This is a genomic window from Paucibacter sp. KCTC 42545 (genome assembly GCF_001477625.1).
Lineage (GTDB): Bacteria > Pseudomonadota > Gammaproteobacteria > Burkholderiales > Burkholderiaceae_C > Paucibacter_A.
The window spans coordinates 3,086,543-3,144,213 of record NZ_CP013692.1 but is presented as its reverse complement, the minus strand read 5'-3'; the positions used below and the strand labels follow the sequence as shown (position 1 = coordinate 3,144,213).

Below are 57,671 nucleotides of genomic sequence, written 5' to 3'. Positions count from 1 at the left end.
TTGGAATCGGTTTGGCTGGGGCAGCATCACTTATTGAAGCGATTCGGATCTGTAAGGCAGTTGGGTTTAAAGGATGCTTGGTTTCAAATGATTCATGGTGGAAATGTCGCGAATCAAGTGCGGGGGGTTCGAGTCAGGTCTAGTTCAATTGACAAGGCTGTATTGCCAGCTTCCTTGGTAGGTCGTATTCGAAAAGATGCATTCTTTGGGTTGCTAGTGGATAACTCGGTATTTTTAGTCGATAGATACGTGCGGAGTGCTTTCAGGTTTTTTAGGACGAAATTTAGAAATATGAAAATTTCCGGGAGGCTTTGATATTTATTTTATTTGAGTTCAATTTTGGCAATTGTTCGGCGATGATTTAGGGTGGATGCTAAATTTGTTGAGCCTATGTGGGAAAGTTAGCCCGAAAATTTTTGCTCATGGGTACACGATTGTTTTTTTGCGGTCCGGAGGTTAGTCTGCGGATTTGATTGATTGCCTGTTTTTTTGTTTGAAGCGGTTTGCTTATTAGGGAATAATTGTCGTGGTAAAAGTTTGCATAGTGCAATACCGTCTTTTACATTACCGCACCGAATTGTTTGAGCGCCTGCGGGCGGCGTGTTCGGCGGCTGGTGTGGAGCTGATGCTGGTTCATGGACAAGCTACTCCTATCGAAGCGATCCGTAAGGACACAGGGCATCTACCCTGGGCGAAAGTGGTTAAAAACCTCTGCTTTCGGGTTGCGGGCCGAGATATTCTTTGGCAGCCCTTGCCTAAAGCGGTGAATGCTTGCGAACTGGTAGTCTTTATGCAAGAAAGTCGCTTGCTGTCCAACTACCCTTGGTTGTTCGGCCTAGGCCCCCAAAAAACGCGGGTTGCGTTCTGGGGTCATGGCCGCAATTTCCAGAGCGATGCGCCCAACGGCTGGCGCGAGCGCTGGAAGCGCCGCAATCTGACGGCTGTTGACTGGTGGTTTGCTTACACTCAGATGTCTGCTGACATCGTGGCCGAGGCGGGCTACCCAAACGACCGCATCACGGTGCTAAACAACGCGATTGACAACAGCACGTTTTCAGCCGACCTTGGGTCAGTCACAGACGCAGAAGTGGCTGCTTTGCGCGCCTCTATTGACGCTGAGCCAGAGGCTCCCGTGGGTTTGTATTGTGGCTCGTTGTACCCCGACAAGCGTTTGGAGTTGTTGCTGCAAGCTTGTGAGCGCCTGGTCGAGCGCTTGCCCGCATTCAAACTTGTGATCGTTGGAGATGGCCCCAGCCGAGCAGTATTGGAAGCAGGTGGGCCGAAGCCTTGGCTGCATTGGCTTGGGGTCAAACGTGGGCGCGATAAGGCGGCTTGGTTTCGGGCCGCGCAGCTCTACCTCAGCCCTGGGGCGGTGGGATTGCATGTCTTAGATAGCTTTGTGGCCGGTACACCTATGGTGACCACGGCCGATGCCTTGCACGGACCGGAAATCGCCTATTTGCGAAATGGCCACAATGGCTTGATCACAGCCGGTGATGCTGGCAGTTATGCGGAGGCCGTACTCTCACTGCTTCAGGATCCGAATAGGTTCGCTCAAATCCAACGCAATGCGCTCATAAGCGCTCAGCAATTCACGCTGGATCAAATGGTCCAACGGTTCTGTGATGGCATTGTTGCTTGCCTCAAACAGCCGCGTTTGAAGCGAAGTTGAAGAGCTCGGCCTCGCTATTTTTGCTGGCACCACCCAAGCCGGCTCGAAATCTAATTGAGCTTTCTGATTTCAGTCTCGAATCTCGCCGTGGTGCCGTCCACGTCGTAGTACAAAGCGTTGCGCTCCGAGGGCAGAGGCGTGTTCGGCGCCTTGGACAAGTAGATCCGCTGGTTGGCCGGGCCTGTGACGCTCAGTTGGTAACGGTTAGCGCCACAGCTCAAGGTGGCTTGCCAGTTAGGCTGGCCATTGCTCATCTTGGTTTTGCTCCAATAGCCCATGGCATTGACCTTGGGCAGGGGGGCTACGCTCGCTGTGGCGGCAGTGCCGTTGCCGAGCACGATGTCGCAAGTGGTGTTGAACACAACCCCGAGACGCTTGTTCAGACCGCTTTTGACTTGGATGTCTGTTTGCTCAACAAAGCCGGCGCTGGTGACCCGGTAGCCTCGCGTGACACTGACATCGCTCTGGTACTTGGCCTGCTCAACCACAAGCCTGCTCTCGGCGGCTGAAAAGAGTTTCACCACGCCCTTGGCCCAAATGTCTTGCCCCACGCCGTTGATCAGGGGCACGTTGTTGGCCGCGCCACGTTGGAAGTAGTTTTTGTGCTGGGGCAAACCGTAGTCCACGGTGCCGGGGTCGTAGGCCAAGGGTGTCTTGCCTTCGTGCAGCTCAAAGGTCGTTAACTCTTCTTGCACGTGGTTGCCGTTGGACTGCCCGTAGTGCACATAGGCTTGCCAATTGCCTGCTCGCAAGACGGCTTGGTTCAATGTAGGAAAGTTGCGAGTCATTGCGGGCGGGATGACGGGTTCTGTGGCTGGCACGGTCGCCGGTACGTCCAGCAAGGATTCCCAGGTGCGCCATTTGTTGGCCTTGTCGAGGCCCCAGTAGGTGGGCGCAAAGCGGAACAGCCACCAGTGCGCCGGCTGGGCAATGAGTGCCTGCGCGGCGCGGCTGTCATTGGGGTTGGGCAGGGTGTTGTTGTCGAATCGGTAATCAAAGGCGGCGAGCAGCAGTCGCAGGGCCTGCTCGCGCTCCGTGGCGAAGCGGGCGCCGTAGCCTTCGACGCCTGCTTGGGTCAGTAGCTTCGACAGACCATCCAGTACGTAGTTGTTGTAGGCGAAGGTGCCTTCAATCCAGAAATTGTCAGCGGTTAAGGCGTAGGCCAAGACGGCTTTGAGGCCTTGGCTGCCGTTGTGCGCATAGTCCAGCAAGGCGGTGTCTTTGTAGCGCATGGCGATGGCGGCAATGGCTGCGTTGTGCCAGAGCGCGATATTGCTCATGGGGGCGCTGGTGGACTTGAGGTTGGTGGCCATGGGCATGAAGAGCTTGTCACGCCAAGTCTGGTATCGCGTGCCTGAGGCATAGGTCTCTAGCAAGCGCACGGTATCGATCATGGCGAAGCTGACCACGGCTTCATCGAGCCCTTGCATATACATGCTGCTGCGGCCTTCGCTGGTGCGGATGGGCCAAGTACCGTAGTTGCTCGCATAGAGGTCAAGTTGCTGAGCGGCCCACAATGCGTACTTGGTTTCGCCTGTCAGCTTGTAGATGCGAGCGGCGGTTTGCATCTGAACGATGTTGTAGTCCCGCCCTAAAGCGACCCAAGCGGCCTTGACGGTCTTTTCGGCTTCGGTGTTGCCGTTAGGCGGCTCTGGACTTTGAGGTGTCCATTGGAGTGCTTGGCCGGTTTTGGGATCGATATAGGCTTGACTCCACCCGCCGACGAGGTCTGCGCGCTCAAAGTTTCTGGCGATCCAGGCGTCAACGCGGGCTTTCTCAGCCTTCACCCAGTTCGCCACGTCAGGCATTTTGCTGTGGCGATCTCTAAGGCCAACCCAATCCTCGCGGGCATCTCGAAAGCCGAAAAAAATACCCAAGGCTGGCGCTTGGTAAGCGACTGCATTGGAGGCTGTAGTTGTGAGGCCGTTTCCGTTTGAAATAGTCGCCGTAGCTTGAGTTTCCAGTTGATTCCAGATGCTAACTGTGGGTGATGCCGCTGCCTGAGTATTGCTGGTGTTTCCCCCTGTCGCTTGCGGCGTAGTTACAGGTGCCGAAACAAGTGCCAGTTGGCTAAGTTGGGTGTTGGTGGGTGCGGTTGCTAGGGTCTGTGAGTTCTTTAGGTTCGTAACGGCTGTCGTTGGCGCAACTCCAACTGATGGCAATGGTGCGACCGCCACCTGTGCGGAATTTGTGGGGCCGGCCTGCAAAGACGGGCTCAAGCTAGTCAGCTTAGAAAGCACAGCTGTGGTCACCGCATCCGCCTTCTGGGTCGAGCCGGCCGCGGCAAGTTTGCTGTTTGGCCCGACTGCACCACTGGCAGGTTGAAGCGGCACTTGGGCAAGCAAGGGCTCGGCTTTGGATGCGTCCAAGAGGTCGGCATCTGGCGCAGAACCTGCGATGTCCGCTGCCGAGGCTGATGTGGCGGCTGCAGTTGCCATACTCGGCAACTCCGCTGACAACGCCTTTTCAGTGTCGGAACTGGCGTTGCCGCCACCGCAGGCGCTGAGTACGGAACAGAGAGTAGCGATCAAACCGGAGGACAGCATGGCGTACGGTGGCTTACAGGCGGTTGCGGGATAGTGCATTTTTGGCTGACCTGCTGCAGTGATGAAAAAACGAGGCGCCGGGAAAAGTTCTGGCGGTGTCTCGGCAGTTTCGGCACGGAGGCTCCACAGTTGAGCGGCCATTTGCTACATGCTCAGATCCGTTGGGCGCAGCCCAAACAGCCTGCGCACAAAGTCGCTGTTTTGAAGCTGCGTCAGGATTTGTTGCCCGTGCTCAGCAACTGCCTCGCCGCACCGGCGATGAAAGCGGTATTGGTAATCAGGTAGCGCCGCCACAGCCGGCGAGGTTCGGTTACCAAGCGATAGAACCATTCCAGCCCACGCTTTTGCATCCACAACGGCGCACGACGCAGGGTGCCGGCGTGATAGTCGAATGCAGCGCCAACGCCAATCATCACGGCATTGATGTGGCCATGCTGCTTGGCCATCCATAGCTCTTGCTTGGGGCAGCCCAGGCTGACCCAGACGGTGCCGGCGCCGGAGTTGTTGATGAGTTGAATGATGTCGGCATCTTCTTGCACGCTGAGCGGGCGGAAGGGGGGGGAGTAGGCGCCAGCGATCTTCAGCGTTGGCCAATCTCGTTCTAGACGCTTTTGCAGCAGGCTCAGTGTCTCGCTGCTGGCCCCATACAAAAAAATGGATTCGTCGCGCTGGCTGGCCACTGCGCAGTAGCGCAGCATCAGGTCGGGCCCATTGATGCGTTGCTGGCCGGTGTAGCCCAGCTTGCGCATCATCCAGGCAACGGGCGCCCCGTCTGGCGTGTTCATCTCGGCACCGGCTAGCGCGGCTGCGAAAGCGGGGTCCTGTGCTGCGGTAACCACCGAGTGCGCATTGCAGATGCCAACGTAGGCGCTTTGACGGCGCTTTGCGAGCTGCCAAATGCGCTCAAGTGCTTCATCCCAGCTGACAGCGTCGATGAATGCGCCGAGCACTCGAACTTGGGTTCTTGGTGAATTTGTGTGCACGGGCGATTGGAAGGCGATAGCTGCGGTGGCGAGCGGCATTCTAGGTTGCCAGTGTGTCGGCTTGGTTGTGGCTTTGGGCTCGCACCACGGCCGTGATCAGTGGGCGAGTGGCTTGCAAGAACTCTGTGTGGATGCTTGCGTCCAGTGAAGTTCGGCCCCTTCAGCGTGGCTTAAACCAGCTTCTCCGCCAAGATGGCGACGATGCGCTCGGCCGACTTGCCGTCCCACAGCGCCGGGCGCAGGCCGCGTTTGCCGCCGTTGCGGATGGCGTCAAGCGCCAAGGGGATGATGATGGCGGGGTCGGTGCCGGCCAGCACATTGCTGCCTTCGTCGACGGTGATGGGGCGTTCGGTGTTCTCACGCATGGTGATGCAGGGCACGCCCAGGGCGGTGCTTTCTTCTTGCAGGCCGCCGCTGTCGGTGAGGATGAGCACGGCGTCTTTCCACAGGTGCAGGAAGGACATATAGGCCTGCGGGCCCATCAGCTCAACATTGCTGCCTAAGTTGATGCCGAACTTTTCGATATTGGCGCGGGTGCGTGGGTGCACCGGGAAGACCAGCGGCAGTTCGGCCGACACGGTGCGCAGCACTGTGGCAATGCGCTCCAGCGCCTCGGCGCTGTCCACATTGCTGGGGCGGTGCAGGGTGACCACACCGTAGCGGGCATGGCGGCGTTTGTAGGCATCGCTTTCCAGGCCGCTGGTGTCGGCTGTGGCCTTGAGCTTGTCGGCCTGGAACAGCACGTTGTCGGCCATCACATGGCCCACGTCCCAGACCACGGCGGGGTCTTTGCCTTCACGGGCCAGATGCTGGCTGGCGCTGGGCTCGGTGACGAAGAACCAGTCGGTGATGGCGTCGGTGACGAGGCGGTTGATTTCCTCGGGCATGGTCATGTCGCCGCTGCGCAGGCCGGCTTCCACATGGGCCACCGGCACATTGGCCTTCTTGGCCACGATGGCGCAAGCCAGGGTGGAGTTGACATCCCCCACCACCAGGCAGGCAGCGGGCTTCTCACTGGCGCACAAGGCCTCGTAGGCCTGCATGATCTTGCCGGTTTGTTCGGCATGGCTGCCGCCGCCGCAACCCAGGCGCACATCGGGCGCGGGGATGCCCAGCTCCTCGAAGAACACATCGTTCATATCGCGGTCGTAGTGTTGGCCGGTGTGGATGATCTTGAAGGCCAGTCGCCCATCTGCCTGCAGGGCTCGCACGATGGGCGCGATCTTCATGAAATTCGGGCGGGCACCGGCGATCAGGTGAATGCAGGGTTGGGTCATCAGTTGAGTACTCTGCAATGGTGCGGAAGAGAACGGCCTGCTTGGGCTAGCAAACGGCGGGTGCTTTGCAAGCGATTGATTCTATGGGGGCCGGTGAAGATGTCATGGTGCTCAGCATGCAGGGCAGGGTCTCATTCGTGGGGCTGAGCCGGCCGTGAGTTTTGCTGCGCTGGTTGCCGCAGAGCCGTCATATGCCAGCGCTAAGCTTGCGCTAGAGCCAAACCACATATTCCGGGGGGTGAAGATTGCCCGGAGGGCTGCCGAGAGCAGGAGAGACTCGGCGAGAATGCGCCAGCCGCAAGTCTTGCGGTAGGGCGGCGATGCCAGATCAGGGTCAGATGCGGCGCCGATCAGCATCGAATCAGGGAGATTGCGTGAAAGTACTTGTCACCGGCGCGGCCGGCTTCATTGGTATGCATGTCAGCCAGCTCTTGCTGGCGCGCGGTGACCAGGTGGTGGGCCTGGACAATCTGAACGATTACTACGACCCCCAGCTCAAGCTGGACCGTCTGGCGCGCTTGACGCCGCTGCCGGGTTTCAGCTTTGTGAAGCTGGATGTGGCCGACCGGCCCGGCATGGAAGCCCTGTTTGCGCGCGAGAAGTTCGACCGCGTTGTGCATCTGGCCGCGCAGGCCGGGGTGCGTTACTCCATCGAGAATCCGCACGCTTATATCGACAGCAATATCGTCGGCTTCACCAACATCCTGGAAGGCTGCCGCCACAACGGCGTTGCCCACCTGGCCTATGCGTCGAGCTCCAGCGTTTACGGTGGCAACACCTTGATGCCTTTCTCTGAGCATCACAGCGTGGACCACCCGGTGAGCTTGTACGCCGCGACCAAAAAGGCCAATGAGCTGATGGCGCACACCTACAGCCATCTGTTCCGCCTGCCCACCACGGGCCTGCGCTTTTTCACGGTGTATGGCCCCTGGGGCCGGCCAGACATGGCCTTGTTCTTGTTTACCAAGGCCATCATCGAAGGCAAGCCCATCAATGTGTTCAACCACGGCAAGATGGTGCGCGACTTCACCTATGTGGACGACATCGCCGAAGGCGTGGTGCGTGTGCTGGACCGGGTGGCCACGCCTGAGCCGGGCTATGACGCCAACAAGAGCGACCCGGCGCATTCCAACGCGCCTTACCGCATCTTCAATATCGGCAACCATGCGCCGATTCAGCTGATGGACTTCATCCAGGCCATCGAGCAAGCGGTGGGCAAAGAGGCCGCCAAGAACTATCTGCCACTGCAAGACGGCGACGTGCCAGCCACACACGCAGATGTGGAAGAGTTGGCTGCCTGGACCAGCTTCCGCCCGGCCATGCCTGTGCCCGAGGGCGTGGCTAAGTTTGTGGCTTGGTACCGGGACTACTACAAGCTGTGATGCCATTGGGCGCGCACATTGCAGGACGCGCCCGCTTCAAAAATTCCCGCGCCTTTCGCGCCAGATTCGAGGATTAGCTGAATGAAAGTTACCGCCATCGGTACGGGTTATGTCGGTTTGGTCACGGGCGCTTGTCTGGCCGAGATGGGCAACCATGTGGTCTGCCTGGATGTGAATGAGGAAAAGATCCGGGTGCTCAATGCGGGCGAGATTCCCATCCATGAACCTGGCTTGCTGGAAGTGGTGCGCCGCAATGTCGCGGCGGGGCGCTTGCAGTTCACCACCGATGTGGACTTGGCGGTCAATCACGGCACCATCATGTTCATCGGCGTGGGTACGCCGCCGGATGAAGATGGCTCGGCGGATTTGCAATATGTGTTGGCAGCGGCGCGCTCCATCGGCCAGCGCATGACGGACTACAAGGTCATCGTCGACAAGAGCACGGTGCCGGTGGGTACGGCCGACAAGGTGCGTGAAGTCATTGCCGAAGAATTGACCAAGCGCGGCTTGAGCGATATGGCCTATGCCGTGGTGTCCAACCCCGAGTTCCTTAAAGAAGGTGCGGCGGTGGAGGACTTCATGAAGCCCGACCGCATCATCGTGGGTTCAGAAGACGAGCAAGCGACCCTGCTGATGCGCGCGCTGTATGCGCCCTTTACCCGCAACCACGACCGCCTGGTTGTGATGGATCTGCGCAGCGCCGAGTTCACCAAATACGCTGCCAACGCCATGCTGGCCACCCGCATCAGCTTCATGAATGAGATGGCTTTGCTGGCCGAGAAGGTGGGCGCCGACATCGAACTGGTGCGGCGCGGTATCGGCTCCGACCCGCGCATCGGCTATAGCTTTTTGTATGCCGGCGCAGGCTACGGCGGCTCGTGCTTCCCCAAAGATGTGAAGGCACTGATTCGTGCGGCTCAGGGCGAGGGCATCCCGTTGCGCGTGCTCAGTGCGGTGGAAGAGGCCAATGAGCGGCAGAAGATGCTGCTAGTGGACAAGGTCGTGGCCCGCTTCGGTGATGACCTAGCTGGCCGGCATTTCGCCGTCTGGGGCCTGGCCTTCAAGCCCAATACTGACGATATGCGCGAGGCACCGGCGCTGGTCATCGTGCAAGAGTTGCTGCGCCGCGGCGCTACCGTGGCCGCCTACGACCCGGTCGCCATGCCCGAGGCCAAGCGCTTGTTGGCAGATGCTGCAGGGCTGCAGTTCTGTGAGCGCGCCGAGCAAGCCCTGGAAGGGGCTGACGCCTTGCTGCTTGTCACCGAGTGGAAGGAGTTCAAGAGCCCTGACTTTGATGCCATCAAATTCAGCTTGAAGCAGCCGGTGGTGTTTGATGGCCGCAACCAATACGAGCCTGCCTTGATGAAGGCGCTGGGCATCGAGCATTGGGGCATTGGGCGCGGTCAGACTCAGCATTGATGCTGAACAGTGACATCGCGGGACAAAAGAAAAGGGCCGTGAGGCCCTTTTTCAATTCTGCTGCGCCAAGCGATTCAATCGAAGTGCTTCGCCTCAGCGAGCAGCGGCGCCTTGGCATCCTTCTCCGCCAGCACAGGCGCCACACTCGTCTCCGGCCACTGAATGCCAATCGTCGGGTCATCCCAGCGCACACAGCCTTCGGCCTGTGGGGCGTAGAAGTCGGTGGTCTTGTAGAGGAAGTCAGCCGTCTCGCTCAGCACCAAGAAGCCGTGCGCGAAGCCCGGCGGCACCCAGAGTTGTCGGTGGTTGTCGGCGCTCAGTTCTACGCCGACCCAGCGGCCGAAGTTGGCGCTGCTGCGGCGCATGTCCACGGCCACATCAAACACCGCGCCGCTGACCACCCGCACCAGCTTGCCCTGGGTGTGGGGAGGCAGTTGGAAGTGCAGGCCGCGCAGCACACCGCGGGCCGAGCGCGAGTGGTTGTCTTGCACGAAGCGGACTTCGTGGCCGACCGCTTTGTTGAACGCTTGCTCGTTCCAGCTTTCAGTGAAGAAGCCGCGGGCATCGCCGAACACGCGCGGTTCGATGATCAGGACTTCGGGCAAGGCCGTGGGGGTGACATTCATGGTGAGGTTTAAAACGCTTTGTCGCTCAGGAGTTTTTGCAAATACTGGCCGTAGCCGTTCTTGGCCAGTGGCTTGGCCAGGGCTGCCAGCTGATCAGCCGTGATCCAGCCCGAGCGGAAGGCGATTTCTTCGGGGCAGGCGACTTTGAGGCCTTGGCGCTTTTCTAGCGTGGCGATGAACTGGCCGGCTTCGAGCAAGCTGTCATGCGTGCCGGTATCCAGCCAAGCATAGCCACGGCCCATGATCTCAACTTGCAACTGGCCTTGGCGCAGGTACTGGGCGTTGACGTCGGTGATCTCCAGCTCGCCGCGCGCGCTGGGCTTGATGCTGGCGGCGATGTCGCAGACTTGCTCGTCGTAGAAGTAGAGGCCCGTGACCGCGTAATTGCTCTTGGGCGCGGCGGGCTTCTCTTCGATCGACAAGGCGGTCTTGTTGGCATCGAAGTCCACCACCCCATAACGCTCAGGATCAGTGACATGGTAGGCAAACACCGTGGCGCCGTTTTGGCAGGCATCGGCGCTGCCGAGCAGACCTTGGAAGTCGTGGCCGTAGAAGATGTTGTCGCCCAGCACCAAGGCGCTGGGGGCGCCATCGATGAAGTCTTTGCCGAGAATGAAGGCCTGGGCCAGACCATCGGGGCTGGGCTGCACGCAGTAGCTGATGTTGAGGCCCCAGCGCTTGCCATCACCCAGCAGGGCTTCAAAGCGCGGAATGTCTTGCGGGGTGCTGATCAGCAAGATGTCGCGGATGCCGGCCAGCATCAGCGTGGCCAGCGGGTAGTACACCATGGGCTTGTCGTAGACCGGCAGCAATTGCTTGCTCATGGCCAGGGTGGCCGGGTGCAGGCGGGTGCCCGAGCCTCCGGCGAGGATGATGCCTTTGCGGCTTTTAGTCGTCATGGGTCTCTCCTTGATTGGGTGATGCGCGCGAGGAGACTGGGGTGCGAGGCTCGCGTCAGCCAAGCCTCGGGCTCAGAGAATTTCCATCAACATGCGCTCCACCCCTTGCTGCCAATGCGGCAGGCGCAGGCCGAAGGCGGCTTGCAGCTTGGCGGTGGATAGGCGGGAGTTGAGGGGGCGCTGAGCCGGTGTGGGGTAGTCCCGGGTCGGGATGGCCAGCACCTGGTCGGGCGCCACGCGCAAGGCCTGACCCCGAGCGCGGGCGAACTCGATCACATACTGCGCATAGGCGTGCCAGCTGGTTTCGCCACTGGCCACCGCGTGATACGTGCCGCTGAGCTCGAGCTTGGCCTTGATGGCGGGCAACATCTGTGCCGTCAGATCCGCCAAGAGATCGGCCCCGGTGGGCGCACCGATCTGGTCGGCGATGACCTTGAGCTGCTCTCGCTCAGCCGCCAGACGCAACATGGTCTTGGCGAAGTTGCCACCGCGTGCGGCGTAAACCCAACTGGTGCGCAGAATCAGGTGTTGGCAGCCGCTGGCGCGGATGGCGTCTTCGCCTTGCAGCTTGCTGCGGCCGTAAATGCTTAAGGGGCCGGTGGCGGCAACTTCATCGCGAGGCTTGTCGCCGCTGCCGTCAAACACGTAGTCGCTGCTGTAGTGAACCAGCACAGCGCCAAGTTGCTTGGCTTCTTCGGCCAGCAAGCCCGGCGCATGGGCATTGATCTGCAGGGCCAGGTCTTGCTCGGTCTCGGCTTTGTCGACCGCGGTGTAGGCGGCGGCATTGACGATGACCTGCGGCGCCACCGCGCGGACAGTGGCCCGCAAGGCCTCGGGCTTAGCAAGGTCAGCCCCTTCGCTGCGATCCAGCGCGACCAGTTCACCCAAAGGCGCGAGCGCGCGTTGCAACTCCCAGCCGACTTGGCCGTTCTTGCCTAGCAAAAGGATTTTCATGAATCGGCCGCTCAGGCTTGGTATTGCTGGGCCACCCAGTCACGGTAGGCGCCGCTTTGCACGCGGGCCACCCACTCGGGGTTGTCCAAGTACCACTGCACGGTCTTGCGGATGCCGGTCGTGAAGGTCTCGGCCGGGCGCCAGCCCAGTTCGCGCTCGATCTTGCGGGCGTCGATGGCGTAGCGGCGGTCGTGACCGGGGCGATCTTTGACGTAGGTGATCAAGCGCTTGTAGCTGCCAGCAGCGTCGGGTCGCAACTCGTCCAGCAACTCGCACACGGTATGCACAATCTCCAGATTGGTCATCTCGTTCCAGCCGCCGATGTTGTAGGTCTCGCCGACGCGGCCGCCCTGCAGCACGGCGCGGATGGCGCTGGCATGGTCGGTCACGAACAGCCAGTCGCGCACATTCTTGCCGTCGCCGTAGATCGGCAAGGCCTTGCCCGCCAAGGCGTTGACGATCATCAGCGGGATCAGCTTCTCAGGGAAGTGCAAGGGGCCGTAGTTATTGCTGCAATTGGTGGTCAGCACCGGCAGGCCATAGGTGTGGTGCCAAGCGCGCACTAGGTGGTCGCTGGCGGCCTTGCTGGCCGAGTAAGGGCTGTTGGGCTCGTAGGTCTTGGTCTCGGCGAAGGGCGGGTCTTCGGCGCTCAAAGAGCCGTAGACCTCGTCGGTCGAGACATGGTGGAAGCGCCAGGCGGCCTTGTCGGCATCGTTCAAGCCGCTCCAGTAGGCGCGCGCGGCTTCCAGCAAGGTGTAAGTACCTTCGATATTGGTACGCATGAAGGCGCCGGGGCCGCTGATGGAGCGGTCCACATGGCTTTCAGCGGCGAAGTGGATCAAGGCGCGCGGGCGGTGCTGGCTCAGCAGTTGATCGACCAAAGCGCGATCGCAGATATCGCCTTTGACGAAGGTGTGCCGGGCATCGCCTTGCAGCGAGGCCAGGTTTTCCAGATTGCCCGCATAGGTCAGGGCGTCCAGCGTTACCACGGGCTCGTCCGAGCCCTTGAGCCAGTCGAGAACGAAGTTGCTGCCGATGAAGCCGGCGCCGCCGGTGACGAGGATGGTCATGAAAGTCTGCGCCCCCAAAATTACAAGCGCCAGACCCGCAGGCCGGCAGCTTCCAGCGCCTTTTGATCAAAGGCTGCTTTCACATCGATGAAGGCGCCGCCAGCAACGACCTTGCTGGCCAGATCCGCCGCGCTCAGAGCCTTGTAGCTCTTGTGGGCCACCGCCGCGATGACAGCATCGGCACGGGGCAGGTCAGACCAAGTGACCGGGCGCACGCCGTACTCATGCACCGCCTCGTCCGCATCCGCGTCGGGGTCGGTCACGATGACTTCCACGTCATAGGTTTGCAGTTCACGGATGATGTCGATCACCTTGGAGTTGCGCAAATCGGCGCAGTCTTCCTTGAAGGTCAGGCCCAGCACATTGACGCGGGCGCCCTTGATCGGCGAGCCGGCAGCAATCATCTGCTTGATGGTTTGCTCGGCAATGAACTTGCCCATGCCGTCATTGATGCGGCGGCCAGCCAGGATGACCTGCGGGTGGTAGCCCAGCATATCGGCCTTGTGGGTCAGATAGTAGGGGTCGACGCCGATGCAGTGGCCGCCCACCAGACCCGGCTTGAACTTGAGGAAGTTCCACTTGGTGCCGGCAGCTTCCAGCACTTCCGAGGTGTCGATGCCGATCTTGTCGAAGATGATGGACAGCTCGTTCATCAGGGCGATGTTCAGGTCGCGCTGGGTGTTCTCGATCACCTTGGCGGCCTCGGCCACCTTGATGCTGGCGGCGCGGTGGACGCCGGGAATGATGATTTGTTCGTAGACCTTGGCGACGGTGTTCAGGGTCTCGGGGGTGTCGCCGGAGACGATCTTGAGGATCTTGGTCAGCGTGTGCTCTTTGTCGCCTGGGTTGATGCGCTCGGGCGAGTAGCCCACAAAGAAGTCCTGCTTCCACTTTAGGCCCGACTCACGCTCCAGTACCGGGATGCAAACCTCTTCGGTGGCACCGGGGTAGACGGTGGATTCATACACCACGATGGCGCCCTTCTTGAGATTGCGGCCCACGCTGGTGCTGGCGCCGATCAAGGGGCGGAAATCGGGAATATGGGCTTCGTCCACCGGCGTGGGCACGGCCACGATGATGACATCGGCCTCGGCCAGGCATTTGGGGTCGCTGCTGTATTCGGCAAAGGGCGATTGCGCCATTTCTTCGTCCGAGAGTTCGCGCGAGGGGTCGGTGCCGGCCTGGCATTTGGCGACCTTGTCGGTGGCGATATCAAAGCCGATGCAGCGGCGCTTCTTGCCGAATTCGACAACCAGCGGCAGGCCCACATAACCCAAACCAACGACGGCAAGAATACTCATGGTGTTTCCAAACAGACAGTCAAATTAAAACAATGCTTGTGTATCTTGGCCGGCTTCAATGGGCCCACGGCTTCAAGTCAACAAGAAACGAAGGCTTGATCCATTCACCGATCCGGCCTGCCAGACACACTCGTTATTGGCGGCCATAGCTGTCATCGAAGCGCACGATATCGTCCTCGCCCAAATAGGCACCGGACTGAACTTCGATGATCATCAGCGGCACCTTGCCCGGGTTAGCCAAACGGTGCGTTTGACCCAAGGGGATATAGGTGCTCTGGTTTTCGCCCAGCAGCATGACCTTGTCGCCATTGGTGACCTCGGCCGTACCGGAGACCACGATCCAGTGCTCGGCACGGTGGTGGTGCATTTGCAGGCTCAGGGTGGCGCCGGGCTTGACCATGATGCGCTTGACCTGGAAGCGATCACCGGAGTCGATGCTGTCGTACCAGCCCCAAGGGCGGTGCACCTTGCGGTGCAAGGTGTGCTCGGCGCGCTTCTCGGCGTCTAGGCGGGCCACGATCTTCTTCACATCCTGGCTGTGGGCACGGCCGCTGACCAGCACCGCATCGGCCGTCTCCACCACCACCACATCGCTCAGGCCGACCACGCTGACCAAGCGGCTGGTGGCATGGACCAGAGTGTTGCGGCTGTCGCTGATGATGGCGTCACCTTGCGAAGCATTGCCCTGAGCATCTTTGTCGGCCACTTGCCAGACCGCCTCCCAGGCGCCCAAATCGCTCCAGCCGGCATTCAGGGCCAGCATTTGCATAGCGATGCTGCTGCCGGGGCAGCGCTCCATCACGGCGTAGTCGATGGATTCGGCCGGAATGGCGGCGAACTCAGCCTTGCCGGGGCGCACAAACTTGGCATCGACCTGGCGTTGTTCCCAGGCCAGGCGGGTGGCGGCCAGAATGTCCGGGCGGAAGCGCTCCAGGGCCTTGATCCAGGCACTGGCGCGCAGCACAAACATGCCGCTGTTCCAGAAGTAGTTGCCGGCTGCCACATAACGCTCAGCCGTGGCGGCATCGGGCTTCTCGACGAACTCGGCCACACGGAAGGCCAATCCGTCGGCGTCACCGCGGATATAGCCAAAACCCGTTTCGGCCCGATCGGGGGTGATGCCCAGTATCACGATGCTGCCGTCTGCCGCACGTCGAATTGCGTCCTGCAGGGTCTGCGTGAAGGCTTGTGCGTCGGTGACGGTCTGGTCGGCCGGCGTCACCACCAGCACCGGGTCGGCGCCGTCTTGCAAGGCGCTCAAGGCCGCCAGGGTCAAGGCCGGCGCGGTATTGCGGCCCAAAGGCTCGAGCAACACATTGCTTGGGTCCAAGCCGGTTTCGCGCAGCTGATCGAGGATCAGGAAACGGTGCTCTTCGTTGCCGACAATGTCTGGGCCACTCAGGACCAAGTCATCGGCGGCCAGGGCGGCCAAGCGACGTGCGGCTTGTTGGAACAGGCTGCTATTGCCGGAAAGAATCAGGAATTGCTTGGGGTAGGCGGCACGAGACAAGGGCCAGAGCCGGGTGCCACTGCCACCGGCCATGATGACTGGCCGAACCTCGATGATTTTTTCTTTCATGACTTTCTCTTCTTCGTTCTCTTGAATTTGTTAGGCCTGATTTGCGAAGCCTTGCGGGTTTAAGCGCTGCCAACGCCAGCTGTCCTCGCACATGCGCTGCAAATCATGCTTGGCTTGCCAGCCCAGCTTTTCAATCGCCAAGGCGGGGTCGGCATAGCAAGCCGCCACATCGCCAGGGCGACGCGCCACGATGTCATGAGGCACGGCCTTGCCGCTGGCGGCTTCATAGGCTTTGACGACTTCCAGCACGCTATAGCCCCGGCCGGTGCCTAGGTTGACGGTGATGGACTCGCTGCCGCCGAGTAAGAAGCGCAGCGCGGCGACATGGCCTTCGGCCAGGTCCAGCACATGGATGTAGTCGCGCACGCCGGTGCCGTCAGGAGTTGCGTAGTCGCCACCGAAGACCTGCAAACGGGCGCGGCGGCCCACGGCCACCTGGGCGACGAAGGGCATCAGGTTGTTGGGAATGCCGGCGGGGTCTTCACCGATCAGGCCGCTTGCATGCGCGCCCACCGGGTTGAAGTAGCGCAGGGCGGCGGTCTGCCACTCGGAGTCAGCGGCGCCGAGGTCGCGCAGAATGGTTTCGCCCATCAGCTTGGTGGCGCCGTAGGGGTTGACGGCGGAGAGCGCTGCGCCTTCGGTCAGAGGTAAGTGCTCCGGCACGCCATAGACCGTGGCGCTGGAGCTGAAGACGATGCGCTTGCAGGCATGCTGGCGCATCACTTCGCAGGTATTGATCAAGCCGCCCAGGTTGTTGCGGTAATAGTCCAGCGGCTTGGCGGTGGATTCGCCCACGGCCTTGAAAGCGGCGAAGTGGACCACGGCATCCGGTTTGTGCTGCGCGAACACCTGGCGCATGGCGGCGCTGTCGCACACATCGGCTTGCACAAACACGGGTGCCTGGCCGCTCAAGGTCGCGAGGCGCTTGAGCACTTCGGGCGAGCTGTTGGAGAAGTTGTCCACGCCCACCACATCGAAGCCGGCCGCTTGCAAAGCCAGCCAAGTGTGAGAGGCGATATAGCCGGCCGCGCCGGTCAACAAAATGGTCTTGTTCATGAGTATCAATTGATCAACAACTGGCCATAGCAGCCAAAGTTGGTGGCGTCATAGACGTAGCTCGCGGTGCTGCTGTCGCGGGAGTTCCAACCGGCCTGGCAGCCCAAAGTGATGCCGCGTGAATACAGCCAGCGGGCGCCCAGATTGAAGGCCTTGTCCTTGTCGTAATCGGGCACCGTGTTGGCCGCCAAGGCGGTCTTGCGATCGCTGTTGGCAAGGCTGGCGCCGGCCGTCAGGAAGACCTTGCCGGTCAACTCGTAGTCGGCGTTGATTTGCAGGGCTTTGGTGATGCGGTCTTGTTCGTAGTTGGTGCTGCTGGCGCCTGTTTGGAACAAAGTGCTCTCCAGGCCGGTGTCACGGCTGACGGAGGTGGAGATGTTCCAGCGCGCTGTCGGTTGCCAGCGCCAGGTCAGCTGACCGGTCACGCCAGAGAAGTTGTTGTTGGGGCCATCGGTCCTTGTTTGACGGCCAGAGCTCAAGCGCGCAAACAGGGCGCTGCGGCCGCTGAGGGTCCAGTCCGTGGTCAGGTCAATGTCGTTGCGCTCGAACTTGGCGGTGGCGAAGGTCGGTGGTTTGACCAGAGGCGATGATGTGATTGTGTAGCGCAGGTAATCGGTGTTGGTGCGGCGGCCCGCCACGCCTAAGCGCAGGTCGGCACTGGGGCGATAGAACAGGCCCAGCGAATAGCGGTTCTGATCGAATTCCAGCCTGGCGTATTCGATCAGGCTGAAACGGCGCCGGTTCATACCTGCCGTGCCTTCCAGCGTGAACTTGGTCACCAGGCCGAGGCGGACCACGGCGTCGAGTCGGTCATTGGTCTCGATATTCTTCTCAAATACCGGGGTGATGCCGCTGCCGATGTTATAGGTGGCCAAGTTGCGGCTGCTGCCCACGCTGAGCGTGCCCGACAGGCGTTCAATCGTTGACCAGTCCAGCCCACCTTTGAGGTTGTAGCCGTAATTGTTCAGCGTGCCGTTCTTGCGATAGCGATTGGTCTGCACCGAGGCGTCGGCATAAAGCCGCTGCCGGCCAAGATGCTGATCGATGCCACCCAGCAGCGACACGGTCGCCACGTCGTCGCTATTCGCGCCTTCGCTGACCCGGTACAAGTTGGAGACATGGTTCAGGCTCAATGAACCGCCGTAGTAGAGCGGTGTGGTTTCAGCCTGTGCCGCAAAGCCGATGCTGGCCAAGCTCAACGCGAGCACGCAGCGGGCGGGGCTCAGAGTGAATTGCCGTGGCGGATGCGACATGGTGGTCCTTTGATGCGGCGCGGTTCCTTTATCGAGGCCCGGCGCCTTTGTTTTTTGTGGTGTTTTTTCAGTACGCATTGCGGTCGAACAGCATCAGGCGTGCGGTACGCACGATGATTTGCAAGTCGAGTGCCAGCGACCAATTGCGCAAGTATTCCAGGTCGTATTCCACCCGGGCCTTCATCTTGTCAATGGTGTCGGTCTCGCCGCGCAAGCCGTTCACTTGCGCCCAGCCGGTGATGCCGGGCTTGACCTTGTGGCGCACCATATAGGCCTTGATCAGCTTGCGGTATTCCTCGTTGTGCGCCACTGCATGTGGGCGTGGGCCGACGATGCTCATGCGGCCTTGCAGCACATTGATGAATTGCGGCAACTCGTCCAGCGAGGTGCGGCGGATGAAGGCGCCGAAGGGCGTGATGCGCGGGTCGCCCTTGGTGGCTTGCTTGACCACCGTGCCGTTGTCCTGCGTGCGCATCGAGCGGAATTTGTAGACCAGGATCTCCTCGCCGTCGAGTCCGTTGCGGCGCTGCTTGAAGATGATGGGGCCGGGCGAGCTGAGCTTCACGCCGATGGCGACGGCCAGCAAGATCGGCGAGATCAGGACCAAGATGAGGCTGGCCAGCACGATGTCGCTGATGCGCTTGATCAGCTCATTGGTGCCGGTGAAGGGGGTTTCGCAAATGCCCACCACGGGCACGCCATTCATGTCTTGCAAGCGGCCTTGGATGATGCTGATGCCAAACACATCGGGCACGAAGAACAAGGAAGCCGTCGTGCCCTGGATCTGTTCGAGCAGTTGCACGATGCGGGGCTGCGAGCCCAAGGGCAGGGTGATGTAGACCTCGCGCACATTGTGCAGTCGCACGTAGTCACTTAGCTCGCTGAGCATGCCCAGCAGCATGGGGCTGGCATCGGCGTGCAAGCGGTCGTCCTGACGGTCGTCGAAATACCCCAAAAATTCGATGCCCTTGTCCGGGCCATCGCGCAAGGCCCTGGCCACCTTGATTCCCAAGGGGCCGCCGCCAACGATGACGGCGCCGCGCCTGGTTGTGCTGCTGATGCGGTGCTGAATCTGCTTGCCCAAAACAATCGCGGCAATTTGCAGCACGGGCGTGATGCCGGCCCACCACATCAGCACATGGTCTTCGAAATAGCCCATGCTGTTGGTGGCATAGCCGCACAAAGCCAGAATCACCAGCAAAGCCAGCCAAGCACCGAGCACGTCGATGATGGCGCTGACGATATTGTCGGAAAAGCGGTTGCGGCCCGGGAAAGTGAGCGCGAAGACCAGCAGACACAGGGTCAGGCTGGAGCGCAGAATGGGTTCGCCAAAGTAGGCGTTCACCGCCAAGTAGCACAGCACGATGATGCCGGGCTCAAGAAAGGCAGCGACTAAAGATTCAATGGATTGAGGTGCGCTAAAGAACGTTCTTTTATAACTTCTGTCCTCGAACATTGTTCCCGTGCTCCTTGGTGCCGGCCGTGAATTGCCGGCGATACAACTGATTGCGCGATTGCCAAGCTTGTTTGTAGTTTGTCGGGCTGCTAATGCCCGCCTCCCATGACTGGAAATTGCGCACGATTGTGACTCAAGTCCATCAGCCAAGCCCTGACCACCGCCCCCTAGTTCGGCGGGTTAGTCCTTGACTATGAGGCGGACTGCCTACAATCCCGCCATGATTCAAGAATGGTTCACGCAAATCACCCCTGCAGTGCAGGATCGCACAGTCCTGTTGCTCAATCATGTCATTTCGCGTGAATCCCACGCCATGGCCCGTTTGAGCCCATTCGCAGGCCGCGCTGTCGTGCTGCATTTGGCTGGCTGGCCCGCCTTGTTGCCGCCCATGCCTGACCTGGCGCTGGGTATCACGCCCGCTGGCTTGTTCGAACGCCTGGACGTGGCAGCCCTGCAAGGCGATCAACTGCGCATCGAGTTAGATGCGGCAAATCCGGCCCTGATGGCTTTGGGCGCATTGGCTGGCGACAAGCCGCGGGTGACGGTGCAGGGCGACGCCGCCTTGGCCGGCGAGATCAATTGGTTGATGGAAAACCTGCGCTGGGATATTGAAGACGATTTGGCCGCCTTGCTGGGCCCGGCCCTGGCGCATCAGCTGGCACGCTGGAGCAAAGCTGCGGGCGTGGCCTTGGCGGCGCTGGCTAAAACAGCGTCTAGCTTTGGCGCAGCCGCGGGTGGCCGCAATGGTGGCAAGGCCGCATGAGGTACTTCGCGCGCCTGCTGGTCATCGTCTGGACGATTTTCCGCTTTGGTCTGGATGAGCTGGCCCTGTCGGGCCTGCGCCGCCGCCGCTTCAAGCTGCTGCGCCGTTTTGTCTCGGTAGGCCGCAGCTGGGAGCAGCCGCGCGGCGTGCGCCTGCGCCTGGCCTTGGAGCATCTGGGCCCCATCTTCGTCAAGTTCGGCCAGGTCTTGTCGACCCGGCGCGATCTGGTGCCCGAAGACATGGTCGAGGAATTGGCCAAGCTGCAAGACCGGGTGCCGCCATTTCCGGCCGCGCAGTCGCGCGCCCTGGTGGAAAAGGCCTTCGGCCGCCCGGTGGAAGAGCTGTTCGGCAGCTTTGATGCCGAACCGGTGGCCAGCGCCTCGATTGCGCAAGTCCATTTCGCCACCCTGAAAGATGGCCGCGAAGTGGCCGTCAAGGTGCTGCGTCCCGGCATGTTGGACACGATTGACGACGATATGTCGCTGCTGCGCACCGTGGCGGTGTGGGTGGAGCGCTTGTCGGCCGACGGGCGCCGGCTCAAGCCCCGCGAGGTGGTCGCCGAGTTCAATAACTATCTGCACGATGAGCTGGACCTGGTGCGCGAGGCCGCCAACGCCGCCCAGCTGCGCCGCAATATGAGCGGCCTGGACTTGGTGCTGGTGCCCGAGATGATGTGGGATATGTGCAGCTCCGACGTGATCGTGATGGAGCGCATGCACGGCGTGCCGATCTCGCAGCTGCAGCGCCTCAAAGATGCCGGCGTCGACATCCCCAAGCTGGCCCGCGACGGTGTCACCATCTTCTTCACCCAGGTCTTCCGCGACGGCTTTTTCCACGCCGATATGCACCCCGGCAATATTCAGGTGAGCCTGAATCCGGCCACCTTCGGCCGCTATATCGCGCTGGACTTCGGCATCATCGGCACACTGACCGAGGTGGACAAGGAATACCTGGCGCAGAACTTCATCGCCTTCTTCCGGCGTGATTACAAGCGCGTGGCCGAACTGCATATCGCCTCGGGCTGGGTGCCGGCAGGCACGCGGGTGGATGAGCTGGAGAGCGCGGTGCGGGCGGTGTGCGAACCGCATTTCGACCGGCCGCTGAAGGACATTTCCCTGGGGCAGGTGCTGATGCGCTTGTTCCAGACCTCGCGCCGCTTCAATGTCGAGATCCAGCCGCAGCTGGTGCTGCTGCAAAAGACCTTGCTGAATATCGAAGGCCTGGGCCGCCAGCTGGACCCTGAGTTAGACCTCTGGGCCACGGCCAAGCCTTTCCTTGAGCGCTGGATGAATGAGCAGGTCGGCTGGCGCGCTTTGATCAATCAGGTCAAGAAGGAAGCGCCGCGCTATGCCCAGCTCTTCCCCGAGTTGCCGCGTTTGCTGCATGACGCCCTCAAGCGCCAAGCCAGCAATCAGGATCATGTTGCGCTGCATGCCTTGATCCGAGAGCAGCGCCGCACCAATCAGTTGCTGCAGGCATTGCTTTATGGGGCGGTGGGCTTCACCCTGGGGCTGCTGGGGGCGAGCTTGCTGATGCGCTGGCACTGGGGCTGAGCACAGGGCCTGAAGATTGCAGGCCCAGGCTCCGGGTCGGCCTGGGGTAGTCCCGAGTCGGCTTTGGTGGCGGCTGACCAAAAAAACGCGCCCGCAATAGCGATAATGCGCGCGCTTTAATTTTTCCTCCAGTTGCCCCTGTGCAAAGGCCTGCGCCATGCTCCTGACCCTCGTCATCATCTACCTCCTGGCCACCATCGCCATCGGCTTGTGGGCCGCCAAGCGGGTCAAGAACACGGCGGACTTCGCCATTGCCGGCCGCCACTTGCCGCTGGTGATGATCGTGACCACCACCTTCGCTACCTGGTTTGGTTCGGAGACGGTCCTGGGCATCCCGGCCAAGTTTGTGCAGAGCGGCTTAAACGGGGTGGTGGAAGACCCCTTTGGCGCTGGCACCTGTTTGATCTTGGTGGGCATCTTCTTTGCCGCCAAGCTCTACCGCATGACCTTGCTGACCATCAGCGACTACTTCCGCGAGCGCTATGGCCGCGTGGTCGAGGTGGTGTGCAGCTTGATCATCATCCTCAGCTATCTGGGCTGGGTGGCCGCGCAGGTCACGGCCCTGGGCTTGGTGTTCAATTTGCTGTCGGGCGGCGCCATCAGTATTCCGGTCGGCATGGTGATCGGGACGGCCTCCATCCTGGCCTACACCTTGTTCGGCGGCATGTGGTCGGTGGCAGTGACCGACTTCATTCAGATGATCATCCTGGTGGTGGGCCTGTCCATCATCGCCATCTTCGCGGCCAATATGGCCGGAGGCGCGGACAAGGTGATCGATTTGGCCACTAGCAAGGACATGTTCCGCTTCCTGCCTGAGCCCAAATTCCACGACATCGTCTTCTTCCTTGCCGCGGCCATCACCATGATGCTGGGCTCCATTCCGCAGCAGGACGTGTTCCAGCGCGTGATGTCCGCCAAGGACGAATACGCCGCCACCCGTGGGCCGGTGATTGGCGGCATCAGCTATATCTTGTTCGCCTTCGTGCCCATGTTCCTGGTCACCAGCGCGCTGATCATCATGCCCGAGCAGGCCGCCTCGCTGATTGCCGAAGATCCGCAGCGCGTCATCCCCACGCTGGTGATGGAGAAGATGCCTTTCATCATGCAGGTGCTGTTCTTCGGCGCGCTGCTGTCGGCCCTCAAGTCCACCGCCTCGGCGACGCTGCTGGCGCCGTCGGTGACTTTTGTGGAGAACATCTGGCGCCAGTTCTTCCCCCGCATCAGCGATAAGCAAGAGCTGCGCACTATGCGTATCGCCGTGCTGATCTTCAGCGTTTGCGTCCTGACCTACGCGATCGTGCTGCAGGGCACGCCGATTTATGAAATGGTGTCGGCCGCCTATCAAGTCACCTTGGTGGGCGCTTTTGTGCCCCTGGTGTTTGGCCTGTATTGGCAGCGCGCATCCACTCAGGGCGCCATCTTTGCCATCGTGCTGGGCGTGCTGACCTGGCTGCTGTTCATGGTGACGCCGGCTGGAGAGGTCTTCCCGGCCCAGTTGGCTGGCTTTTTGGCGGCCATCGTCGGCATGCTGATCGGCTCGCTGGGGCCGCAAGCGATTCGCAATGTGCAGGCTTCGCACCACAAAATCGCCGGGCTGGCGCAGTAGTACGCAGGCCGGCGGCGGCGAGCCCCGGCCTTGCACCCTATAATTTGCGGTTTTGAATCAACGGGTTAGACAGATCATGCCAATCTACGCCTACCGCTGCGCTGAATGCGGTCACGCCAAAGATGTGCTTCAAAAGCTCTCCGATGCCCCGTTGACCACCTGCCCGGCCTGCCATGCCGAGGCCTTCAGCAAGCAAATCACTGCCGCCGGCTTCCAGCTCAAGGGCTCGGGCTGGTATGCCACCGACTTCAAGGGTGGCGCTGCGAGCACCAGTGCGCCTGCAGTCGCCAGCAGCGCTGCTGACGCTGCCCCGGCCGCTGCACCTGCTGCGGCCTGCGGCACCGGTTGTGCTGGCAGTTCCTGCCACTGAGTTGGCGAAGCCGCGCGCGTGAAGAAGTACATCATCACCGGCCTTCTGGTCTGGTTGCCCCTGGCCATCACCATCTGGGTACTGCACTCGGTGCTGGGCGTCATCGACGGCGTGTTCAGCTCCATGCTGAGCGCCATGCAGGCCGTCTTGCCCAATTCCTTGCGCGACAGCATAGACACCTTGCGCCATATCCCTGGCCTGGGCGTTGTGATCCTGGTCAGCGGCATGCTACTGACCGGCATGTTTGTGGCCAATATTTTTGGCCAATGGTGGTTGATGCAATGGGACCGTTTGCTGTCCCACATCCCCATCGTCAAGAGCATCTACAGCTCGGTCAAGCAAGTCTCCGACACCTTGTTCTCCAGCAGCGGCAACGCCTTTCGCGAAGCGGTGCTGGTGCAGTATCCGCATCAAGGCTCGTGGACGATTGCCTTCGTCACCGGCAAGCCCAGCGGCGAGGTGGCTGATGCCTTAGGTGATGAGCATGTGAGCCTGTATGTGCCCACCACGCCCAACCCGACCTCGGGCTTTTTCTTGATGATGCCGCGCACCAGCGTGCGGCCTCTGAAGATGAGCGTGGACGCGGCGCTCAAGCACATCATCTCGATGGGTGTGGTGGCGCCTGAGGGCGAAGCGCCCACTCCGGCGCTGGCCAATGCCAATGGTCGAAATCGCGTGGGTTGAGCGCCCGGCAGGTGCTCAACCCTGAGAGCTTTCAAGCCAGCTCGTCAGCGCCTGAATACCAATTTTTTGTCGCGCCCACCTTGCGGCGCGGCCTTCAAACGAATCCCTGGAGTGATAGAAAAATGAGAACTTGCTACGCCGGACAGGTCAGCGAAAAGCTGCTGGATCAAACCGTTACTTTGATGGGCTGGGCGCATCGTCGCCGTGACCACGGTGGCGTCATCTTCATCGACCTGCGTGACCGCGAAGGCCTGGTGCAAATCGTCTGCGACCCGGATCGCGCCGAGATGTTCAAGGTGGCCGAAGAGGTGCGCAACGAGTTCTGCGTCAAGGTCATCGGCAAGGTGCGCGCCCGCCCGGCCGGCACCGAAAACGCCAACCTCGGCAGCGGCAAGATTGAAGTGCTGTGCCATGAGCTCGAAGTGCTCAACGCCAGCGTCACGCCGCCTTTCCAGATGGACGACGAGAACCTGTCGGAAACGACTCGTCTGACCCACCGCGTGCTGGACCTGCGCCGCCCTTACATGCAAAACAACCTGATGCTGCGCTACCGCGTGGCGATGGAAGTGCGCAAGTTCCTGGACGAGCATGGTTTCGTTGACATCGAAACTCCGATGCTGACCAAGAGCACACCGGAAGGCGCACGCGACTATCTGGTGCCTTCGCGCGTGCATGACGGCATGTTCTTCGCGCTGCCGCAAAGCCCACAGCTGTTCAAGCAGCTGCTGATGGTGGCCGGTTTCGACCGCTACTATCAAATCACCAAGTGCTTCCGCGACGAAGATCTGCGCGCTGACCGTCAGCCCGAATTCACCCAGATCGATATCGAAACCTCCTTCCTGGGCGAAGAAGAAATTCGTTCCATGTTCGAGGGCATGATCCGCCACGTCTTCCGCAAGGCGCTGAATGTGGAGCTGGGCGACTATCCCGTCATGAAGTACGCGGACGCCATGCATCTGTACGGCTCCGACAAGCCTGACCTGCGCGTCAAGCTGCAGTTCACCGAGCTGACCGATGTGATGGGCGATGTGGACTTCAAGGTCTTCAGCACCCCCGCCACCACCAAGGGTGGCCGCGTGGTCGCCCTGCGCGTGCCCGGCGGCGCCGCGATGAGCCGTGGCGAGATCGACAGCTACACCGAGTTCGTCAAGATCTACGGCGCCAAGGGCCTGGCCTGGATCAAGGTCAACGAAGTGGCCAAGGGCCGCGAAGGCCTGCAAAGCCCCATCGTCAAGAACCTGCATGACAAGGCTGTGGCCGACATCCTGGCCCGCACTGGCGCGCAAGATGGCGATCTGCTGTTCTTCGGCGCTGACCGCGCCAAGGTCGTCAACGACGCCATCGGCGCGCTGCGTCTGAAGGTGGGTCATAGCGAGTTCGGCAAGGCCAATGGCTTGTTCAACGACGTCTGGGCACCGCTGTGGGTGGTGGACTTCCCGATGTTCGAGCAAGACGAAGAAGGCGGCCGCTGGAACGCCGTGCACCATCCCTTCACGGCGCCCAAGGACGGCCATGAAGACCTGATGGCCACGGACCCCGGTGCTTGCATCGCCAAGGCCTACGACATGGTGCTGAACGGCTGGGAGCTGGGCGGTGGCTCGGTGCGTATCCACAAGGCCGAGGTGCAGAGCAAGGTTTTCACCGCGCTGAACATCAGCGCCGAAGACGCGCAAGAGAAGTTTGGCTTCCTGCTCGAAGCCCTGCAATACGGCGCGCCTCCGCACGGTGGCCTGGCCTTCGGTCTGGACCGCATCGTCACCATGATGACCAAGGCCGATTCGATCCGCGACGTGATCGCCTTCCCCAAGACCCAGCGCGCGCAATGCTTGCTGACCGGCGCCCCCAGCAATGTGGACGACAAGCAGCTGCGCGAGTTGCACATCCGCCTGCGTAACGCCGTGGGTACGACGGCTGCTTAAGCCTGAGTTGCTTGAAAATCGAGAAGGGCGCCGCAAGGCGCCCTTTTTTTGTTCTGCTTGAATCTGCGCCTCGGTCCCTCGGCGCTATGGATCGGCATGCGGGCAGGGCGGTGATGCCGGCGCGGCAGCCAAACTGTCAGGTCAACGCTGGCTACTGCTGTCCACTGCCGGCCAGTTGCCGGCGTCATTCAAATTTGCGCGAGCCCTGATTCCATCTCATACGGCGCTTGCAAAGGCAACTCAATGCGGGCCGTACTGCCGCGCCCAAGTTCGCTGCTGAGCTCGATGCGCCCGCCCAGCGGCCCGGTCACCAGGTTGTAGACGATGTGTAGGCCCAGCCCTGAGCCGCCCTGGCCCAGCTTGGTGGTGAAGAAGGGGTCGAAGATGCGAGCCAGCACCTCGGGCGGCATGCCGCAGCCGTCGTCGCTCAACTCAATCAGCACGCGGCTCTCGCCCAGGCGCTGGGCGCGCACCGTCACTGTGCCGCCTTGCTGGGGCGAAAAAGCGTGCAGCACGGCGTTGTTGATGATGTTCATCAGCACTTGAACCAGCGGGCCGGGGTAGCTGTCCAGCAGCAGGCCGGGCGGCACTTGCTCGTCCAGGGTGACGCCGCTGAGCCGCAGGCTGGGCCCGAGACTCAGCGCGGTTTCGTGCACCACGGCACGCAACTCGAACTCGCGCCGCTGATGGCTGGACTGGTCTACCGCCACTTGCTTGAAGCTGCTGATCAACTCGCTGGCGCGGTGCAGGCTGGCCTCCAGCATGGCGCCGGCTTCGTGCAAGGTGGCCAGAAATCCGTGCAACTCGCTGCGCCGCAGGCCGCTTTGCATGCTGGCCTCGAAGTTCTTTTGCCGGTCCACCAGGGTCGAGGCCATCAGCAAGGCGTTGCCAATTGGCGTGTTCAATTCGTGGGCGATGCCGGCCACCAGGCGGCCCAGCGAGGCCAGCTTCTCGGCATGCACCAACTCCCCCTGCGCCAGTTGCAGGTGGCGCAGTGCCTCGGCCAGCTCGCCATTGCGGGAGGCCAGTTCCTGGGTGCGTTGCTGCACGCGCTGCTCCAGCTGGCTGTTGAGCTCGCTCAGCTGGGCCTCCACTTGCTTGCGGTGGGTGATGTCGACATCCATGCTGACAAAACCCATGCGCTCACCCTCCAGCGGCATGGCGAAGGTGGTGGCCAGAATCCACAGCGAGGTGCCGTCGCGGCGCCGCACTTGGGCCTCGATCGGGCCATAGGGCTGGCCGCTGCGCTCAATCGCCTGCAGGTTTCTCAACACGGCCGCCGCGCCCGCCGCATCGCACAGGGTGCCTTCCAGGGTGTGGCCCAACATCTCGGCAGAGCTGTAGCCGTACAGCGCTTGCGAGGCGGGGTTCCAGTACAGCACGCGGCCCGCTTCATCAAACCACTGCACCGCCACGGCCGGGGTGTTCTCCAGATTGGCCAGCAGCTGGCGTTGGCTGAGCTGCACGGCGGCCTCGGCCTTCTCGGTCTCGGTCACATCGAAATAGCTGAGCAGCAGATTGCCGCCCACCCACATGCCGCCGACGATGGTGGTTAGCAAGTCGCCGGCGCGGTTGTGGAGATGGATCTTGACGGCCTCGATCTTGCCGCCGCTCAGCCGGGCCTCTTCGATGCGGGTCAGCCAGCCCAGCCGCGTGCGCTTGCGAACATGCGGGTCAGGGTAGGCGATGCGCCACCACTCCTCGATACTTGGCGTCTCTACGGCGCTATAGCCCATCAGCTCCGTCCATTGCTGGTTCACTGCCAGGATATGGCCTTCAGCGTCCGCATGCAGCATGGCCACCGGCGCGGATTCAAACAGCTGCCGAAAGCGCACTTCGCTATCGCGCAAGGCGCGTTCGGCCAGACGGGCTTCGGTGACATCGACATAGCTGGTCAGAATTGTGCGTTCACCCTTGACGTCGATGTAGCGGCCCGACACTTCGCTGACTCTGATGGAGCCATCGGCATGACGCAGCTGGACCTCGCGGCCAATCACCATCTCGAAACGCACCAAGTCATCGATGAACTGGCTGCGCTCTTGCGGATCGACCCAGAAATCAAAGCGATGGCCGCCGAGGCCTTCACATTGCTCGGGCCGGTAGCCGTAGCATTGGTACCAGGCCTCATTCCAGTAGGTCAGCACCAGGTTCTCTGTCAGCGGCGAGCGAGCCATGGGCACGGGGGCGGATTCGAACAGGGCGGTGAAACTCTGCTCGCTTTGTTCCAGCTTGGCCTGCGCCAATTTGAGTTCGGTGATGTCGGTGGCCACCGACAGGACCAGGGTCTCGCCGTCTTGTTCGAACAGGGTCGAGGAGTAGAGCAGCCAGCGGGTTTCGCCTTGTTCATTGCTGCGGTGGGCGCTCTGATGGCGCAATTCCCGCTTGTCGAGCAGCTCGCGCAACTCCGCTTCCATATCGGCGCGCGTTTTGAAGAGATTCAAGTCCATCGGGCCGCTGCGCAGGGCCTGCTCGCGCGTCATGCCGGCGAACTGCTCGAACGCTGGGTTCACATCGGCATATTTGCCGCTGGAGAGGCTCAGCAGGGTGATGGGATGGGGGATGGCCTGGAAGACCATGCGAAAGCGCTGCTCGGTGGCATCCAGGGCCTGGGCCATCTGATTGAAGGACGCGGCCAGGTCACTGAACTCGGCATCCCCGTTCACCGGCGCACGGGCCTGGCGCTCACCGGCCTGCAGGGCTTGGTGGGCTTGCATCAATTGCTGCAGCGGCCGCATCACCAGTCGGTGGATGCGGGCTGCGCCGGCCAGGGCCAGCAAAAGGCAGGACAGAACAGCGAACAAGCCGATGAGCTTGAGGGTGGCGACCCTGGCGAACAAGCTGGCCTCCGGCTGGGCGTAGATCAGTTGCCAGTCCAGCTCAGGCACCCGTATCTGCAAGGCGTACCAGACTTGCGAGCCCACATCGATGCGAGCCACCTTGGGGGTAGCCAGCGAACCCGGGCCCAGCGCGGCCAGCAAGGCCGTGGTTTGCGGCGCACTGGCTTCGGTGGGCAGCAGCAAGGCCTGGCCTTCCTCACCCAGGCCGCCGGCCAGCAAGCGCCGCTGGCGGTCCAGCACCAACATGCGCGTGTCTCTCGCCATGGTGTTGCCCACCGTCATCGCCAAAATGGGGGCCAGCTTTAGGCTGGCGGCCAACTGGCCTTGGGGGCTGCCGTGGGCGTCAAAGAGCGGGGTGTTGATCAGCAGCAGCAACTCGCCCGAATCGGCGTTGATATTGGGGTCGGTCAAACTGCCCTGGGGCTGCGCCAGTATTTGCGCCACCTCACGTTCGAAGTTGGGGCTGGCCAATTCGGTGCGGCCATGCAAATTGCCGGCGCGGTCGAGCAGGTAAAAGCTCTCAAAGCGCTGGCTGGCACCCTGCCATTGACGCAGCGACTCGACTTGCATCGGCAGCTGGCCACTGAGCATGGCCGGGCTACGGCTGGCGATGCGCAGCACATCGCGCCCGTCCTCCAGGCCCAAGTTGATATGGCCCAGGTACTGCGACAGCGTGGCATTGGCGCGTTCATCAAACTCATCCCGCATGGACTGCTCCAGCAGTGCCAGCCCCAGGCCCAGGGTTGCCGTAACAACGACCAGGGTGGGCAAAATCACACTGACAAAGATGCGGGGCAACAACTTCATGCGTAAGGGGCGGCGACCGTGGTGAGTACTGACAGCTTACCGCTGAAAATTTCTCTGGGCAGCCGTGCCGCCGAGGGGCATGCCCCCAGGCGTGCGCATTGACTTGAACAGGCGCTATGCTTTACGCATGAAAGTTGTTCCTGCCCTCGACGAGAACGGCCCCCGCTTCAAGATTCCCGAATCGGTGCTGGTGGTGATACACACGCCTGATCTGCAAGTGCTGATGCTGGAGCGCGCCGACCGGCCCGGCTTCTGGCAAAGCGTGACCGGCTCCAAAGACTGCATTGAAGAGCCGCTGAGCCTGACCGCCGCACGTGAAGTGGGCGAGGAAACCGGCCTGGCCGCCGATGCCCCCGGGGCCGCCTTGCGCGACTGGGGCTTGGCCAATCACTACGAAATCTACCCGGTCTGGCGCCATCGTTATGCACCAGGCGTCACGCACAACGTCGAGCATGTGTTCGGCCTGACCGTGCCCGAGGCCGGCCCGGTGCAGCTGGCGCCGCGTGAGCATTTGCAATACCGCTGGCTGCCCTGGCGCGAGGCGGCGGATTTGTGCTTCTCGCCCTCCAATGCCGAGGCGATTCTGCAGCTGCCGCGCTTTGTGGCGGTGCCGGCCCAGGAGTCCGCGCAGCGATGAGCAGCAAACTGACTCAGCTGCCGACGGCTGCAGCCGGCAAGCCGGCATCCTTGCGGGTGGCCACCTACAACATCCACAAAGGCGTGCGCGGCATGGGGCCGCAAAAGCGCCTGGAGATCCATAACCTCGGCCAAGGCATTGCGGCCCTGAAGGCCGACCTGGTGTTCCTGCAAGAGGTGCGGCACTTCCATCACCGCGAAGCTCAGCAGTTTCAGCACACCTGGTTTGGCTGGCCCGAGCAGGGGCAGGCCGAGTTTCTGGCGCCCGATGGTTATCAGGTGGCCTACCGCACCAATGCCTTCACCAAACATGGCGAGCATGGCAATGCCTTGCTGTCGCGCTGGCCGCTGGGAGATGTGGGCCACCACGATGTGTCTGACCACCGTTTCGAGCAACGCGGCCTGCTGCATGTGCCGGTGAGCTGGGAGGGCAGGGTGGTGCACACGGTGGTGGCGCATTTGGGCCTGATGCACAGCGGCCGGGTGCGCCAGGTGCAGCGCCTGGCCGAGTTCATCCATAAGCATGTGCCGCCCGACGCGCTGCTGGTGGTGGCCGGCGACTTCAACGACTGGGGTGAGCGCCTGGACGTACCCATGCGCGAGCAAGGCCTGGCCCGCGCCAGCCTGCCCGGCGGGCGCGCGCGTTTGGCTACCTTTCCCTCGCGCCTGCCGTTTTTCTCGCTGGACCGCATCTACACCCGCGGCCTGCAATGCGTGAACCTGCAAGTTCCCAAGGGCCCGGCCTGGGCGCGCATGTCGGATCACTTGCCGCTGCTGGCTGAGCTGGAGCTGAGCGAGCGGTGAGCGTGCCGCCTGAAGCCGACCCTTTGCTGAGCTGGCATCCCCTGCCCAGGGCGGAGTTCGTCGGCGGCAACCAGTTGCACCTGCTGCGCGGTGGTGATGAGTTGTTCCCGGCCCAGTCGCAAGCCCTTGCTGCGGCCCAGCACGAAATCTGGCTGGCCACCTACATCTTTCACTTCGACAGCGCAGGCCAGGCCGTGCTGGATGATTTGATCGCTGCGGCGCAGCGCGGCGTGCGGGTGCGCCTGGTGGTGGACGGCTTTGGCTCGCGGGCCAGCCTGCCCTGGCTGCAGGCGCAGCTTGAAGGCAGCGGCGTGGCGCTGGCGGTGTTTCGGCCGATCGATCGTTGGTACAGCTGGCTGCAGCCCGGTCAGCTGCGCCGCCTGCACCAAAAGCTTTGTGTGGTGGATGGCCAGCACGCCTTCATCGGCGGCATCAACATCATCGATGACCGCATGGACATCAACCACGGCGCCACCGAGCAGCCGCGCCTGGACTTTGCCGTGGCCTTGCGCGGCCCACTGGTGCAAGCCGTGGAGCAGGCGGCGCGGGCGGTCTGGTCGCGTGCCTGGCTGGGGCGCGACTTCGGCGAAGAGCTCTTGGCCCTGGTGCGCAGCCCCGAACCGGTGGCGCGGCTGCGGCGCCTGGCGCGCCGCCTGCGCATGCCCAGGTTCGGCCGCACCGGACAGCAGACCCAAGAGCTGCCGCCGGTAAGTGCCGCCTTTGTGCTGCGTGACAACCTGCGCCAGCGCCGCACCATCGAGCACGCCTATGTGGACGCGATCCGCAGCGCCAGCCAAAGCGTCGACCTGATCACGCCTTATTTCTACCCCGGCCAGGCCTTTCGCCGGGCGCTGCGTGGTGCCGCCAAGCGCGGCGTGCGGGTGCGGCTGATTCTGCAGGGCAAGCTGGACTACCGCATTGCCGGCATGGCCGCACAGGCGCTCTACACCGAGCTGCTGGGCTATGGCGTCACCATTTACGAATACACCCCCGCCTATCTGCACGCCAAGGTCTGCGTGGTGGATGAGTGCTGGGCCACGGTGGGCAGCTCCAATATTGACCCGCTCTCGCTGCTGCTCAATCTGGAGGCCAATGTGATCGTGCGTGACGCCCAATTCGCACGCGATGTGGCGGCGCAATTTGATGCGGCCGCAGCGCTCTCGCGTCAGGTCGATCCGGATTCTCAAGGCGGCGGTCTGCGCGGTGTTCTGCGCCGCGCCTTGGTGGCTTGGGCGGCTTATGTCTATTTGCGTGTGGCTGGAGCGACAGGCCGGTATTGAGGCCTCAAGCTTGTTCGGCGCGGCCAGCACTGGGGCGCCAGGCTTGCCTAGCGCTCAGTCCGACACCCGGTCCCGGCCGCCCCGCTTGGCGCGATAAAGGGCTGCGTCTGCCGCTTCCAGGGCGGCGGCGATGAACTGCTCGGCGCTGGCGCCCGGCATGGCGCGGTCGGGGCGCATGCTGAACACGCCGGCGCTGATGCTGACCTTGCGCAGCGGTGAGCCACTGTGCGGGATGGCCAGATCGGACACGCATTGGCGCAGCCGCTCGGCTTGCGCCATGGCCTGGGCTAGGTCCACCTCGGGCAGCAGCACGGTGAATTCTTCGCCGCCCACGCGGGCCGGCAACTCGCCGGCGCGGTTAAAGGTCTGCTGAATCATGCGGCTGACGGCCAGCAGGCATTGGTCGCCCTGGGCGTGGCCGTAGTTGTCGTTATAGCTTTTGAAAAAGTCCACATCGATGCTGATCAAGGCCAGCGCGCTGCCGTTGCGCATCGCGCGGCGGGTCTCCTCGAGCTTGAGTTCATCGAACCAGCGCCGATTGGCCAGACCGGTGAGCGAGTCGGTGTTGGAGCGCTGTTCCAATTCCTGATGCAGGCGCTGCAGGGCCAGCTGATCCTGCCAGTGGCGCATGATGTTGAACAACATGTCCGCTGTCATTCGGGCCAAGCGGTCGTCGCGCACTATCCATTTCATGGGCTGGGAGGACAGGGCTAGCAAGATTTGCGTGCTGCTGTCGCCTCGGTAGGCGCAGAACACCATGGCCTGCACGCCATGCTGCTGCATGGCCAGGGCGCGCTCGGGCTCGGACGCCGCGGGGCTTTCAAAACGCAAGACGCTCCAGCCTGCTGGCAATTCACCGAGCAGCCCGGCCAGCAGGGGCTCACCCGGGCTCATGCCGCTGATCTTGTCATGCGGCGCCAGCCAGGCGAAGCGGCAGCAGGCTGTTGCCTGGTCTTGGGCTTGCTCTGCAATGACGAGGCTGCAATGGCTGCTGTGGCCGGATATATCGCGCAGGGTGGCGCTGATCATGGCGGGGTACTCATCCACGCTCAGATTCAGGAAGCGGCTGGCGTGGCGCGACATGGTCTCCAGATAGCGGGTGACTTCTTGCAAGTCGGAGGTGCGCCGGGCCACCGCCAGCTCCAACTGTTCGGCGTGGCGTTCGCGCTCCTTGACATAACTTTCAATGTCGACGCGCAGGGTGCGAAAACCGTCCACCACCACGTCCAGCTCGTCCCGGTGCGAGCGCGCTGAGCGCGCCAGCTGCAAGGGCGGCGGCGTTTTGTCCGGGGCCAGGCCGGCGGCAAATGTGGCTAGATCCTGCAGGGGCTGGCGCAATTCACGCCGCAACATCAGCAGGGTCAGGCCGCTGAAACCAAGCGAAAGCAGCAGGCCCACGCCAGCCACCCGCAGCAGGACCCCCAACAACTGTTCGCGCAAATAGCTCTGGTTGAAATCCAGATTCAGCTGGCCCAGGATGCGGCGGCTGCCTTCGGGTCCCGGAATCTCGAATATGGCGTCTCCCGGGCGGCGCTGTTCACTGTCTGCCCGGGGCAGGCCCGCAAAAAAGAACTCGCCCGTACTGACATTCACACGCGCAGCCCGCACCTGCGGCGTGCTGGCAATCTGCTGCAACAGCTCTTGGACTGCAGCGGGCTCCACATCCCACAGGCTTTTGGCCAGCAATTTGAGGTGCAAATGGCTGACCTGCGCCACGGTCATGTCAAAGTTGGCGCGCTCCTGGCGGTAAACCTGGACGAGGCGCACTGCGCCAGCCAGCAAGGTGGCGCCTAGACAGAGTAAGAAGATGCGGCGCGTCAAATCGCCGGCTAGCGAACGCATCGGCCGCCCGTCGCTGGCGGGCCTAGCCATTGGGGCCTTCACCTGCTCAGCCCACGCTTCCACCGCAGGCCCTGCAGAAGCGGCGACTTTGGTGGGCTCGGCGGGCTCGGCGTTCATTTGAGCAATTGGTCGAAAGCGAAGTCGTACTGCTTGCGCGTCGGATTCAAGGCCTTGCTATAGGCCTTGAAGTCTACCGGCACTTGGCCAGCACCGAAGCGCTTGAGAAAGCGCTCGGCCATGGCCTTGTCGAACAAAACGAACATGGGCTTGCTGAGTTCCAGCCCCTCGGCGGCGAAGTCCTGGCCATGCTCGTAGTCGTAAATCATCACCATGGCCCAGGCGCCGGCCATGAAGTGCCCGCCTGCCAGGGCGGCCAAGCGGCCGCTGATGACGGCCTGCATGGCTTCGTCGGAGGTGTTGATGCCTGACACCAGCACATGGCGCCCGGGCTTGCGACCTGCCTGCTCCAGCGCCGTCATGGCGCCAAACGCCATTTGGTCATTGGCGCACCAGAATAGATTGGCCTGGGGGTGGCGGCGCAGCAGCCAGCTGGCTTGCTCAAGCGCCTTGTCGCGCCGCCAGTCGCCGAAGACCTGCTGATCCAGCACCACATCGGGGTGTTCGGCCAAGGCGCGGCGCAAGCCCAGATTGCGGTGCACGGAGGTGGGGGTGGAGCGGTCGCCAGCCAGGGCGAGCAAGTGCAATTTGCCGTCACTGCCAGCCAGGCCCAGGCGCCGGCCTTGGGTGATCAGGGATTTTGCGGTCAGGTAGCCGGCATCGCTGGAGCGCGGCTCCAGCGAGCCGATCAGATTGCCCAGGCCGGCGCGTGGTTCGCCAAATTCGGCCCGCTCCTCGTCCAGCAGGCCGCTGAAGGCAGCGAAGGACTTGATGCCTGCTTTTTCCAGAATGCGGGTGGCGCTGACCAGGGTCAGCTTGTCATTGGTGAGCAAGACATAGTCCGGGCGCTGCGCTTTGGGCCGGGCGGCGAGGCTGTGGGCGATTTCCAGTACCCGCAAATGGTCACGCTCGGCAAAGAACTGTTCGTGCTGAATGCCCAGCTGCTTGGCAGCAGCGCGCACGGCATTGCCTGCGGTGACCCAGTAGGCTTCGTCAGAGCGGCCGGGGTTGATGAAGAACACCGACAGGGCCAGGGCCTGTTGGCAGAACAGGGCAGCAACGGTCGCAACAAGGATTGCGATCAAAAATCTCATTGGGGTCACTTTCCTCGATTGGCATCGATTGTGACGCGGACTGGTACGCGCCCCCGGCCGCCGTCAGCCAGGAAGAATCCCCTGTCTCATTTTTGAGCCATCTCAAGCTGGCACATGCTCCCGCATGTGCTGCGCCGCCCAGTTTTGTGCTGGCTTGGCGTGTAAACCCAGTTGTAATCTAGAGATGGCTACTGTTTTGCAGAGCCTGCCCGGGTGGGCTGGCGCTGCTGTCCCTGGGCATCCCTGGGCGTTCCCAGTCGCGCCCAGGGTCTGCTTCAACCCTGGCGGGTCGTCAGCTCAGCACCACCAAGCCAGTGCTGCGGGTGAGCAGTTGCGCCAGTTGGCCGCCGTTCACCAGCTTGAAGGCGTTTTCGATATCGGGCGCCAGGTAGTGGTCGCTGGGCATGGGTGGGCAGCTTTGGCGCAGCAGGGCGTGCACTTCCTCCAGCGGCTGGGAGCTGGTGAGCGGGCGCAGGAACTCGATGCCTTGCGCGGCGGCCAGCAGCTCGATGCCGATGATGTGGCTGGTGTTGTCCAGCATGGGGCCAAGGCGGCGGGCGCCGAAGGTGGCCATGGAAACATGGTCTTCCTGATTGGCGCTGGTGGGCAGGCTGTCCACGCTGGCCGGGTGGGCCAGGCTCTTGTTCTCGCTGGCCAAAGCGGCGGCGGTGACGTGGGCGATCATGAAGCCCGAGTTCAGGCCGGCGTTCTCGGTCAGGAAGGGCGGCAGGCGCGAGACGCTGGTGTCGATCAGCATGGCGATGCGGCGTTCGGCAATGGCGCCCACCTCGGCGATGGCCACGGCCAGCGCATCGGCGGCCAGGGCCACCGGTTCGGCGTGGAAATTGCCGCCGGAAATCATTTGCGCCGTGCCGTCTTCATTGGCGAAGACCAGCGGGTTGTCGGTGACGGCATTGGCTTCGCGCAGCAGCACATCACGCACATAGCGGGACTGATCCAGGCAAGCGCCCATCACCTGCGGCTGGCAGCGCAGGCAGTAGGGGTCTTGCACCCGGTCGTCGCCGATTTCATGCGAATGGCGGATCTCGCTGCCCACCAGCAATTGGCGGTAGGCGGCGGCCGCCTCGATTTGGCCGGGCTGGCCACGCACGGCGTGGATGCGCGGGTCAAAGGGGCCGTCGCTGCCGCGCGCGGCGTCCAGGCTCAGGGCGCCGCTGACGATGGCCGAGGCGTACAGGCTCTCAAATCGCAGCAGCCCTTCCAGCGCCAGGGCGGTGGAGGTTTGTGTGCCGTTGATCAGGGCCAGGCCTTCCTTGGCCTGCAGCACCAGCGGGGCGATGCCGTGCTTCTGCAGTTCGGGCAGGGCGGGGACGCGCTTGCCGTCCACCAACATTTCACCTTCGCCCAGCAAGGCCAGGGTCATGTGCGAGAGCGGTGCCAGGTCGCCCGAGGCGCCCACCGAGCCTTGTGCGGGCACATAGGGCACCAGGCCGGCGTTGAATACATCCAGCAGGCTTTGCACCACGGCTTCGCGCACGCCAGAGTGGCCGCGTGCCAGCGAGGCCGCCTTGGTGGCCAGCATCAGGCGCACGACGCCGGGCTGCAGCGGCGCGCCCACGCCCACGCAATGCGAGCGGATCAGATTGAACTGCAGCGTGGCCAGGTCTTCCTTGCTGATGCGGGTGCTGGCCAGCTTGCCGAAGCCGGTGTTGACGCCATAGACCGGGGCGTCGCCCGCCGCGGCGGCCTGCACCACGGCCGCGCTGCGGCGGATGATCTCGGTGGCGCTGGCGTGCAAGCTCAGGGTGACGCCGCCTTGGCGGATCTCGCGCAGCTGAGCGAGGGTGATGTGGCCGGGGGTGATTTCGATAGATGGCATGACAGTCTCAGTTCTTGTGTTTTCAAGTGGAGCCCGAGGATCCGGCTTTGCCGGGCCTGCGGGCTCGCCCCCATGTCTCTGGATGGACGGGGGGCTCGCGAAGCGAGTAGGGGGTCAGGTCACAGCATGGGCATGTTCAGACCGCGCTCACGCGCCGTGGTCTTGGCGATTTCATAGCCAGCATCGGCATGGCGCATCACGCCGGTGCCGGGGTCGTTGTAGAGCACGCGCGAGAGCCGCTGGGCGGCGGCGTCCGTGCCATCGGCCACGATGACCACGCCGCTGTGCTGGCTGAAGCCCATGCCCACGCCGCCGCCGTGGTGCAGCGAGACCCAGGTGGCGCCGCCTGCGGTGTTCAGCAAGGCGTTGAGCAGCGGCCAGTCGGACACAGCGTCCGAGCCGTCGGCCATGCTTTCGGTTTCGCGGTTGGGGCTGGCGACCGAGCCGCTGTCCAGATGGTCGCGGCCGATGACGATGGGAGCCTTCAGTTCGCCGTTCTTGACCATCTCATTGAAGGCCAGGCCGGCGATGTGGCGTTCGCCCAAGCCCAGCCAGCAGATGCGTGCCGGCAGGCCCTGGAAGGCAATGCGCTCGCGGGCCATGTCCAGCCAGCGGTGCACATGGGCGTGGTGGGGGAAGAGTTCCTTGATCTTGGCGTCGGTCTTGTAGATGTCTTCCGGGTCGCCGGACAGCGCCACCCAGCGGAAGGGGCCACGGCCTTCGCAGAACTGCGGGCGCACGTAAGCGGGCACAAAGCCGGGGAAGTCAAAAGCGTTCTTCACGCCTTGCTCCAGCGCGACCTGGCGGATGTTGTTGCCGTAATCCACGGTCGGGATGCCCATGGCTTGGAAGTCCAGCATGGCCTGCACATGGACGGCGCAGCCGCGTGCTGCTGCGGACTTCAGCTCGGCGTGTTGTGACGAATCGGCAGCGGCGGCCTTCCATTGCTCTACGGTCCAGCCGGCGGGCAGATAGCCGTTGATCAGGTCGTGGGCGCTGGTCTGGTCGGTGACCAGATCGGGCTTGATGGCGGTGCCGGCCTTGGCGCGCTTGACGAGCTCGGGCAGCACTTCAGCCGCATTGCCCAGCAGGGCGATGGAGATGGCCTTGCCCTCGGCGGTGTACTTGGCAATGCGGGCCAGGGCGTCGTCCAGATCTGTGGCTTGCTCGTCCACATAGCGGGTCTTCAAGCGGAAGTCGATGCGGGATTGCTGACACTCGATGTTCAGCGAGCAAGCGCCGGCAAAAGTGGCGGCCAGAGGCTGGGCGCCGCCCATGCCGCCCAGGCCGGCGGTCAGCACCCACTTGCCTTGCAGCGAGCCGCCGTAATGCTGGCGGCCGGCCTCTGCAAAGGTTTCATACGTGCCCTGCACGATGCCCTGGGTGCCGATGTAAATCCAGCTGCCGGCGGTCATCTGGCCGTACATCATCAGGCCCTTGCGGTCGAGCTCGTTGAAGTGTTCCCAGTTGGCCCAGTGCGGCACGAGGTTGGAGTTGGCGATCAGCACCCGCGGTGCTTCGGTGTGGGTCTTGAACACGCCGACCGGCTTGCCGGATTGCACCAGCAGGGTTTCGTCGGCTTCCAGCTTCTTGAGCGACTCAAGAATGGCTTCGAAACAGTCCCAGTTGCGGGCGGCCTTGCCGATGCCGCCGTAGACCACCAGGGCGTCGGGGTTCTCGGCCACGACCGGGTCCAGATTGTTCTGGATCATGCGGAAGGCGGCTTCGGTCAGCCAGTTCTTGCAGCTGAGGGTGGTGCCGGTGGGGGCGCGAACGGTGCGGGGCTGTGCGGACATGAAAGTCTCCGGGCGGGTTGGCGGAAGGAATGTGGCGAACTCTAGTTGTCTATACAAGTATAGTCAAGTACGATTCAGCACATGACCCAAACCAGCTTGTCCAGCCGACCTGAGCCTCAATACCTCAAGGTGAAAAACCATTTGCGCGAGCGCATCGCCTCCGGCCATTGGGTGGCGGGGGATTTGCTGCCCTCGGAGGCCGAGTTGGTGGTGCAGTTCGAGGTCAGCCGCATGACCGTCAATCGCGCTTTGCGTGAACTCACCCAAGAAGGTCTTGTCGAGCGCTTGCAAGGCGTGGGCACCTTTGTGGCCCAGCTGCACCGCATCTCCAGCACGCTGACGGTGCACGATGTGCACGATGAAATCATCAAGCGCGGCCATCGCCACGAGGCCCAAGTGCATCTGTTGGAACAGGTGCGGGCCACGGCGGCGCAAGCGCAGGAGTTCGGGCTCAAAACGGGAGCCAAGCTCTTCCACAGCGTGATCGTGCATCTGGAAGATGGCCTGCCAATTCAGTGCGAAGACCGCTGGGTCAACCCGGCTTGCGCGCCGGACTATCTGACCCTGGACTTCAGCCTCAGCACGCCCACCAACTATTTGCTGGAGGTGGCGCCCCTGTCCGAGGCGCGCTATTCCATCGAGGCCTTGCTGCCGACGGCTGAGGAGGCCAAACTCTTGCGACTGAGTAGGGATCAGCCCTGCCTGGTAGTCAAGCGCCGCACTTTTAGCCGTGGGCAGACGGTGACCGTGGTGCGCCTGACCCACCCGGGCTCGCTTTACATCTTGGAAGGGAGTTTTCAAGCATGAGCTGGAGCATCATCAGCGCCGCCGATGTGGCGCCCCAAGCCTGGCGCAACGGCGGTGGCCGCACCCGCGAGCTGCTGGCCTGGCCGCATAGCAACGACTGGCTGCTGCGCATCAGCGTGGCCGATATCGAGACCGACGGCCCCTTCTCCAAATTCGAAGGCGTGGACCGCTGGTTCGCAGTGCTGGACGGCGCCGGCGTGCGCTTGTTCGGCCACGAGTTGCGGGCCGGTGAGCCGCTTTTGCAGTTCGACGGCGCCGCGGCGCCCGAATGCAGCTTGATCGACGGGGTGACGCGCGATTTCAATTTGATGCACCGGCGCGGCAAGGGCCGCTTGCGGGTGCAGCCGGCTGGCACCGCTCTGGCGCCGGTGAGCGCGCGATGGGTCGGCCTGTTTACCGCCGCGGGCGGCGTGCTGAGCCATGGTGGCCGTGCGATGCCGCTGGCCGCCTTGAGCCTGGCCTGGTGTGAGGCGCCGAGCCCACAATCCTGCACCTTTGAAGGCAACGGTTCGGCCTGGTGGATGAGCTGGCATGAGGACGCTGAATGATGAAGTTATGGACCAACGCCGGACTGGCCACCATGGCCACCCTGGCCGAAGAGCAACCCTGGGGCTGGATTGAGCAAGGCGCGCTGATCACCCAAGGCGAGCACATCGTCTGGGTCGGCGAAGCGGATCAAGTCCCTGCGGATTTGCGCGGCCAGATCACGGCCAGCCACGACCTCGCTGGCGCGGTGATCACGCCCGGCCTGATCGATTGCCACACCCATCTGGTTTACGGCGGCCTGCGGGCCAAGGAATTCGAGCAGCGCCTGCAAGGGGCGAGCTACGAAGAGATTGCCCGCGCCGGTGGTGGCATCCGCTCCACCGTGTCTGCGACCCGCGCCGCCAGCGAGGATGAGTTGTTCGACGCCGCCGCCGGGCGCTTGCGCCACTTGCTGGCCGAGGGCGTTACCAGCATCGAGATCAAGTCCGGCTACGGCCTGAGCCTGGCGGCGGAGCGCGCCAGCCTGCGCGTGGCGCGGCGCCTGGGCGAGCATTTTGGTGTGACGGTGCGCACCAGCTATCTGGCGGCGCACGCCTTGCCGCCGGAGTTTGCCGGCCGCCAGGATGACTATGTCAGCGCCCTGTGCGATTGGATGGCGCAGCTGCATGCGGAAAGGCTGATCGACGCGGTGGACGCCTTCTGCGAGGGCATAGGCTTCACGCCCGCGCAGACGCGTCGGGTGTTCGAGGCGGCGCAGCGCCTGGGCCTGCCCGTCAAGCTGCATGCCGAGCAGCTGAGCGACCAGGGCGGCACCCAACTGGCCTGCGAGTTCGGCGCCTTGTCTTGCGACCATCTGGAATACCTCAGCCCCGCCGGCATTGCCGCCATGGCGGCCAGTGGCTGCGTGGCTACCTTGCTGCCCGGCGCCTACTACTTTTTGCGCGAGACCAAGCTGCCGCCGGTGCAGGCTTTGCGCGAGGCGGGGGTGAGCATCGCTATCTCCACCGACCACAACCCCGGCACCTCGCCCACGCTGTCGCTGCTGCTGATGCTGAATATGGCCTGCACCTTGTTCCGCCTGACGCCGGAAGAAGCTTTGCGCGGCGTGACGGTGAACGCGGCCAAGGCTCTGGGCCTGGCAGACCGAGGCCAATTGCTGGCCGGGCAACGCGCCGATTTTTGTATTTGGGATGTGCAGCATCCTAATGAACTGGCTTACTTTTTCGGCCGTAACCCGCTGCGTCAAGTGGTGCAGGGCGGCCAACTTCGCGGAGAGGCGTTTTGATGAGCAGCGCGGTTTTTCGGTTAACGCAGGGCAACACGCCACTTTTGATCAGCATGCCCCATGTGGGCAGCGAGATTCCCACCGATCAGCAGCGGCGTTATGTGCCCCGCGCCCTGGACAGCGAAGACACCGACTGGCATCTGGAGCGGCTTTACGGCGAGATCGCCCAGGCCCTGGGTGCCAGCCTGATCGTGCCGCGCTTTTCGCGCTATCTGATCGACCTGAACCGCCCGCCGGAGGACACGCCGATGTATCCGGGTGCGTCCAATACCGAGCTGTGCCCGACGCGATTTTTCACCGGCGAAGCGCTTTACCGCGATGGCATGGCGCCCGACGCCAAGGAAAAGCGCCGCCGCCGCGAGACTTACTGGATGCCCTACCACCAAGCCTTGCAGGCCGAGCTGGATCACATCAAGGCGCGCCACGGCTATGCCCTGCTGTTTGACGCGCACAGCATCCGCTCCGAGCTGCCCTGGTTGTTCGAGGGCCGCTTGCCCGACCTGAATCTGGGCACGGCGGACGGCGCCGCTTGCGATGCGGGCTTGCAGCAGGCATTGGCCGAAGTGCAAGGCGCACAGACGCAGTACACGCAAGTGGTTAACGGCCGCTTCAAAGGTGGCTACATCACCCGCCACTATGGCCAGCCCGCGCGCCAGCAGCATGCGGTGCAGCTGGAAATGTGCCAGCGTTGCTATATGGAGGAGTGGGCGCCCTATGGCTATGACCCGGCCCTGGCGGCCCGGGTTCAGCCCTTGCTGCAAGGCCTGCTGAAGGCCATGTTGGCCTGGCAGCCCGCCGCATGAGCGCCGCGCTGTATTGGGCCGCCTGGGCCTGGGTGGAGGGGCGCTGGCAAGCTGATGTGCTGCTCAGCGTGGGTGCCGATGGACATTGGCAAGACATTCGTGTCGGCCAGGCTCAGCCTGCGGACGCGATGCGGCTGAGCGGCCCGGTGCTGCCCAGCTTGGTGGACACGCATAGCCATGCCTTCCAGCGCGCTTTTGCTGGCCTGGCCGAGCGGCGCGAGGCGGGGGATGATGATTTTTGGTCCTGGCGCGACCGCATGTACGGCCTGGCCCTCAAGCTCAGCCCCGCGCAACTGCGCGCCGTGGCGGCCCAGCTTTACCAGGAGCTGCTGGCCGGCGGCTACACCCAGGTGTGCGAGTTCCACTACCTGCAGCACGCCCCGGATGGCCGCGCCTACTCCGATGAATTGGCGATGAGCTGGGCCCTGGCCGATGCGGCCGCCGAAGTCGGCATCGGCCTGACCCTGCTGCCGGTGCTGTACGCCCGCTCCGGCTTCGGTCAGCCCGGCTTGCGCGAGGACCAGCGCCGCTTCAAGACCGACGCCGCCTGGGTCTGGGCTGCCAGCCAGCGCATCAATGCCGCACGGCGGCCCTTGCTGAATGCCGGCGTGGCCCTGCATTCGCTGCGCGCGGCCAATGCCGACGATATTCAGGCGCTGCAGGCGCTGGTGGGCGAGGCCGACATCCCCATCCACATCCACATCAGCGAGCAACAGCAGGAGGTGCGCGATTGCCTGGCCGCCACCGGCCAGCGGCCGATGCAGTGGTTGTGCAGCCAATTCAAGCCCGATGCACGCTGGCATCTGGTGCATGCCACCCACAGCACCCGAGACGAAATCGCCCAAGTGGCGGCCAGCGGCGCCAGCGTGGTGATCTGCCCCGGCACCGAGGGCAATCTGGGTGACGGCTTGATCGATCTGCCGGGCTGGCTGGCGGCCGAGGTGCCCATCAGCATTGGTTCGGACAGCCATGTCACCCGTAACTGGGTGGAAGAGCTGCGCTGGCTGGAGTATGGCCAGCGCCTGGGCCTGCAGCAGCGCAATGTGGCGGCTGCGCCGGGCCGCCAGCCCAGCACGGCGGCGCGTTTGTTTGAAGCCGCGCGCCAGGGCAGCGCTGCGCCGGCTGGCTTCAAGCAATGGGGTTTGCTACCCGGCGCACGGGCCGACTTTCTGGTGCTGGACACGGCGGCCAGCGGCCTGGCCGGTCTGCCCCCAGCGTCGCTGCTGGACGGCTTGCTGTTTGCCTCCCAGGGCCAGGTCTTGCGCGAAGTCTATGTGGCGGGCCACTTGCGCCTGCAGCCCGGCGGGGCCTTTGGGCAGGCGGCGCAAGATGAAGTCCGCGCACGCTTTGTGGCGGTCATGGAGGCACTGGTTTAAGCGGGCGCTCGCGTCAGGCGCCGGTGCAGAGCCAAGCACCGGCCCGGCGCACCTGCGCTGTTGCAATTTGGCCGACTCGTCTGGCGCTTCTTTCGTTGTTGTGCGAACTGCGGATCGCATATATTGGAGGCACCCAAGAGGGCTGTTGCCCCAGGAGCCGACGATGCTGAATCTGCAGGATTTCACAGTGCGCGCCCGCTTGTATGCCTTGGCCGCCATCTCGATGGGCTTATTGCTCTTGGTGGGGGGCATGGGCTTGTACAGCCTGAGTCAGTCCACCGCCGCGTTTCAACACTTTGTCGATAACGACAACCAGTCCCTGGTTTATGTATCGGTCTTGCGCGGCGAAGCCGGCAATTTGCGCCGTTATGAAAAGGACATGCTGATCAATCTGGCCGATGCGGCCGCGGTGGAAAAGTATCGCGGCGATTGGATCAAGGCGCATGAGCGATTCCTCAAGGCAGAACAGCAGTTCGCTAAATTAGACATTCCACCGGTTGAGCGGGAGCTGAACAAATCCATCGAAGAAGGCTTGGCTAAGTACAAGTCCGAGATGGAAGTCTTCATGGGTAAGCTGCGCGACAAGGCCTTTCAAGACCCGTCCGAAGCCAATAAGGCCTTGGGCGATGCCAAGAAAGCCGTGCGCCCCTTGGAGGAGAAGCTCGCCGAACTGGTGGCGGCGATCGATAAGGACGCCGAAGAAGGGGTCGCACAAATTACCGCTCATGAGCGGCGCATCCGCATGAGTTTGCAGCTCATTCTGGTCGGCAGCCTGATCTTGATTTGCTTCTACACCTTCTTCAACATCCGCTCGATCTTGCAACCCTTGAGCGAGCTTCAAGAGTCGGCCGTGCGTATTGCTGGGCAGGATCTGAGTGAAGAAATTGTCCCGCGCGGCAAGAGTGAAACGGGGGACCTGATGCGTGGCGTCAAGGCCATGCAGGACTCCTTGCGCAATGTGGTTGGCAATGTGCGCGGCGCGACCGACAGCATCGCCACGGCGGCCGCCGAGGTGGCCGCCGGCGGTCATGACCTTAGCCACCGTACCGAACAAGCGGCCTCCAATTTGGAGCAGACCGCGGCGGCCATGGAACAGCTGACCGCCAGCGTTAAACATAACGCCGACTCGGCCCGGCAGGCCAATCAGTTGGCTGCTGAGGCGGCCGGGGTGGCCGAGCGCGGCGGGGCGGTGGTGGGCGAGGTGGTCAGCACCATGAGCCGCATCAGTACCTCGTCCAACAAGATCAGCGACATCATCTCCACCATCGACGGCATCGCTTTTCAGACCAATATCCTGGCGCTGAATGCGGCGGTGGAAGCCGCTCGTGCGGGTGAGCAAGGCCGGGGCTTTGCCGTGGTGGCCAGCGAGGTGCGCTCACTGGCACAACGCTCGGCCGAAGCGGCCAAAGAGATCAAGGGCTTGATCACCGCCAGCAGCGAAAGCGTGGAGGCCGGCGCCGCCTTGGTGGAGCGTGCCGGCGGCACCATGCAGGAGGTGATTGCCTCGATTGGCCGCGTCAGCAGCATCGTGGCCGAGATCAGCCATTCGACCGCCGAGCAGAGCACCGGCATTGGCCAGATCGGCCAGGCCATCAGCCAACTCGACAATATGACGCAGCAGAACGCGGCCTTGGTGGAACAGTCCGCCGCCGCTGCGCAAAGCCTGCAGAGTCAGGCCGATGAGCTGGCCAAATCGGTGGCGGTGTTCAAGCTGGCTTGAAGCGGCTTAAAGCCGATTGCTGCCGCTTGATGTCACTTGACGCTGCCGCCGAGTTGCGCTCGGCGGACTGAACTTAACGCAGCGCCGCACTGGCCCGCACCGCGCCCACATGCACGCCTTGCCAGTTGTGCAAGGCCATGTCGGCATAGTGGGCCAGCAAGGCGGAAGCCTCCTCGCCTGGTGTGGGCAGCAGGGCCTGCGCGATGGCCGCCATGGCGCACTCGGCCGCCCGCACCTGGCCGTCGTCGATCTTCAAGGCCAGGCCCAGGCCTAGCTCAGGAAAGCTGGCGCAGTAGACGCCTTCGGCGCCGACCTTGCAGAACAGGCGCTCACCCAAGGCCTGCATCAGCACGGTGTCCAGGCGCTCGCTGCCGGCCACAAAAAACGGCGCAGCCGCCACTGCCTGGCGCAGGCGTTTGGCGGCAGCGGCGCGACCAGCGCTCAGGCCCTGGCCGGTGCCCAGGCGTGCAAAGCCCAGCGCCAAATTGCGCAGCGGGATGCCGTAGGTGGGGATGGAGCAGCCGTCGGTGCCGCGCGGTGCCTGGCTCAAATCGCAATCGGTGGCGGCGGCCAGTGCCGCGCTGACTTCGCGCATCAAGGCGTGCTCGGGCGCGATATAGCCGCGCACAAACTCTGCGGGTTCATGGCCTTGCGCCAGCGCCATCTGGCAGGCCACGCAAACAAAGCCTGCATGTTTGCCCGAGCAGTTGTTGTGCAGGGCGCTGGCTGTTTCTCCGCGCGCCAACATGCCGCGCAACACCGGCTCGCGGCTGGGCCAGTGGCTGCCGCATTCCAACGCGCGCTCGTCCAAGCCCAGCTTGTTCAGCATGCCGAGTGACGTGGCGACATGCGCCGGCTCGCCGCTGTGCGAGGCGCAGGCGATGGCCAGCTCCGCATCCGTCAGCGCAAAGCGATCGGCCGCGCCGCTCTCCACCAAGGGCAGGGCTTGCAAGGCCTTGACGGCCGAGCGGGGGAAGATCGGCCGCTCGATATCGCCGAGCGCCCGCACTAGGCGGCCGTCGGCGTCGACGATGGCCAGGGAGCCGCTGTGAGCGGACTCCACATGCGCGCCGCGCAGCACTTCAACCAGGATGGGGTGGCTCATTGTTTCGAGCTCGCTGACGTTGAGGCGTTCAAATCACTGCGCACGAATTGGCGCAGCTCGGTGGCCATGCGGGCCAGCGATGGGGGGTGGATGTACATCATGTGGCCGGCCTCGAAATAGCTGACTTGCACATTGTCCGTCAGCGGTGCGCGCAGGCCCAGGTGGGAGAGGGTGTAGTCACCCGCCGCGTGCGGCGTGGCCAGGTCGAAATAGCCGCTGGCCACATAGACCCGCATATCCGGGCAGGCGTGCATCGCGCGGCGCAAGCTGTCGCCGACGTTGACGTATTTGTTCTCGAAGCCCTTCCAGGTCCAGCTCTTCCACAGAGGGGCGATGACGGTGTAGGGCGCATCGTTCTTGTAGCCCAGGGTCTCGTGCAGCAGGCGGTTGATGCCGACTGCGTAGGCGCCCACCAGATTGTTCATGCCGGCATCGTCCTCGGGCTGCTCGCCCGCATCGTCGCGGTCCAGGCCCAGGAAGCGGCTGTCCAGGCGGCCCACGGTCTGGCCCCGGTCTCGCAGCAGTTCCTTGAAAAAACGGAACTCGTTCGGCCGCAGATCACAGCGCAGCACATAGGCTTTGCTCAAACCGGTGAGCTGAGCGAGGCGCTCGGCAATCTGCTCGCGGCGCTCCGGGTTCAGGCGTGAGCCCTGCATCAGGGCGAGCAGATAGTCGGTATTGGCAAAGGTCTCGGCCTCGGCCACCACGGCCTTGAGCGGCTTCTTCTGCATGGCCGTTGACAAGGCGTGGTGGTACCAGGCCGTGGCCGCGTAAGTGGGCAGGTAGAGCGGGTAGGGCAGCTCATTGCCGTGGTCGAAGCTGAGGGTTTGAAAGTCCACCGCCATCGACACCAGCATCAAGCCGTTGACGTGGATGTTGTGCTTGTCTTGCAAGTGGCGCGACAGGCCTGCAGCGCGGGTGGTGCCGTAGCTTTCACCGATCAGGTATTTGGGGCTGGACCAGCGCCCGTGGCGGGTCAGGTAGAGGCGGATGAACTCGCCCACGGCGTCGAGGTCGCGCTGGTAGTCGTGGAACTCAGCCATCTTTTCGCCCTCGGCGACGCGCGAGTGGCCGGTGCCCACGGGGTCGATGAAGACGAGGTCGGAGTCGGTCAGCAGCGTGAATTCGTTATCCGTCAGCGCATAGGGCGGCGTGCCGCATTGGCCCATCGCATCGGTGGGCACACGCTTGGGCCCCAGCAGGCCCAGATGCAGCCAGACGCTGGACGAGCCCGGCCCGCCGTTGAAGCTGAAGGTGATGGGGCGTGGCTGCGCTGGCTTCTTGGCCGCGCTTGTTGGGTTTGCCGTCTTCGGCGTTTTGAGCGTGTAGGCGATGAAGAAGATGCTGGCACGCGCCTTCTCGCCCTTGGACTGGCCCTTGCCTTCGGGCTCACTGGAATCGGGCTCGCGCAAGACGACGGTGCCGCAAGTGGCTTGGTAGTTGAGGGTGGTCTTGCCGATGCTCAGCTTGTGTTCGGTGGTGACCAGTCGCTCGACGGGAAGCTCGGGGCTGGGGGGCTCACGCCGGTGCTTGTCCGTTTCGGCCGGGGTGTCTTTGTCTGCCATGCGCGGTCTCCGATTTTGTTCAAAGCTACATTGCTGAGCATGCACTCTAGCGCGACAAAACAAAGCACGCCTCCTATGTCCCCAACTCCGATCATTGGGGTGGATTTCAGCAGCGCACCGAGCCGGCGCAAACCTATCGTGATGGCGCAAGGCCATCTAGCCCCGCAGGGTCAGGTCTTGCGCCTGGATGGGCTGCGCAGTTTCGACAGCTTGGGCGAGTTCGGTGAGTTTCTGGCCCAGCCCGGTGCGTGGGTGGGTGGCTTCGATTTGCCCTTTGGCTTGCCTCGGGAGCTCGTCGATCACTTGGGTTGGCCGCAGGATTGGCTGGGCTTGATGCGCCACTACACCCAGCTGCCGCGCGAGGACATCCGCCGCTTGTTCGCAGCCTTTTGCGCGGCCCGGCCGGTCGGGGGTAAATTCGCCCACCGCGCCTGTGATGGGCCGGCGGGTTCGTCCCCCAGCATGAAGTGGGTCAACCCGCCAGTGGCTTTCATGCTGCACGCGGGGGTGCCCCTGCTTTTGCAGGCGGGTGTTTCATTGCCGGGTCTGCATGTCGGCGATGCCAAGCGGCAGGCTTTGGAGGCCTATCCCGGCCTGCTGGCGCGGGAGATTCTGGGGCGGCGCAGCTACAAAAGCGATGACAAGCTCAAGCAAACGCCGGAGCGCCTGATTGCCCGCAAGGATTTGATCGAGGCGCTGGAACAAGGCCGCAGCCGCTTGGGGCTGCGCCTGAAGCTCAGCCACGCCCAGCGCGATGCCTTGATTGATGATGCCAGCGGTGACCGCTTGGATGCGGTGTTATGCCTGCTGCAGGCGGCTTGGGCGAGCCGGCAGGCGAACTTTGGTCTGCCGGCTGGAATGGATCCCTTGGAGGGATGGATCGTTAGTGCTTGAGGACTTGCGCTAGCAGCTTGCCGCTGCGGGGCGGGCCAAAGCAGTTGGGGACAGAGCTCGCCGGGGTACGGCGCGGTCTGTCCCACAAGGTCATAAGAATCGCATGAGAGTTGATTTGCCGTCTGCCAAGGGCAGGGCTTGAACAGTTGGGGACAGAGCTCGCCGCGTACGGCTCGGTCTGTCCCGCAAAGTCATAAGAATCACATCAAGGTACTCTTGCCCTCAGCCACCGGCTGGGCAAACTTACTTGCGCATGAGCGTTGATTTGCCAAACAGCGACTCAATCAAGTCCACCGCCACCTTGGCGGTCTTGTTTTGCAAGTCCAGTGCGGGGTTGAGTTCCATCACATCCAGCGAGGCCATGAAGCCGGTGTCGGCAATCATTTCCATGCACAGCTGGGCTTCGCGGTAGCTGGGGCCGCCGGGCACGGTGGTGCCAACGCCGGGGGCGATGTCGGGGTCGAGGAAGTCGACGTCGAAGCTGACGTGCAGATGGGTGTTGGCGTCCAGCGTGGCCAGGGCCAGTTCCATCGCGTGGCGCATGCCCATCTCGTCGATGTAGCGCATGTCGAAGACTTCCAGCTCCTGCTCATGCACAAAGCGCTTTTCGCCCGCGTCGACGCTGCGGATGCCGATCTGGCGCACCCACTTCGGGCTGATGGCCGGCACCTGGCCGCCGATCTCGATCAGCTGCTGCGGGCCAAAGCCGCACAGGCAGGCGACCGGCATGCCGTGGATATTGCCGCTGGGCGTGAGCTGGCTGGTGTTGAAGTCGGCATGGGCATCCAGCCACAAGATGCGCAGCTTCTTGCCAACTTCGCGGCAATGCTTGGCCACGGCGCTGATGGAGCCCAGGCCCAAGCAATGGTCGCCGCCCAACAAGATGGGCATGCGGCCGAGCTTCAGTTCGGCGTAGACGGCATCGTGGACGGACTGGTTCCAGGCCGTCACTTCATTCAGGTGGCGGTAGCCGTCAACAGGCGGCAGCCAGGGGTTGGCGGGGCCGAGCAGATTGCCGCGGTCGGCGACTTCAACGCCATGGCTTTGCAATGCGGCGGCCAGGTCGGCCACGCGCAGGGCTTCGGGGCCCATGCTGGCGCCGCGTGCGCCGGCGCCGATGTCGGTGGGCGCGCCGATCAGGGATACGGATCTGAGGGTGGTCATGCGAATTCCTTGCAGGGGAGTGGTGGGCTGAGGGGCGTTTGGCCTCAGCCGGCCGATGTCGTCAGGCCAGCAGTCTATCGCCCCGGCAGGCGATAGGCTTGGCGCGGGCGATCAGACCCCGTCGCCACCCACGGGCATGGGATCGAGGTCATAGGTCGATTCCAGCAGCGCCCAGGCTTCTTCGGCGGTTTCGACGAAGTGGAAGAGCTTCTCGTCGCCCGCCGTAATCATGCCGGTTTCGATCAAGAGTTCGAAGTTGATCAGCCGGGTCCAGAAATCGCGGCCGAACAAGAGAATGGGGCGGCGCCGGCATTTGCCGGTCTGGATCAGCGTCATGGTCTCGAACAACTCATCCAGCGTGCCGAAGCCGCCGGGGAAGCAGACCAGGGCCACCGAGCGCATCAAGAAATGCATCTTGCGCAGCGCAAAGTAGTGGAAGCGGAAGCACAGCTCCGGCGTGATGTAGGGGTTGGGGATCTGCTCATGCGGCAGCACGATGTTCAGACCGATGCTTTTGCCGCCCGCTTCGTAGGCGCCGCGATTGCCGGCTTCCATGATGCCGGGGCCGCCGCCGGTGACGATGTAGATCGGGTCGGCCCGCTCCACCGAGGCGCGGGTGACGATATTGGCGAATCGGCGCGCTTCTTCGTAATAGTCGCTCATGCGCAGCTGTTGCTCGGCACGTTTGAGCGTGGCGTTATCGGCTTGGGCGGCCTGGCTGTTTTGCGCCTGCTCCAGGGCGCGCTGGGCGTCCTCACGCGACTTGATGCGGGCGCTGCCGAAGATCACGATGGTGCTTTTGATGCCTTGCTCGTGCTGCACCAGCTCGGGCTTGAGTAGCTCCAACTGCATGCGCACCGGGCGCAGATCGTCGCGCAGCAGAAACTCGCTGTCGTCAAAGGCGAGGCGGTAGGCGCTTTCCGGGCCGTCGTAATTGGGCAGGGGCCGGGTGGCGCGAACTTCTTCTTTGGCGCTGGGGAAGTTGCGCAGGGTGAGGTCTTTGCGTTTGTTCATGGTGCTAGTTTCGCAGGCTTGGTCGCTGCTTTGCAGCGTGCCAAATGGGCGTTTTTCCTCTCAGTTTTTCCGCTCAGTTTTGCCGGGACTGGGCGCAAACCGGGCAACTGGGATCGGGGCGAACTTCAATCTCGGTCCACTCCATGCGGCGCGCGTCCAGCATCTGCAGGCGCCGGCTCAGCGGCGTAGGCAGTCCAATCAGTTGCTTGAGCGCTTCAGCCGCTTGCATGCTGCCGATGATGCCCACCAGCGGCGCGAACACGCCCATGGTGGCGCAGCGCACTTCATCAACCGCGCTCTCTGGCGGGAACAGGCAGGCGTAGCAGGGCGAATCGGCCTGGCGACTGTTGAACAGGCTGACTTGCCCGTCGAAGCCAATCGCCGCGCCCGAGGCGAGCGGCTTGCCGTACTTGACGCAGGCGGAGTTGATGGCTTGGCGGGTAGCGAAGTTGTCGCAGCAGTCCAGCACGATATCGGCCTGTGCCACCAGCTCGTCCAACAGGGCGGCGTCGGCGCGTTGTTGGATGGTTCGCACCCGCACATCGGCATTGATGGCGGCCAGGCTTTGCTGCATGGATTCGACCTTGGGCAGGCCGACGCGGGCACTGGTGTGGGCGATCTGGCGCTGCAGATTGGTCAGGTCCACCGTGTCGTCATCAACCAGGGTCAGCTCGCCCACACCGGCCGAGGCCAGGTAAAGCGCGACCGGAGAGCCCAGCCCGCCGGCACCAATGATCAAGGCCTTGGCGGCCAGCAGGCGGCTTTGGCCTTCGATGCCAATATCGTCCAGCAGGATGTGGCGTGAATAGCGCAGCAGTTGTTCGTCGTTCATGGGCGCCAGCATATCGCCCCAGCACCATGAAAAAAGCCCGCTGGGTCAGCGGGCTTCTCTGTTTGCGAGTGCTGGTGAGCGCTTGTGGGTGCTTTACTCGGCCGGCTTGGCTTCCGCCTTGCGCTCAATCGCGGTCTTGGACACGATCACCGTTTCACCCTTGAGCTTGTTCAGCGCCTGGGTCAGCGGGAAGTCTTGCGCGGAGCCGAACTCCGGCAGCGGCTTGGGCGGCTCCATTTTCTTGGCGTACTCAGCCTCGAGCTTCTGGCGCGCTTCTTCGCGGGCGGCTTCGCGGGCCTTGTCGGCCGCTTCGGTCTTGGCGGGATCGTCCTTGCCGGCGTTCAGATGCTTTTCCAGGTCGGCTTCACGCATGCGCAGTGCGGCGAAGACATTGCCCTCTGCCGTTTCGTCCAACATGATGTCGGGCACGATGCCCTTGGCCTGGATGCTGCGGCCGCTGGGCGTGTAGTAACGCGCGGTGGTGATCTTCAGCGCGGTCTCAGGGCCGAGTTGACGCACCGTTTGCACCGAGCCCTTGCCGAAGGTCTGCGCGCCCATGATGACGGCACGCTTGTGATCTTGCAGGGCGCCGGCCACGATTTCGCTGGCCGAAGCCGAGCCTTCATTCACCAGCACCACCAGCGGCACCTTCTTCAGTGCGGCCGGCAGCTTGCGCAGCGGGTCAGCGCCGCCGCGGCGGGCATAGGACTCGGGGTTGGCCTTGAGGCTGCTCTTGGATTCTGGAATCTGGCCGTTGGTGCTGACCACTTCCACATCACGCGGCAAGAAGGCGGCAGAGATCGCCACCGAGGCGTCCAGCAGGCCGCCCGGGTCATTGCGCAGGTCCAGCACCAAGCCCTTCAGATTGGGTTCGGCCTTGTAGATTTCTTCGAGCTTTTTGACGAAGTCATCCACCGTGCTCTCTTGGAACTGGCTGACGCGCAACCAGGCGTAGCCTGGCTCCATGATCTTGGAGCGCACGCTCTGGGCGTGGATTTCTTCGCGCGTGATCGTGACGGGGAAGGTGCGGTTCTCGTTCTTGCGGTAGATGGTCAGCTGAACCTTGGTGTTGAGCTCACCGCGCATGCGCTTGACGGCGGCGTCGAGCGTGAGGCCGCGCACGGCGGTGTCGTCGATCTTGCTGATCAGGTCACCGCTCTTGAGGCCGGCGCGGAAGGCGGGAGAACCTTCGATCGGCGAGACGATCTTGACCAGGCCGTCTTCCATGCCAATTTCGATGCCAACGCCGACGAACTTGCCGGTCGAGCCTTCGCGGAATTCTTTGAAGTTCTTCTTGTCGAAGAACTGCGAATGCGGATCCAGCCCGGACACCATGCCGGCGATCGCATCGTTGATGAGTTTCTTTTCGTCGACCGGCTCAACATAGTCGGACTTGACCATGCCGAAGACGGCGGCGAGTTGCTGCAGCTCTTCCAGTGGCAGGGGCGACAGGCTGCTGCGCGCGTTGGCCTGGAATTGCATCGTGGTCAGCGCGCCGGCAACGGCGCCTACAGCGACCCAGCCGGCTACTTTCAATTTGGCACCCATGATGCGAGCGATTCCTTCTTTGGCAGGACTTACGCAAAACCGACTTCGCGGCTTTCAAGCATGGCGCTGGACAGACGGGCTGTTTTTGGCGCTTTGCTTGACTGAATCAAGCCTGACCGAATCAATTTTGCGTAAGCCCCGGATGAGAGCGAAAAAAGACGATGTTTGCAGGCGCGTGGCCGCAAGGATTTGCACTTCAAGTATAGGCCCCGCGCTTCTACCCACAGAGGGCAGACACCCCTATTTGACGGTGCAATTCGGCGTTTTCAAGCGAAGTTTTGGCTTGCAGCGCCAGGTTTAACGCTTCTTTACGCGGCCGGAAAGGTCACCACATGGTCGACGTTGACGCGAATACCAATCCACTCGCCCACATGATGGTCGTGGTGCGAGGGCACATGGGCCATCAAGCGCTCGCCGCTGGCCAGGCGCAGGGTGTAAAGAAAGTCGGCGCCCCGGAAGATCTTGCGTTCGATCTGCGCCTGCACTGGGGCCAGGTCGTCGTGGATGATGTCGTCGGCGCGCAGCAGCACATCGCAGCGCCCGCCGGGGTAGGCGCTGGCCAGCGCGCAGGCCTCGGCGTCGATCAGCGCGCCCACGGGGGTCTGCACCTCGGGGCCGTTGGGGCCCACCACGATATGGCCGGGGGTGAAGACGCCGTGGCCGATGAAGTCGGCCACAAAGCGCGTGGCCGGGCGGTGGTAGACGGTGTAGGCCGCGTCCCATTGCTCCAGTTGGCCCTGGTGCATCACGCCCACCACATCGCCGATGGCAAAGGCCTCGGCTTGATCGTGTGTGACGAAGAGGGCGGTGGTGCCGCTGCGGTTCAGAATGCCGCGCAACTCTTGCGACAGGTGTTCGCGCAAGTCCACATCGAGGCTGGAGAAGGGCTCGTCCAGCAGCAGCAAGCGCGGCGCCGGCGCCAGGGCGCGGGCCAGTGCCACCCGTTGCTGCTGGCCGCCCGAAAGCTGGTGCGGTGCCCGTTTGGCGGCGTGGGCCAGGCCCACCAAGTCCAGTACCTCTTGAATTCGCTCGGCGCGCTGGGTGCGGGCCAGGTGGCGCAGGCCGAAACCGACGTTGTCGGCCACTGATAGGTGCGGGAACAGAGCGTAGTCCTGAAACACCATGCCGATGCGGCGGGCTTCAGGGGCGATGTGCAGGCCCTGGCTGGCATCGGCCAGGGTTTCGCCGGCGATGCTGATGCGGCCGGTCTCCAGCCGCTCCAGCCCGGCGATGCAGCGCAGCAGCGAGGTCTTGCCGCAGCCCGAGGGGCCGATCAGCACGCCGATTTGGCCGGTGGTCAGGCTCAGGCTGAGTTGTTGAACGGCTTGCGCGCCGGTGCCGGCGCGAGCGGTGGTGGCAGCGGTAGCGGCCGAATGCCCCGGGTAGCGCAGCCCGACGCGGTCAAGAGCTAGAAACATGGGCCGTATGATAGCGGGCTATCGCAAATGCGCATTGTTCGCGTTTGTTTGTTTTGTTTGACGAAGCGCATGCTGCGACTGATTACCCTTATTTGCCTGACGCTGGCGCTGCCGGTGCTGGGCGTTCTTGGCTCCTGGCTGGCCTTGGACGCGGCCGCTTGGGCCCTGCTTCAACATCAGCTCAGCACCGTGCTGGCGGGCTACGCCTGGGCCTCTTTGCTGCTGTGCCTGGGCGTGGGCGCCGGGGTGCTGCTGCTGGGCGGGGCCACGGCAGTGGCGGTGAGCTTGTTTGATTTCCCGGGCCGGCGGGTGTTTGAGTGGGCTTTGCTCTTGCCCATGGCCATGCCGGCTTATGTGGCGGCCTATGCCTATACCGACGCCTTGCAGTACAGCGGCATGCTGCAGACCCTGCTGCGTGACTGGACCGGCCTGCAAGGCGCCCTGTGGCCCGATGTGCGCAGCCTGCCCGGCGCCATCGTTCTGTTCGTGCTCTGCCTCTACCCCTACGTCTATCTGCTGACGCGTACCGCCTTGGCCGAGCGCGCTGTTGGCTTGATGGAAACGGCCCGCCTGCTTGGCGCGGGCAGCTGGCGGCGGGTGCGCGAGGTGGCTTTGCCGCTGGCGCGCCCGGCCCTGGCTGCGGGCCTGGCGCTGGCCTTGATGGAAACCTTGGCGGATTACGGTGTGGGTGCCTATTTCGGCCTGACGACCTTTACCACCGGCATCTACAAAGCCTGGCTGGTGATGAATGACCGCATGGCGGCGGCCCAGCTCGCCTCGGTGCTGCTTTTGGTGGTGGGGGCCTTGCTGTGGCTGGAGCGGCGCTCGCAAGCCCGCCTGCGTTTCGGTGCCAGCCGCAGCGGCGCTCAGCACGCTGCTGAGGCCCGCGCCATGCGCTTGCGCGGCGCTGCAGCGGCTGGCGCCGTTTTGCTGTGCGCCTTGCCGATCTTGCTGGGCTTTGTATTCCCGCTGCTGGCCTTGCTCAAGCTGATGTGGCTGGAAGCGCGCTACGGCGAATTCGGCCTGCCGCTGCTGCGCTTTGTCGATTGGTCGCTGACCAGCTTGAAGCTGGCCGGCATTGCTTCGCTGCTGGCCGTGAGCCTGGCCCTGGCCTTGGCCTTTGCCACCCGCATCGGTGGCGGTGGCCCGCTGCTGAAGGGTGCCACCCGCGTGGTGGCCTTGGGCTACGCCGTGCCCGGCGCGGTGATCGCCGTGGGCATCTTGCTACCCCTGGGTTGGTTGCAGACCCATGCGCCGGAGCTGGGCCTAACCTCCATCGTGACCGGCACCATCACCGGCCTGATCTATGCCTACCTGGTGCGCTTCTCTGGCGTGGCCTTGCAGTCCATCGAGTCGGGCTATTCGCGCATCTCGCCCAATGTGGACGAAACCGCCCGCCTGCTGGGCGCCAGCCGGGCCCGCCTGCTGATTGAGTTGCACGCGCCGCTGCTGGCCCGCTCGGCCCTGGCCGCCGCCTTGCTGGTGTTTGTGGATGTGATGAAGGAACTGCCCGCCACCCTGGTGCTGCGACCCTTCAACAGCGATACCTTGGCGGTGGTGGCTTATCAATTGGCCCGCGATGAGCGCCTGGGCGAGGCCGCATTGCCGTCGCTGGCGATTGTGTTGGTTGGCCTGGTGCCGGTGGTGATGTTGTCTCGGGCGCTGCGCAAGCGCTGAAGCAAGGCCTGGGCGCGGGCAGATGCGCCAGGCTGTCTTTCCAACTCACACCCAAGAGTCCACCGGACAGACGGGCTTGGTTGTGGGCGCGGGCAGATGAACCTGGCTGATCTTCCAACTCAAACCCAAGGGTCCACCGGACAGACGGGCTTGGTTATGGGCGCGGGCAGATGAACCCGGCTGATCTTCCAACTCAAATCCAAGAGTCCACCGGACTCTTGGACTTGAGTTGGTCCCTCCGACAGGAATCGAACCTGTATTTGCCGCTTAGGAGGCGGCCGTTCTATCCATTGAACTACGGAGAGACAGTCCCTGTGCCGCGTGGCTCAGGGCGGGCCGGATTCTCGCATGAGTTCGGCCGCGTTCGTTCTCACGATCACTCCCACTTCCACTGCCAGATCAGGTCCAGCGCGTTCTCATCGCCCGATTGGGCGCGCAGGGTGAAGCGCTGTGCAGCCCGGTAGATCAGCTGCCAGACGCCGGTGGTGGCATTGAGCCCGCGCTCGTAGCCCACATACCAGCGCTCCGACAAATTCTTGCCCACCCGCACCACGGT

General features: G+C 63.1%; 46 protein-coding genes and 1 tRNA gene (2 of these 47 running past the window's edge). 21 read left to right on the top strand and 26 right to left on the bottom strand.

Going from position 1 to position 57,671, the window contains the following annotated elements; genetic code table 11:
* On the top strand, positions 1–315 hold the end of the coding sequence (locus tag AT984_RS22540; protein ID WP_197418091.1) for a glycosyltransferase. Its footprint begins 531 nt before the window's first position; 315 of the gene's 846 nt are visible here — the last part of the coding sequence; its start codon lies beyond the left edge, outside the window; the stop codon is at positions 313–315.
* Between the two features lie 229 nt (positions 316–544).
* Entirely contained in the window at positions 545–1,672 is a 1,128-nt protein-coding gene (locus AT984_RS13595; protein ID WP_156422032.1) for a glycosyltransferase family 4 protein, read from the top strand.
* 50 nt (positions 1,673–1,722) lie between these two features.
* Here the strand turns inward: AT984_RS13595 and AT984_RS13590 are convergent, their stop codons facing one another.
* From AT984_RS13590 to wecB, 3 genes are all read right to left on the bottom strand, one after another.
* Complete coding sequence (locus AT984_RS13590) at positions 1,723–4,359, bottom strand: heparinase II/III domain-containing protein (RefSeq protein ID WP_082680017.1); 2,637 nt, start codon at positions 4,357–4,359, stop codon at positions 1,723–1,725.
* Positions 4,360–4,430: 71 nt separating this feature from the next.
* Positions 4,431–5,168: a WecB/TagA/CpsF family glycosyltransferase gene (locus tag AT984_RS13580; RefSeq protein WP_058720547.1), complete on the bottom strand. Its 738-nt coding sequence runs from the start codon at positions 5,166–5,168 to the stop codon at positions 4,431–4,433.
* A 203-nt stretch (positions 5,169–5,371) separates the two neighbouring features.
* Positions 5,372–6,478, bottom strand: coding sequence for a non-hydrolyzing UDP-N-acetylglucosamine 2-epimerase (gene wecB, locus AT984_RS13575; RefSeq protein WP_058720546.1), 1,107 nt, complete (start codon positions 6,476–6,478; stop codon positions 5,372–5,374).
* Between the two features lie 374 nt (positions 6,479–6,852).
* Between wecB and AT984_RS13570 the strand changes: the two genes are divergently transcribed.
* Complete coding sequence (locus AT984_RS13570) at positions 6,853–7,860, top strand: NAD-dependent epimerase (protein WP_058720545.1); 1,008 nt, start codon at positions 6,853–6,855, stop codon at positions 7,858–7,860.
* Positions 7,861–7,941: 81 nt separating this feature from the next.
* Entirely contained in the window at positions 7,942–9,279 is a 1,338-nt protein-coding gene (locus AT984_RS13565) for a UDP-glucose dehydrogenase family protein (RefSeq protein WP_058720544.1), read from the top strand.
* A gap of 74 nt (positions 9,280–9,353) precedes the next feature.
* Here AT984_RS13565 and rfbC read toward each other — a convergent pair whose 3' ends face one another.
* The 9 genes from rfbC to AT984_RS13520 all read right to left on the bottom strand — a co-directional run bounded on the left by rfbC (position 9,354) and on the right by AT984_RS13520 (position 19,380).
* Positions 9,354–9,905 (bottom strand): dTDP-4-dehydrorhamnose 3,5-epimerase, encoded by a 552-nt coding sequence (gene rfbC / locus AT984_RS13560; RefSeq protein ID WP_058720543.1) that lies wholly within the window; start codon positions 9,903–9,905, stop codon positions 9,354–9,356.
* 8 nt (positions 9,906–9,913) lie between these two features.
* Complete coding sequence (gene rfbA, locus AT984_RS13555) at positions 9,914–10,804, bottom strand: glucose-1-phosphate thymidylyltransferase RfbA (protein WP_058720542.1); 891 nt, start codon at positions 10,802–10,804, stop codon at positions 9,914–9,916.
* Between the two features lie 72 nt (positions 10,805–10,876).
* Positions 10,877–11,758, bottom strand: coding sequence for a dTDP-4-dehydrorhamnose reductase (gene rfbD / locus AT984_RS13550; protein ID WP_058720541.1), 882 nt, complete (start codon positions 11,756–11,758; stop codon positions 10,877–10,879).
* An 11-nt stretch (positions 11,759–11,769) separates the two neighbouring features.
* Entirely contained in the window at positions 11,770–12,828 is a 1,059-nt protein-coding gene (gene rfbB / locus AT984_RS13545) for a dTDP-glucose 4,6-dehydratase (RefSeq protein ID WP_058720540.1), read from the bottom strand.
* Between the two features lie 20 nt (positions 12,829–12,848).
* A complete protein-coding gene (locus AT984_RS13540; protein WP_058720539.1) occupies positions 12,849–14,129 on the bottom strand; it encodes a nucleotide sugar dehydrogenase in 1,281 nt (426 codons plus the stop codon).
* Positions 14,130–14,262: 133 nt separating this feature from the next.
* Positions 14,263–15,708: a mannose-1-phosphate guanylyltransferase/mannose-6-phosphate isomerase gene (locus tag AT984_RS13535; RefSeq protein ID WP_156422031.1), complete on the bottom strand. Its 1,446-nt coding sequence runs from the start codon at positions 15,706–15,708 to the stop codon at positions 14,263–14,265.
* Positions 15,709–15,738: 30 nt separating this feature from the next.
* Positions 15,739–16,764 (bottom strand): UDP-glucose 4-epimerase GalE, encoded by a 1,026-nt coding sequence (gene galE / locus AT984_RS13530; protein WP_058720538.1) that lies wholly within the window; start codon positions 16,762–16,764, stop codon positions 15,739–15,741.
* A 5-nt stretch (positions 16,765–16,769) separates the two neighbouring features.
* Positions 16,770–18,017: a hypothetical protein gene (locus tag AT984_RS13525; protein WP_156422030.1), complete on the bottom strand. Its 1,248-nt coding sequence runs from the start codon at positions 18,015–18,017 to the stop codon at positions 16,770–16,772.
* Positions 18,018–18,084: 67 nt separating this feature from the next.
* Positions 18,085–19,380, bottom strand: coding sequence for an undecaprenyl-phosphate glucose phosphotransferase (locus AT984_RS13520; RefSeq protein ID WP_335338572.1), 1,296 nt, complete (start codon positions 19,378–19,380; stop codon positions 18,085–18,087).
* Positions 19,381–19,693: 313 nt separating this feature from the next.
* On the opposite strand from AT984_RS13520, the gene AT984_RS13515 reads away from it, so the two are divergent.
* The 6 genes from AT984_RS13515 (at position 19,694) to aspS (ending at position 26,368) form a co-directional block, all read left to right on the top strand.
* Positions 19,694–20,236, top strand: coding sequence for a hypothetical protein (locus AT984_RS13515; RefSeq protein WP_058720535.1), 543 nt, complete (start codon positions 19,694–19,696; stop codon positions 20,234–20,236).
* Complete coding sequence (gene ubiB, locus AT984_RS13510; protein ID WP_058720534.1) at positions 20,233–21,789, top strand: ubiquinone biosynthesis regulatory protein kinase UbiB; 1,557 nt, start codon at positions 20,233–20,235, stop codon at positions 21,787–21,789. Before AT984_RS13515 ends, ubiB begins: the two co-directional genes overlap by 4 nt.
* 157 nt (positions 21,790–21,946) lie before the next feature.
* The gene (locus AT984_RS13505; protein WP_058720533.1) at positions 21,947–23,395 is read left to right on the top strand and encodes a sodium:solute symporter family protein; all 1,449 of its coding nucleotides are present in this window, start codon (positions 21,947–21,949) and stop codon (positions 23,393–23,395) included.
* 76 nt (positions 23,396–23,471) lie between these two features.
* Entirely contained in the window at positions 23,472–23,765 is a 294-nt protein-coding gene (locus AT984_RS13500; RefSeq protein WP_058720532.1) for an FmdB family zinc ribbon protein, read from the top strand.
* A gap of 18 nt (positions 23,766–23,783) precedes the next feature.
* Positions 23,784–24,449 (top strand): DUF502 domain-containing protein, encoded by a 666-nt coding sequence (locus AT984_RS13495; protein WP_058720531.1) that lies wholly within the window; start codon positions 23,784–23,786, stop codon positions 24,447–24,449.
* A 122-nt stretch (positions 24,450–24,571) separates the two neighbouring features.
* A complete protein-coding gene (aspS, locus tag AT984_RS13490; RefSeq protein ID WP_058720530.1) occupies positions 24,572–26,368 on the top strand; it encodes an aspartate--tRNA ligase in 1,797 nt (598 codons plus the stop codon).
* 188 nt (positions 26,369–26,556) lie between these two features.
* On the opposite strand, the gene AT984_RS13485 is transcribed toward aspS, so the two are convergent.
* Complete coding sequence (locus AT984_RS13485) at positions 26,557–30,012, bottom strand: PAS domain S-box protein (RefSeq protein ID WP_058720529.1); 3,456 nt, start codon at positions 30,010–30,012, stop codon at positions 26,557–26,559.
* A gap of 127 nt (positions 30,013–30,139) precedes the next feature.
* On the opposite strand from AT984_RS13485, the gene nudB reads away from it, so the two are divergent.
* From nudB to clsB, 3 genes are read left to right on the top strand one after another with little or no spacing between them, the layout of a single operon-like run.
* Positions 30,140–30,649, top strand: a complete 510-nt coding sequence (gene nudB / locus AT984_RS13480; protein WP_058720528.1) for a dihydroneopterin triphosphate diphosphatase — start codon at positions 30,140–30,142, stop codon at positions 30,647–30,649.
* Positions 30,646–31,452, top strand: a complete 807-nt coding sequence (locus AT984_RS13475) for an endonuclease/exonuclease/phosphatase family protein (RefSeq protein ID WP_058720527.1) — start codon at positions 30,646–30,648, stop codon at positions 31,450–31,452. Before nudB ends, AT984_RS13475 begins: the two co-directional genes overlap by 4 nt.
* Complete coding sequence (gene clsB / locus AT984_RS13470) at positions 31,449–32,732, top strand: cardiolipin synthase ClsB (RefSeq protein WP_058720526.1); 1,284 nt, start codon at positions 31,449–31,451, stop codon at positions 32,730–32,732. Before AT984_RS13475 ends, clsB begins: the two co-directional genes overlap by 4 nt.
* 54 nt (positions 32,733–32,786) lie before the next feature.
* On the opposite strand, the gene AT984_RS13465 is transcribed toward clsB, so the two are convergent.
* The 4 genes from AT984_RS13465 to hutU all read right to left on the bottom strand — a co-directional run bounded on the left by AT984_RS13465 (position 32,787) and on the right by hutU (position 39,421).
* Positions 32,787–34,691 carry a GGDEF domain-containing protein gene (locus AT984_RS13465; protein WP_058720525.1) on the bottom strand — a complete coding sequence of 635 codons (1,905 nt, stop codon included), beginning with the start codon at positions 34,689–34,691 and terminating at the stop codon, positions 32,787–32,789.
* Positions 34,688–35,785, bottom strand: a complete 1,098-nt coding sequence (locus AT984_RS13460) for an ABC transporter substrate-binding protein (RefSeq protein WP_156422029.1) — start codon at positions 35,783–35,785, stop codon at positions 34,688–34,690. The genes AT984_RS13465 and AT984_RS13460 overlap by 4 nt, the downstream gene beginning before the upstream one ends.
* Before the next feature lie 292 nt (positions 35,786–36,077).
* Positions 36,078–37,625 carry a histidine ammonia-lyase gene (hutH, locus tag AT984_RS13455; RefSeq protein WP_058720523.1) on the bottom strand — a complete coding sequence of 516 codons (1,548 nt, stop codon included), beginning with the start codon at positions 37,623–37,625 and terminating at the stop codon, positions 36,078–36,080.
* A gap of 119 nt (positions 37,626–37,744) precedes the next feature.
* A complete protein-coding gene (hutU, locus tag AT984_RS13450) occupies positions 37,745–39,421 on the bottom strand; it encodes a urocanate hydratase (protein ID WP_058720522.1) in 1,677 nt (558 codons plus the stop codon).
* Positions 39,422–39,502: 81 nt separating this feature from the next.
* On the opposite strand from hutU, the gene hutC reads away from it, so the two are divergent.
* The 6 genes from hutC to AT984_RS23855 all read left to right on the top strand — a co-directional run bounded on the left by hutC (position 39,503) and on the right by AT984_RS23855 (position 45,898).
* The gene (gene hutC / locus AT984_RS13445; RefSeq protein ID WP_197418087.1) at positions 39,503–40,228 is read left to right on the top strand and encodes a histidine utilization repressor; all 726 of its coding nucleotides are present in this window, start codon (positions 39,503–39,505) and stop codon (positions 40,226–40,228) included.
* Positions 40,225–40,776: a HutD/Ves family protein gene (locus tag AT984_RS13440; protein ID WP_058720521.1), complete on the top strand. Its 552-nt coding sequence runs from the start codon at positions 40,225–40,227 to the stop codon at positions 40,774–40,776. The genes hutC and AT984_RS13440 overlap by 4 nt, the downstream gene beginning before the upstream one ends.
* Complete coding sequence (gene hutI, locus AT984_RS13435) at positions 40,773–41,999, top strand: imidazolonepropionase (protein WP_058720520.1); 1,227 nt, start codon at positions 40,773–40,775, stop codon at positions 41,997–41,999. Before AT984_RS13440 ends, hutI begins: the two co-directional genes overlap by 4 nt.
* Positions 41,999–42,802 carry an N-formylglutamate deformylase gene (hutG, locus tag AT984_RS13430; RefSeq protein WP_058720519.1) on the top strand — a complete coding sequence of 268 codons (804 nt, stop codon included), beginning with the start codon at positions 41,999–42,001 and terminating at the stop codon, positions 42,800–42,802. The genes hutI and hutG overlap by 1 nt, the downstream gene beginning before the upstream one ends.
* The gene (gene hutF / locus AT984_RS13425; protein WP_058720518.1) at positions 42,799–44,178 is read left to right on the top strand and encodes a formimidoylglutamate deiminase; all 1,380 of its coding nucleotides are present in this window, start codon (positions 42,799–42,801) and stop codon (positions 44,176–44,178) included. The genes hutG and hutF overlap by 4 nt, the downstream gene beginning before the upstream one ends.
* 163 nt (positions 44,179–44,341) lie before the next feature.
* Positions 44,342–45,898 (top strand): methyl-accepting chemotaxis protein, encoded by a 1,557-nt coding sequence (locus tag AT984_RS23855; RefSeq protein WP_058720517.1) that lies wholly within the window; start codon positions 44,342–44,344, stop codon positions 45,896–45,898.
* A gap of 73 nt (positions 45,899–45,971) precedes the next feature.
* Here the strand turns inward: AT984_RS23855 and AT984_RS13415 are convergent, their stop codons facing one another.
* Both AT984_RS13415 and AT984_RS13410 read right to left on the bottom strand, forming a co-directional pair.
* On the bottom strand, positions 45,972–47,003 hold the full coding sequence (locus tag AT984_RS13415; protein WP_058720516.1) for an asparaginase: 1,032 nt from the start codon (positions 47,001–47,003) through the stop codon (positions 45,972–45,974).
* On the bottom strand, positions 47,000–48,568 hold the full coding sequence (locus tag AT984_RS13410; RefSeq protein ID WP_058720515.1) for a S10 family peptidase: 1,569 nt from the start codon (positions 48,566–48,568) through the stop codon (positions 47,000–47,002). The genes AT984_RS13415 and AT984_RS13410 overlap by 4 nt, the downstream gene beginning before the upstream one ends.
* A gap of 75 nt (positions 48,569–48,643) precedes the next feature.
* Between AT984_RS13410 and AT984_RS13405 the strand changes: the two genes are divergently transcribed.
* Entirely contained in the window at positions 48,644–49,462 is an 819-nt protein-coding gene (locus AT984_RS13405) for a DUF429 domain-containing protein (protein WP_058720514.1), read from the top strand.
* 243 nt (positions 49,463–49,705) lie between these two features.
* Here AT984_RS13405 and rocF read toward each other — a convergent pair whose 3' ends face one another.
* The 5 genes from rocF to AT984_RS13380 form a co-directional block, all read right to left on the bottom strand.
* Entirely contained in the window at positions 49,706–50,626 is a 921-nt protein-coding gene (gene rocF / locus AT984_RS13400) for an arginase (RefSeq protein WP_058720513.1), read from the bottom strand.
* 111 nt (positions 50,627–50,737) lie between these two features.
* A complete protein-coding gene (locus AT984_RS13395) occupies positions 50,738–51,640 on the bottom strand; it encodes a TIGR00730 family Rossman fold protein (protein ID WP_058720512.1) in 903 nt (300 codons plus the stop codon).
* Positions 51,641–51,713: 73 nt separating this feature from the next.
* The gene (locus AT984_RS13390) at positions 51,714–52,472 is read right to left on the bottom strand and encodes a HesA/MoeB/ThiF family protein (RefSeq protein WP_058722319.1); all 759 of its coding nucleotides are present in this window, start codon (positions 52,470–52,472) and stop codon (positions 51,714–51,716) included.
* Between the two features lie 93 nt (positions 52,473–52,565).
* Positions 52,566–54,020, bottom strand: a complete 1,455-nt coding sequence (locus AT984_RS13385) for a S41 family peptidase (RefSeq protein ID WP_058720511.1) — start codon at positions 54,018–54,020, stop codon at positions 52,566–52,568.
* A 308-nt stretch (positions 54,021–54,328) separates the two neighbouring features.
* Positions 54,329–55,438, bottom strand: coding sequence for an ABC transporter ATP-binding protein (locus tag AT984_RS13380; RefSeq protein WP_058720510.1), 1,110 nt, complete (start codon positions 55,436–55,438; stop codon positions 54,329–54,331).
* Positions 55,439–55,507: 69 nt separating this feature from the next.
* Between AT984_RS13380 and AT984_RS13375 the strand changes: the two genes are divergently transcribed.
* Positions 55,508–57,115, top strand: a complete 1,608-nt coding sequence (locus AT984_RS13375; RefSeq protein ID WP_058720509.1) for an ABC transporter permease — start codon at positions 55,508–55,510, stop codon at positions 57,113–57,115.
* Positions 57,116–57,345: 230 nt separating this feature from the next.
* Here the strand turns inward: AT984_RS13375 and AT984_RS13370 are convergent.
* Positions 57,346–57,420: transfer RNA gene (locus AT984_RS13370), tRNA-Arg, on the bottom strand.
* 71 nt (positions 57,421–57,491) lie between these two features.
* Positions 57,492–57,671, bottom strand: partial view of a translocation/assembly module TamB domain-containing protein gene (locus AT984_RS13365; protein WP_058720508.1) — the 3' portion only. It continues 4,086 nt past the right edge of the window; only the last 180 of its 4,266 coding nucleotides appear in the window; the start codon falls outside the window, past its right edge — the gene reads right to left on this strand; its stop codon occupies positions 57,492–57,494.

Bases quoted from the DNA above. Each gene is read 5' to 3' on its own strand.
- AT984_RS13590 (WP_082680017.1), bottom strand. From the start codon at position 4,359: ATGGCCGCTCAACTGTGGAGCCTCCGTGCCGAAACTGCCGAGACACCG.
- wecB (WP_058720546.1), bottom strand. From the start codon at position 6,478: ATGACCCAACCCTGCATTCACCTGATCGCCGGTGCCCGCCCGAATTTC.
- AT984_RS13565 (WP_058720544.1), top strand. From the start codon at position 7,942: ATGAAAGTTACCGCCATCGGTACGGGTTATGTCGGTTTGGTCACGGGC.
- rfbC (WP_058720543.1), bottom strand. From the start codon at position 9,905: ATGAATGTCACCCCCACGGCCTTGCCCGAAGTCCTGATCATCGAACCG.
- rfbA (WP_058720542.1), bottom strand. From the start codon at position 10,804: ATGACGACTAAAAGCCGCAAAGGCATCATCCTCGCCGGAGGCTCGGGC.
- rfbD (WP_058720541.1), bottom strand. From the start codon at position 11,758: ATGAAAATCCTTTTGCTAGGCAAGAACGGCCAAGTCGGCTGGGAGTTG.
- rfbB (WP_058720540.1), bottom strand. From the start codon at position 12,828: ATGACCATCCTCGTCACCGGCGGCGCCGGCTTCATCGGCAGCAACTTC.
- AT984_RS13540 (WP_058720539.1), bottom strand. From the start codon at position 14,129: ATGAGTATTCTTGCCGTCGTTGGTTTGGGTTATGTGGGCCTGCCGCTG.
- AT984_RS13535 (WP_156422031.1), bottom strand. From the start codon at position 15,708: ATGAAAGAAAAAATCATCGAGGTTCGGCCAGTCATCATGGCCGGTGGC.
- galE (WP_058720538.1), bottom strand. From the start codon at position 16,764: ATGAACAAGACCATTTTGTTGACCGGCGCGGCCGGCTATATCGCCTCT.
- AT984_RS13525 (WP_156422030.1), bottom strand. From the start codon at position 18,017: ATGTCGCATCCGCCACGGCAATTCACTCTGAGCCCCGCCCGCTGCGTG.
- AT984_RS13515 (WP_058720535.1), top strand. From the start codon at position 19,694: ATGATTCAAGAATGGTTCACGCAAATCACCCCTGCAGTGCAGGATCGC.
- ubiB (WP_058720534.1), top strand. From the start codon at position 20,233: ATGAGGTACTTCGCGCGCCTGCTGGTCATCGTCTGGACGATTTTCCGC.
- AT984_RS13505 (WP_058720533.1), top strand. From the start codon at position 21,947: ATGCTCCTGACCCTCGTCATCATCTACCTCCTGGCCACCATCGCCATC.
- AT984_RS13500 (WP_058720532.1), top strand. From the start codon at position 23,472: ATGCCAATCTACGCCTACCGCTGCGCTGAATGCGGTCACGCCAAAGAT.
- aspS (WP_058720530.1), top strand. From the start codon at position 24,572: ATGAGAACTTGCTACGCCGGACAGGTCAGCGAAAAGCTGCTGGATCAA.
- AT984_RS13485 (WP_058720529.1), bottom strand. From the start codon at position 30,012: ATGAAGTTGTTGCCCCGCATCTTTGTCAGTGTGATTTTGCCCACCCTG.
- nudB (WP_058720528.1), top strand. From the start codon at position 30,140: ATGAAAGTTGTTCCTGCCCTCGACGAGAACGGCCCCCGCTTCAAGATT.
- AT984_RS13475 (WP_058720527.1), top strand. From the start codon at position 30,646: ATGAGCAGCAAACTGACTCAGCTGCCGACGGCTGCAGCCGGCAAGCCG.
- AT984_RS13465 (WP_058720525.1), bottom strand. From the start codon at position 34,691: ATGAACGCCGAGCCCGCCGAGCCCACCAAAGTCGCCGCTTCTGCAGGG.
- AT984_RS13460 (WP_156422029.1), bottom strand. From the start codon at position 35,785: ATGAGATTTTTGATCGCAATCCTTGTTGCGACCGTTGCTGCCCTGTTC.
- hutH (WP_058720523.1), bottom strand. From the start codon at position 37,625: ATGCCATCTATCGAAATCACCCCCGGCCACATCACCCTCGCTCAGCTG.
- hutU (WP_058720522.1), bottom strand. From the start codon at position 39,421: ATGTCCGCACAGCCCCGCACCGTTCGCGCCCCCACCGGCACCACCCTC.
- hutC (WP_197418087.1), top strand. From the start codon at position 39,503: ATGACCCAAACCAGCTTGTCCAGCCGACCTGAGCCTCAATACCTCAAG.
- AT984_RS13440 (WP_058720521.1), top strand. From the start codon at position 40,225: ATGAGCTGGAGCATCATCAGCGCCGCCGATGTGGCGCCCCAAGCCTGG.
- hutI (WP_058720520.1), top strand. From the start codon at position 40,773: ATGATGAAGTTATGGACCAACGCCGGACTGGCCACCATGGCCACCCTG.
- hutG (WP_058720519.1), top strand. From the start codon at position 41,999: ATGAGCAGCGCGGTTTTTCGGTTAACGCAGGGCAACACGCCACTTTTG.
- hutF (WP_058720518.1), top strand. From the start codon at position 42,799: ATGAGCGCCGCGCTGTATTGGGCCGCCTGGGCCTGGGTGGAGGGGCGC.
- AT984_RS23855 (WP_058720517.1), top strand. From the start codon at position 44,342: ATGCTGAATCTGCAGGATTTCACAGTGCGCGCCCGCTTGTATGCCTTG.
- AT984_RS13415 (WP_058720516.1), bottom strand. From the start codon at position 47,003: ATGAGCCACCCCATCCTGGTTGAAGTGCTGCGCGGCGCGCATGTGGAG.
- AT984_RS13410 (WP_058720515.1), bottom strand. From the start codon at position 48,568: ATGGCAGACAAAGACACCCCGGCCGAAACGGACAAGCACCGGCGTGAG.
- AT984_RS13405 (WP_058720514.1), top strand. From the start codon at position 48,644: ATGTCCCCAACTCCGATCATTGGGGTGGATTTCAGCAGCGCACCGAGC.
- rocF (WP_058720513.1), bottom strand. From the start codon at position 50,626: ATGACCACCCTCAGATCCGTATCCCTGATCGGCGCGCCCACCGACATC.
- AT984_RS13395 (WP_058720512.1), bottom strand. From the start codon at position 51,640: ATGAACAAACGCAAAGACCTCACCCTGCGCAACTTCCCCAGCGCCAAA.
- AT984_RS13390 (WP_058722319.1), bottom strand. From the start codon at position 52,472: ATGAACGACGAACAACTGCTGCGCTATTCACGCCACATCCTGCTGGAC.
- AT984_RS13385 (WP_058720511.1), bottom strand. From the start codon at position 54,020: ATGGGTGCCAAATTGAAAGTAGCCGGCTGGGTCGCTGTAGGCGCCGTT.
- AT984_RS13380 (WP_058720510.1), bottom strand. From the start codon at position 55,438: ATGTTTCTAGCTCTTGACCGCGTCGGGCTGCGCTACCCGGGGCATTCG.
- AT984_RS13375 (WP_058720509.1), top strand. From the start codon at position 55,508: ATGCTGCGACTGATTACCCTTATTTGCCTGACGCTGGCGCTGCCGGTG.